Origin of the sequence: Lentzea sp. JNUCC 0626 (assembly GCF_043632865.1) — a bacterium.
In the GTDB taxonomy this organism is placed as follows: domain Bacteria; phylum Actinomycetota; class Actinomycetes; order Mycobacteriales; family Pseudonocardiaceae; genus Lentzea.
On record NZ_CP171635.1, the window covers coordinates 8776690 to 8830876 of the forward strand.

Sequence of the window (54187 nt, forward strand, 5' to 3'; positions counted from 1 at the left end):
CACGACAACATCAGCACGCGCATCCCGTTACCCCATTCCTCGCGCGTCCAGATGCCCGAAGGGGCCGTCCGCCGCGCGGAGCTCCGTTGCTCTGCCCAGTCCGCGACCACTCCGCGCCAACGCCGCGAGCTCGCTGAAGCGATCGCTGTGAATCTTCGCGCGGTACCGGGCGTAGTCGGCGGCCGAGTCCTTCGTGACCATGAAGGCCCAGTCGCTCGACAACGCCAGCAACGCCTCGCGCACCGCCTGGTCCAGCACCGGATTCCTCGTCTCGGACGAGAAGTCCAGTCCCAGCAACTCCTTCTGCACGGACTCGTTCAACGACACGATGTCCGACACCTGCGCGCCGTCCCACACGCGCCAGTCCTTGCCGCTGCCCCACGACGACGCCGGCAGCTCGACCGGCGCGCCCACGTGCCCCGCCTCGACGGCACCGCGCAACGTCGTCACGCGCACGCCCGCCTCCGGCAACGCCCGCAGCACGGCCTCCAGCCACAACGGACCCTCGTGCCACCAATGCCCGTACAGCTCGGTGTCGTAGGCCGCCACGACGAGTCCGCCGTCGATCGCCCGTAGCCGCCGCACGACCGTGTCCACGAAATCCGCGACGTGCCGGTCGAGAGCTTCCTTCGCCAGCAACGGGTCGTACGGCCGTTTGTCCTCCGGCGCCACGTTCTTGCCCGTCACCCGCGACGGCTTGAGGCCCGTCGGGTGATCGTAAGTGTGAAAATCTCGGTAGGCCGGATCACCCGGATAGCCGACCTTGGGCGACCAGACCCGGTACGAGACCTCGAGGTCACGCCCGAACGCCAGCACGTCCGACGATCCGACGGGGTGCGCGGCCGAGGTGTCGCCGTGCAGCGCGGGCCCGTCGACCATGAACCTGCGGACGCCCGCCGCCGCGTACCCCGCCTCCATGCCGGGGGAGTAGCCGCACTCCGGCGCCCAGATGCCTTCCGGCGCACGGCCGAGACGCAGCGCGGTGTCGTCGAGGCCGGCCTTGAGCGCGAACGCCCTGACCTGTGGATCCAGCAACGGCTGGAACGGGTGCGTGGCCGGTCCGCCGAGCAGCTCGATCGTGCTGGAGTCCACAAGGGACCGCAGCCGCGGCGAGAACCCGTGCCGCCACTGGGTTTCGAACCTGTCCAGCGCCCACTGCGACGCCCGGTGCTCGTACGCCGACAGCTCCTTCAGGCGTTCCCCGGCGAAGTGCGAGCGCAGGTGCCAGTTGCCGAGCCAGTCGTGCATGCCGCGCAAGCAGTACGGGTCGTCGAGCTGCGCGGCCAGGACGGGCGTGACGCCGAGCGTCAGGACGTCCTCGCGGCCCTCGTCGGCGAACCGCCGCAGCATGTCGACGACGGGCAGGTACGAGTGCGCCCACGCCTGGTAGAGCCACTCCTCGCCGACCGGCCACGCGCCGTGGTGCGCGAGCCAGGGCAGGTGGCTGTGCAGGACCAGGCAGAACGTGCCCTCGGTGGCCTTTTCGGTCACGCGCGCACCGCCACGGCCACGAGGTCGAGGCAGGCGTCCATGTCGTCGGGCGTGATGTCGAAGTCCTCCACCGTCACCGACTCCACAGCCTCCTTGAGCTCAGCCGGCCACGGCGCACCGGACAGGGCGACTTCGACCTGTGCGTTGATGATCTGTCCGTTCAGGAGCGTGTCAAGCCTCGGTCCGTGACGCAGGCCCGTCAGTTCGTCAACGCGGAAACCAGCCTCGCGCAGCATCTCGTCCAGTTCGGACGGTGCGAGTTCCCTGGTGTGGAACGGGTTCAGCGGCGTGTCCTGGCCGGGGGAGAACGTGATGCGGTTCGGCGTCGTGACGATGAGCCTGCCGCCGGGCCTGAGCACCCTGCGGCACTCGGCGAGGAAGCCCTCCTGGTCCCACAGGTGCTCGATGACCTGCAGGTTCGCCACGACGTCGACGCTGCCGTCCTGCAGCGGCAAGGTCGCCAGGTTGCCGCGGAGCACGTTCAGCTGCGGGTACTGACGCGCTACGTGCTGCGACGTCAGTTCGTCGTAGTCGAGGGCGATCACCCGGCGCGCGACCGTTCTGATCAGCTGCGCGCCGTAGCCCTCGCCGCAGCCCGCCTCCAGTACGACGGCGTCCGCGCAGTGGCCGATCAGGTGCAGATACGCGGCTTCGTGCCGCCGGAACCAGTAGTTCTCTTCCGCGATACCGGGCACCGTGCGTTCGCCGGTCAGGGGGAGGGTCACGCCCGCCAGGTTACTTGTCAGTAGACCTCATGCGAACTACCTGGTGCGCGATCGCCGTCGCAACGCCCGCCGCCGTGAGGACCGCTGTCGTCGTCGTGTCCATGTACTTGGTCAGGCTGGGTGCCTCGCTCGGTCCGGTCAACCACATCGTCAACGGGGTCGCGTACGCCAGCGTGAGTGCTCCCGACCACCACCGCAGGGCCTTCGACCGGCCGTTGCGCAGGCTCGCGACGAGCACGGCGACGATCGGGATGCCGGACAGCAGGCCGAATCCGCCGACCACCATGACCGGCGCGGCCCAGGCCGCGACCAGCGTCGACGTCTTCGGGTAGGCGGCCTTGCGGGCGACCTTGTCAGTGTTGCCAGAGGTGCTCGCGTTCATGAGAGGCTCCTTCGTTCGTTAGTGGTACTCGCCGAAGTTAGAGGGTCTAACTCTTGTGACATGCAGAAGCTAAGCTGTCGCGGGCGTGAGTGTCAATAACGAATGTGAGAGGGTCTAACTATGGCGACAGAGTCTCAGGCCGACCCGGCGCGGAACCCTCGCGAGCGCTACCGGACCCAGGTGCGCGATGAGGTCAAGCGGCACGCGTGGGAGCAGATCGCGGCCAACGGCGTGACAGCGTTGTCGTTGAACGCGATCGCCAAGGAGATGGGCATGAGCGGGCCCGCGCTGTATCGGTACTTCGCCGGTCGCGACGAGCTGATCACCGAGCTCATCCGCGACGCGTACCGCAGCCTGGCCGACACCGTCCGCGCGGCGCAGGGGCTGGGCGTCACGGTCGTGGGGCTCGCCTCGGTCATCCGGGGGTGGGCGATCGCCGATCCGCAGCGGTACCTGCTCATCTACGGCACGCCCGTGCCCGGCTACCGCGCGCCCGACGAGATCACCGCGATCTCGAACGAGATCCTGGCGGTGCTGCTGGAGGTGTGCGGTGACGGGTCGCAGGACCCGAAGTCCCCGTTCGACGCCTTCCTGCAGATGAAGAACGGGTGGGCGGGCGCGCTGCCGGCGCCGTCGCCGACGGTGCACCGCGCGCTGTCGTTCTGGACGCGGACGCAGGGCGTGCTCTCGCTGGAGCTCGCCGGCCACTTCGCGCCGATGGGGATCGACGTCGAGCTGTTGCTCGCCGAGGAGGTCGCGGACCTCTAGAACGGCGACACAGGCCCTAGAACGGCGAGATCGTGACGGCCAGCGCGCCCGGTCCGACGTTCGCGCCGATCGCCGCGCTGACCTGGGTGAGGACGACGTCGCGGGCGTGCGGGATGCGCTTCTGCAGCATCTGCAGCAGTTCGTGGCCCTCCTTCTCGGCCGCGAAGTGCTCGACGGCGAGGTCGACGTCGCGTCCGTAGGCGAGCGCCACCGCCTTGTCGACGAGCTTCGCCAGCGCCCGGTCGCGGCCGACGACCTTGTCGAACGGCTCCACCTCGCCGTTCACGACCGTGAGCAGCGGCTTGACCGACAGCGCGTCGCCGAAGAGCTTCGCCGCCGCGCTGACCCGGCCCGCCTGGCGCAGGTAGTGCAGCGTGTCGACGTAGATGAGGACGTTGGCGTTGCGGCCGCGCTGCTCGGCGACGCTGCGCGCGTTCTGCACGTTGCCGCCGCTCTGCACGATCCGCGCGGCTGCGAGCGCCGCGAAGCCGAGCGTCATGCCCGACGAGTGCGAGTCCACGATGAACACCGGCACGCGCGACTTGGCCGCGGCCGCCTTCGCCGCGTCCGTCGCGGGGGAGAGCTTCGGCGTCACGTGCACCGAGACGATCGTCTCCGCGCCTTTCGCCCACGCGTCCTGGTAGGCCCAGAAGAACGCGTCGGGGGCGGGCGGCTGCGTCGTGATCGGGATCTGCGCCTCCATCGCCTGCAGCAGCCGGTCGGTCGGCACGTACGCCTCGTCGATCAGCTCCGACCCGATCTTGAGCTGCATCGGGACCGTGATGATGTTGAAGCGGTCCGCCAGACGCGCGGGGAGCGACGCGGTCGAGTCGGTGACGACGGCTACTCGTGAGGACACGAACGAGAAGGTTAACGAAGGGTGATCGAAGTAGCCACGACCGATGGAAGGCAATTCGTGTGATCTCAACCTTGATGGTTGCTTTCCGTGCACGGCGAACGCACGGAGTGAACACCCCGGAATGGCCCGTTACTTGACACAATCGGGTGACTGGGCGGCCGTCGTTGATGATCTAGGAAGCGCTTGTTTGCGCAGGAAAGACCCGTTATTCCAAGTGTTACATCATGCCCGTCCGTCCACTTTCGACGCTGGTTGGGGTCATCGGCCGTGGGTAAGCTCGCACAATCTTCTGCCCGGTTGAGTGAGTAGGTGACCATGGGTGCAAAAGAGCAGGAACTAGTTCCGCTGCACGCCGGTTTTGACGTTGTCTACCGAGGTTTTCATCGACGTCAGGTCATCGAGCACATCGAGAATCTCGAGGAGCAGCTGCGCTTCACGAGCCTCGACAGGGCCGAGGCGCTGGCGCAGGCCGCGGATTTGCGCAAGCTCCTGGAAATGACGCGCCAGGACCTCGAAGAGGCGCGCGCCAGGATCGAACGCCTGGAAACCACCTCGGGTTCGCACGCGAGCGCCACCGAACGGATGCACCGCATGCTCCGCCTCGCCGAGGACGAGACGGCGGAGATGCACCTCCAGGCCGAACGCGAGTCCACGGAACTCCGCGAGCGCACCGAGGCCGAACTGGCCGAGCTGCGCGCCAACGCCGAGAACGAAGCCGCGATCCTGCGTGCCAAGGCCGAGAACGAAACCACGGCCATGCGCGCCGAGGCTGAATCCGAGCTCTACGCAGTGCGCCAGGACTGCGCCACCCGCGCCGCCGCGATGGAACGCCGCGAGCTCGAGATGGAACGCCGCAACACCGACCTGGAAGCCCAGCACCGCCAGCGCGCCGACGAGGTCGAACGCGAGTGCGCCGAGGCCGTCGAGCAGGCCCAGACCGACGCGGACCGCCTGCTGCGCGAGACCGCCCTCCAGTGCAACTCCCTGGAAGCCGACTCGGAACGCAAGCGTGACAAGGCACAGCAGTTCTTCGAACTCACCATGACCCGCCGCCGCAACGAGGTCGCCCAGCACCTCCAGGAGCAGGAAGCGCTGGCCCGCGCCAGGTCCGAGTTCGTGGTGAAGATGGCGTCCCGCGAAGCCGCCCGCCGCCTCGCCGAGGTCGCCGACCGCACCGAGGAACTGCACGAACTCAAGCGAGTCGTCCACTCCCAGCTCACCGCGGCCCGCGCCGCCCTGTCCGCAGCCGCGGAACGCGTCGCGCCCGTGCACATCCCGGAACAGGTGGCCGCGTCATGAAGCGTTGGGTCCCACTGGTCGTAGGCGCCCTGATGGTGCCGGCCTCCGTGACGGCGTTCGGCTTCTCCGTCTACGGCGACGAACTCGAGACGGCTCTCTCGTCGTCACCCGCCGTGCCTGCCGTCCTGGCGGGCCCGGTGCCGGTGGCGGACTTCGTGGGCCCGCTGCGCATGGAACCCCCGGCACCGATCCTGCTGTCCGCCTCGGTGGCGCAGGAGGCGGTGCGCAGCTTGTTCACCTCGCACGCCGTCAAGGGGATCACGTTCGCGCCGGGCACCGCGTCTCTGGTGGGACGTGGTGAGGACGTGCGACGCAGCCTCGCCAGCCTGCTGCGCAACTCGTCCGGCACGGTGACGCTGGTGGCACACGCGTGGAACGGCGAGACGGCCTCGCACCGCTGCGACGTCCTCGCGATGGAACGGGCCGGGCTGCTGCGGCAGTACCTGGCAGAACAAGGTGTGGACAAGTCCTTCACGACACGGGTGATCGTGGACCCGGTGTGGGGGCCGCCCTCGGACTTCGGACCGCAGATCGACGTCCTCGTCAGCTAGGAGCCTTCGCAATGGCAGGGGCAGTCGGGATCGTCTTCGGGCTGTGCGTGCTGTCCTTCACGTTGGGGGCGGCCCTGATGTACGTCTTGGTGCGGCGTCGGGAGGACGCCCGGGACAAAGCTGGGGCGGTGGCTGAGGCGGTGGCTTCGCCTGAGGTGCCGGTGGATGCGCGGACCTGGGTCGAGAAGCCTGTGGTGGAGGCGGTGGACGCCGAGTACGACTCTCGGCCCATCCATCGGAATCCTGTGGTGGGGTTGCCTCAGTTGGAGCCGGCGTTGGCCGTGTTCGCTGAGCCTGTGGTTGTGGAGCCTGAGGCTGTGAAGCCTGAGGTTGCGGCTGAGGTCGAGCCGGTGGTCGAGGTGCCTGAGCCGGAAGCCGAGCCTGAAGTTGAGGTTGTCGAGGAGCTTGAGGTCGAGGCTGAGGTTGAGGTCGAGCCTGAGATCGAGCCGGAAGTTGTTGTGGAGACTGCGCTTCCGCCGCCTGCCAGGCCTCAGGCTGTTGAGCAGACGACCTGGGTTGAACGGGAAGACTTCCGGCAGCGGTATTTGAGGACGTTCGACGAGGTTCGTCGGAAGGCTGGGAGTAACTGATCCTGCGGGGGTCGGCTTTTGCTGGCGGGTTGCTGTTCCAGCGGGGTTGGTTGCGTTCTGTTGGGTGGGCTGCGGTTGCGAGGGTGGTCCGTCAGGTCGTGACGAAGAGCGGGGTTGCGATTGGGGCTTGACCTTGAGCCTCTAGCTGGATGCATTCGCGGCCTCAAAGGCCGGGGTGAAGTACGCCCCGGCCGGACCGGACAGGTTGGCATCCAGCCCCTCAAGGTCAAGCCCCAATCGCCATGAGCGGCGGAACCGGTTGCCCAACCTGGTAGCAGCCCGTTCGGGCTCGCCTTCGGCTTCGCCACGCCAGGATTCGTAGGTGGTGGGCGTGCGTTGGTGGCCGCCGGTTGCGTGGTGCGTGCGCCTGGCTTGGGCGGTGGTCACCTTGCGTTCGCGACTGCGGTTGGGTGCGTGCACGTGCGAGATGTCGGAAAGTCGTTGGTTCCTGTCCGATTCTCGCCGGACTTGTTGGCCTGGCTGCTGATATCAATCGATCATGACTTCCGCCACGGATCGAACTGAGCTGTTTCACTCGCTGCACAAGCCTGGGCCCTTGGCCCTTGCCAACGCTTGGGACGTTGCCTCCGCGCTCGTTGTTGAGGCGGCTGGTGCCAAGGCTGTTGCGACTACTAGCGCTGGTGTCGCTTGGAGTCTTGGGGCGCCTGACGGGGACGCGTTGCAGCGGGAGCGGGCCGTTGATCTCGTTGCCCGGATTGTGGAAGCGGTGCAGGTGCCGGTCAGCGCCGATATCGAGACCGGCTTCGGGGAGAGCGCGGAGGCGGTTGGCGAGACGGTGCGGGCCGTCAGTGCGGCGGGTGCTTCCGGGGTCAACATCGAGGACGGACTTGGTGCCGGGCAACGGGATGTCGCCGAGCAGGTGGAGCGGTACGTCGCTGCGCGGGAGGCTGCGCCTGGGATCTTCATCAACGCTCGCATCGACACGTTCCTGCGGCAGGTCGGGGATCCTGGGGATCGGTTTGCGCGCACGGTCGAGCGGGCTGCGAGGTTCGTCGAGGCCGGGGCCAGTGGCATTTTTGTGCCTGGGGTGAGTGATGTCGAGACCATCACGGAGCTGGCCAAGGAGATTGGTGCGCCGCTCAACGTGTTGGTGGGGCCTGGCTCGCCCGCCGTCGACGTGTTGGCGGCGGCGGGCGTGGCGCGGGTCAGCCTCGGGTCTGCGGTGGCCGAGGCTGCTTACGCCGTTGCCAGGCGGGCAGCGGAGGAGATGCTGACCAAGGGGACTTACGGCAGCGTTGAGGGTGCCATTGCCTATGGCGAGCTCAACGCCTTGTTCGGGCGTTAGTGCTTCTTGCCGCGGAACTTGCGCAGCAGTTGTTCGGCCTGCGCTCGCTTGCGCGGGTCCTGCGCCATCTGCCGTGCCTTCGCTTGCAGTCGGTGGCCCTGCGGGCTGCGCAGGAACCTGGTGATCTTGTCCATGAAGCCGGCCATCGGTCCTCCAGGTGTCCGTTACGTCCATTTCAACGGACGAAACCGCCTCTGGAGTTCCCGAGGGCTACACGGGCGAAACTGTGATGCCCAGTGCACCGGGGCCCACGTGGGCTCCGATGGCCGAGCTGACCTGGGTCAGCATGAACTGGCGGACGTTGGGGACCTTGCGGCGCAACGTGCGGAGCAGGCGGGAGGCCTTCTCCTCGGCGTCGAAGTGTTCCACGGCCACGTCGACGGTGTCGGTGCCCGCGCGCTTGATCGCTATGTCGATCAAGCGGTTGAGCGCGCGGTCGGCGCCGATCACCTTGTCCAGCGGGGTGATCTGGCCGTCGGCCATGGTCAGCAGTGGCTTCATGGAGAGCATGCCGCCGACCATCGCGGCCGCCGCGCCGATCTTGCCGCCCCGGCGCAGGTACTCCAGGGTGTCCACGTAGATCAGTTCGGTCGACCTGTCGAAACGGCGCTGGGCGGTCGCGAGCACCTTTTCGACGTTGCCGCCTGCCTCGGCCACCTTCGCGGCGGCTTGGACGGCGTAGCCGATGCTCATCCCGCAGGTGTGCGTGTCGATCACGTGCACGGGCACGCGGACCCTGGCGGCGGCCTCGCGGGCCGCCTCCACCGTCGCGGACTGGCGGCTCGACACGTGCACGGACACGATCGAGCGGACGCCTTGCGCCGCAAGTTCGTTGTACGTCCAGAAGAACGCGTTCGGGTCTGGTGGAATCGTCGCGACGGGCACGTTCGAGCGCATGGCCGAGACCAGCTCGGGAACCGGGATGCGGGACTCGTCGTCGGTGTGGTCGCCGATCCGCACCTGGATCTGCACCACTTCGATGCCGAGTCGATCAGTCAGCTGCGCCGGGAGACAAGCCGTGGAGTCTGTCACGATCGCTACTCGCCGGTACATGTCAGCGCAGCCTAGTCGCTCGAATGGGTTAAGTCTCAGTTGGTGGCGTTAACGGGTGATAACTGTCACGCTAGCGGGGTGCTTGCTCCTGTTTGCAGGGGTGCTACTGGCGGGTAACATCCGGGTGATGGCAGGGTCCTGAACACCCGGCGACGCAGTTCTAGAGTCCTCTGTGCAAGCGTCGCCCGTCTGCTGGAGGTCGAAGAGGACCTATGAACATTGTTGTCCTGGTCAAGCAGGTGCCTGACACCTGGTCCGAGCGCAAGCTCACCGACGCCGACCACACCCTTGACCGCGAGTCCGCGGACGCCGTGCTCGACGAGATCAACGAGCGCGCCGTCGAAGAGGCCCTTCAGCTGAAGGAAGCCCACGGCGGCGAGGTCACCGTGATCGCGATGGGTCCCGACCGCGCCACCGACGCCATTCGCAAGGCGCTGTCGATGGGTGCCGACAAGGCGATCCACGTCAGCGACGAGGCGTTGCACGGTTCGGACGTGCTGGCGACGGCGAAGGTCCTCGCGAAGGCGATCGGCACGGTCGAGAACGTCGACCTGGTCGTCGCGGGCAACGAGGCGACCGACGGCCGCGCGGGCGCTGTCCCGGCCATCCTCGCCGAGCTGCTCGGCCTGCCGCAGGTCACCCAGCTGCGCAAGGTCACCGTCGAGGGCACGACGATCAAGGGCGAGCGCGAGACCGACGAGGGCGTCGCGTTCCTCGAGGCCTCGCTCCCGGCCGTCGTCTCCGTGACGGAGAAGATCAACGAGCCGCGGTACCCGTCCTTCAAGGGCATCATGGCCGCGAAGAAGAAGCCCGTCTCCACGCTCACCGTGGCGGACCTGGGCATCGATGCGTCCGAGGTCGGCCTGTCCGGCGCGTACACCCAGGTGCAGGAGGCTTCCCCGAAGCCGCCGCGCAGCGCGGGTCAGCGCGTCGAGGACGGTGGCGACGGCGGCGCCAGGATCGCCGAGTTCCTCGTCGGCCAGAAGCTCATCTGAGGGAGGGCAAGACATGTCTGAGGTACTGGTTCTGGTCGACCACGTCGACGGCGAGGTCAAGAAGGTCAGCTACGAGCTGCTCACGGCCGCCCGTCGGCTGGGCACCCCGTCCGCTGTCGTCGTCGGCGCCCCCGGCACCGCGGCGAAGATCCGCGAGTCGCTCGGCAAGTACGGCGCCGCGAAGGTCTACGCCGTCGAGTCCGACGACGCCGCCGCCTTCCTGGTGACGCCGAAGGTCGACGCTCTCGCCGCCCTCGCCCCGAACGCGTCCGCGGTGCTCGTCTCCGCGACGATCGAGGGCAAGGAGGTCGCGGGCCGGCTCGCCGTGCGCATCGACTCCGGCTGGCTCGTCGACGTCGTGGACGTCGAGGCCGACGGCACCGGCGTGCAGTCCATCTTCGGTGGTGCGTTCGTCGTCAAGGCGAAGGTCAGCAAGGGCACCCCGGTCATCACCGTCCGCCCCGGCGGCGTGGAGTCCGAGGAGTCCGCCGCGGACGCCGTGCTGGACGAGTCGGTCTCCATCTCCGTGGACGCCGCCAAGTCCGCGAAGGTCACCTCGCGTGAGGCCGTCGTCGGCGGCGACCGTCCGGAACTGACCGAGGCCTCGGTCGTCGTCTCCGGTGGTCGTGGCGTCGGCTCGGCCGAGAAGTTCTCGACGGTCGAGGAGCTCGCCGACTCGCTCGGCGCCGCCGTCGGTGCCTCGCGCGCCGCCGTCGACTCCGGCTACTACCCGCACCAGTTCCAGGTGGGTCAGACCGGCAAGACGGTCTCGCCGCAGCTGTACGTGGCGCTGGGCATCTCCGGTGCGATCCAGCACCGCGCGGGCATGCAGACCTCGAAGACGATCGTCGCGGTCAACAAGGACCCCGAGGCCCCGATCTTCGAGATCGCCGACTTCGGCGTGGTGGGCGACCTGTTCAACGTCGCCCCGCAGCTGACCGAAGAGGTCAAGAAGCGCAAGGGCTGAGTTAGTCTCCAGCTCACGGACCGAACGGCCGTCCCACCTCGATGGGGGCGGCCGTTCGCCATTTCCCGGGGGAGTTTCCATGAGCGACTTGAACACCCTCGGCGGCGACCTCGCGATCGAGCCCGGCGGGACGAAGGAGGTCTACCTGTACTTCAAGGAGACCCCGGACACCGACTTCGCCCTCGACGAGCTGGAGGAGGTCGTCGAGAGCGTGCTGGGCGACGCCGGCGAGGTGACCGGGTCGGGACTCGGGCAGACCGGCGGCAACCTCGACATCGGGATCTGGGGCGAGGTCGACTTCCCCGCGGTCCTGCGGACGCTCGCGGAGGGGTTCGTGAACGTCGGCGTGCCGGGCGAGGCCGAGTTCCACCTCATCGGCGAGAACCGGCGACTGACGCTCAGCGAACTGAGCGGCGCATGATGTGCTGAAACAGCCCGGAACGAGGCACTTGTGACCGTCTCGCAACCGGAATCGCCCCATATCACCCCGGCCGCGGCACCGACTACCCGGGGTTAACCCGACTGCCACTGACCGGACATCGTTCTGACCTGCTGTCATTCGCCAACCCGGCTTCACCCTGGTTCGCATGACGCAGCCGGAACTGCTTGTCAGCACCCCTGTCCAGCAGGACGGGGACGGCCCCCGCTACTCCCTCCTCGTCGCCCGTGACAGCGACGAGGTCGTCGCCGCGCAGAGACTGCGCTACGAGGTGTTCGCCGGTGAGATGGGGGCGACGCTGCACACCAGCGTGCCCGGCCACGACGTCGACGAGTTCGACGAGCACTGCGACCACCTGGTGGTCCGCGACGACCGCACCGGCGAGATCGTCGGCGGCTACCGGATGCTGCCGCCGGAGCGGGCCAAGGACGCCGGTCGGCTCTACAGCGACGGTGAGTTCGACCTCGCCAACCTGGACGCCATCCGCAGCTCCACGGTCGAGACCGGCCGCTCGTGCGTGCACCCCGACCACCGCAACGGTGCCGTCGTCAGCCTCGTGTGGGCCGGGATCGCGCGCTACATGCTGTTGAGCGGCCACAAGTGGCTCGTCGGGTGCGCCTCGATCCCGTTGCAGGACGGGGGAAGCTTCGCCGCCGGGGTGTGGGACGCGGTGCACGCCAAGCACTACGCGCCCGAGGAGTTCCGGGTCACGCCACACACCCCGTGGGACGTCGACGCGATCGCGCGGCCCGAGAAGACGGTGCTGCCGCCGCTGCTCAAGGGCTACCTGCGGCTCGGCGCGAAGATCTGCGGACGGCCTGCGCTCGACGCGGACTTCGGCGTCGCCGACCTCTTCATCCTGCTCGGCATGGACCACGTGGACCAGCGCTATCTGAAGTTCTTCCTGGGGGAGACGTCATGAGCCACGCCTGGATGCCCGCGTCGCCGTGTGGTGACGGGTGTGTCGGCCACGCGCCGGGGGAGGTCGGGAAGTTCCGGCAGACCTGGCGCGCGGTCACGGCCGTCACCGCGATCCTGTGCGGTGTGTGGATCGCGCTCGCGTTGCTGCTGCCCAGCAAGCAGCGCGAGAGCGTGGTGCGGCTGTGGTTCCACGCCGTGCTGCGGGCGTTCGGGGTGCGGCTCGAGGTGCACGGCGCGCGGAGGTTCCAGGAGGTGCCGAAGCGTGGTGTGCTGGTCGCGAGCAACCACGTGTCGTGGCTCGACGAGCTCGCGATCGACTCGGTGCAGCCGATCAAGCTCGTGGCCAAGAAGGACATCAAGAGCTGGCCGGTGCTCGGTCCGATCATCACCGCGGCCGGCACGGTCTACCTCGACCGCGAGAAGCTGCGCGAACTGCCGCGGACCGTCGACGAGCTCGCGGACACGTTGCGCGGCGGCAGCGCGGTCGGCATCCACGCCGAGGGCACCACGTGGTGCGGGCTCGCGTCCGGCCACTACAAGCCCGCGCTGTTCCAGGCCGCGCTCGACGCCGGTGTGCCGGTGCGCCCGATCGTGCTGCGCTACCGGATCGGCGACCACCTCACGACGCAGCCCGCGTTCATCGGCAGCGACACCCTGGTCGACTCGATCCGGCGCGTGCTGAAGGTCCGCGATCTGGTCGTCGAGGTCCACGTGCTGGACGAGATCGCTCCCGGTCGTGCCGCCACGCGTCGCGAACTGGCGAAACTTGCCGAAGAGCAATCAAACCGCTTGACCTCGACCGAACTGGAGATTGCACCATCTACAGGTGACTCTCACCGCGCCCGCACCATCACGCCTCTGGTCGCCTGAACGCCGCTGGCCCACGACGGGCATCCTCCTGCTGGTCACCCTGCTCGCCTTCGAGGCGATGGGGGTCGGCACGGCGATGCCCACGATGGTCCGCGAGTTGCAGGGCGAGGCGCTGTACGCGTGGCCGTTCCTCGCGAACCTCGCAGCGAGCGTCATGGCGACGGTCTTCTCCGGTCGTCTGTCCGACCGCAAGGGGCCGCGGCCCGCGATCCTGATCGGCGTCGGGCTGTTCCTCGCCGGGCTGGTCGTCGCGGGGGTCGCCCAGGACATGACGGTGCTGCTCGCCGGACGGGTGCTCCAGGGGTTCGGCGCCGGGTTCCTCATCGTCGCGGTCTACGTGCTGATCGCGCTGGTCTACCCGGAGGCCGACCGGCCCGCGGTGTTCGGCGCGCTGTCCGCGGCCTGGGTGGTGCCGTCGCTGGTGGGACCGGCTGTCGCGGGCTGGGCGACCGAGCAGTTCACGTGGCGGCTGGTGTTCCTCGCCATCGTGCCGTTGGTGCTCATCGGCAGCGTGCTGCTCGTGCCCATTCTCAGGAAGCTGCCACCGCACGCCGAGACGCCACCGCAGCGCAAGCACCTGCCCCTCGCGGCCGTGGCCGTCGGTCTGGGCGTGGCGGGTCTGAGTTGGTCGTTGCAGCACCGCACGTGGTGGATGCTCGCGGCGTCGTTGCTGCTGCTGGCACCCGCATTGCGCATCCTGCTGCCGAAGGGCACGTTGCTCGCCCGGCGCGGCCTGCCCGTCACGATCCTCGCGCGCGGCCTGCTCGCGGGCACGTTCTTCGCCGTCGAGGGCTTCATCCCGCTGACGCTGACCGTCGTGCACGGCTACTCGCCGCTGGAGGCGGGCATCCCGCTCACCCTGAGCGCGCTCGGCTGGGCGAGCGCGTCGATGTGGGCGTCGCGGCACCCCGAGATCGAGCGCTACACGCTCGTCCGCGTCGGATTCCTGTTCACCGCGACCGGCATCGCGGCCGTGACGCTCATCGCACCCACTTGGGGGCCTGCGATCCTCACGCCGGTGCTCTGGGCCGTCGCGGGCGCGGGCATGGGCATGGCGACGTCGAGCGTCGGCGTGCTGATGATGGCCGCATCGCCCGAGGCCGACCGGGGTTTCAACTCCGCCGCGCTGCAGATCTCGGACATGCTCTTCTCGGCGACCATGATCGGACTCGGCGGCGTGCTCGTGGTGGCGACGGCACCGACCGCGGGCGTGGTGGTGCTCAACCTGGCCATGGCGGCGTTGGCGGTGGTGGGAGCGATTCTGACCGGGCCCCGCATGCGGGCTACCCTGAAGACCTGATGGCTTATCTCGACCACGCGGCCACGACCCCCATGCACCCGCAGGCGGTCGCGGCCATGACCGAGGCGTTGTCCACCACGGGCAACGCCTCGTCGCTGCACACCTCCGGCAGGCGGGCCCGCCGGGCGGTCGAGGAGGCCCGCGAGAACATCGCCGACGCCCTGGGCGCCCGGCCGTCCGAGGTGCTCTTCACCGGCGGCGGCACGGAGAGCGACAACCTCGCGGTCAAGGGCATCTACTGGGCGAGCGGCCGTCGTCGCGTGCTGGCCTCCGCCGTCGAGCACCACGCCGTGCTGGACGCCGTCGAGTGGCTGGAGCAGCAGGGCGCCGAGGTCACCTGGTTGCCCACCGACCGGTTCGGGCGCGTGTCCGCGTCGTCGGTCGCGGACGCCCTGGACGACGACGTCGCGCTCGTTACCACGATGTGGGCGAACAACGAGGTCGGCACCATCAACCCCGTGCACGACATCGCGGCCGTGTGCGCCGAACGCGGCGTGCCGTTCCACACGGACGCGGTGCAGGCCGTGGGCGCCGTCCCGGTGTCGTTCGCCGAGTCCGGTGCTTCGGCGCTGACGATGACGGGCCACAAGGTCGGCGGCCCCTACGGCGTGGGCGTGCTGCTGCTCGCTCGCGACGTGAAGGCCACGCCGTTGATGCACGGCGGCGGTCAGGAACGCGACGTGCGCTCCGGGACGTTGGACGTGCCGTCGATCGTCGGCCTGGCGCGCGCGGTCCGGATCTCCGTGGAGGAACAGGCTTCGCGTGCGGTGGAGATCGCCGCGTTGCGCGACGAGCTGATCACGTCGGTGCGGGCGATCGTGCCGGACGTGATCGTGAACGGCGACCCGTCCGACCGCCTGCCCGGCAACGCGCATCTGACGTTCCCCGGCTGCGAGGGCGACAGCCTGCTGATGCTGCTCGACGCACGCGGTGTCGAGTGCTCGACGGGCTCCGCCTGCACGGCCGGCGTCGCGCAACCGTCGCACGTGCTCCTGGCGATGGGCGTCGAACCGTCGCTGGCGCGTGGCTCGTTGAGGTTCTCGCTCGGGCATACGTCGACGCGGGCGGACGTTGAGAAACTCGTGTCGGTCATCGGACCGGTGGTGGAGAGGGCCCGCACGGCGGGTCTGGCAGGTATGAGGCGTTCCCGGAAGGTGGTCAAGCAGTGAAGGTCCTCGCGGCGATGAGCGGTGGTGTCGATTCCGCGGTGGCGGCGGCGCGCGCCGTCGAAGCGGGACACGACGTCACGGGCGTCCACCTCGCTCTGTCGGCCAAGCCCGGCACGTTGCGGACCGGTGCGCGCGGCTGTTGCACCATCGAGGACGCGCACGACGCCCGTCGCGCCGCGGACCTGATGGGCATCCCGTTCTACGTCTGGGACTTCGCCGAGCGCTTCACCGAAGAGGTCGTCGAGGACTTCGTCGCCGAGTACGCCGCCGGCCGCACCCCGAACCCGTGCCTGCGCTGCAACGAGCGCATCAAGTTCGAGGCGTTGCTGGACAAGGCGATCGCCCTCGGTTTCGACGCCGTCTGCACCGGCCACTACGCGCGCCTCGAGCTGATCGACGGCCGCCCCGAACTGCGCCGCTCCGCCGACCTGGGCAAGGACCAGTCCTACGTCCTCGCGTCGTTGACGGCCGAGCAGCTCTCGCACGCGATGTTCCCGTTGGGGGACACGACGAAGGACGACGTGCGCGTCGAGGCGGAGTCGCGCGGCCTGTCCGTCGCGAAGAAGCCCGACAGCCACGACATCTGCTTCATCCCGGACGGCGACACGCAGAAGTTCCTGGCGGGCCGCATGGACACCAAGCCGGGCCTGCTGATCGACGACGCGACCGGCGCCGTGCTGGGCCGGCACGCGGGCGTGCACGAGTTCACCGTGGGCCAGCGCAAGGGTCTCGGCATCGACGGCCCCGCTGCCGACGGCCGGCCGCGGTACGTGCTGGCGCTGGAGCCGGTGTCCGGCAACGTGCGCGTCGGCTCGGTCGAAAAGCTCGCGGTGACGGGGATTTCGGCTTCCGCCCCGGTGGCGCACGTGGAGCTGGACGGGCCGGTCGAGTGCGTGGCGCAGGTGCGGGCGCACGGGGGCACGGCTCCGGCCGTCGCCGAACTCGTCGACGGTGTGTTGCGGGTGCAGCTGCGCGAGCCGTTGAAGGGTGTTGCTCCCGGTCAGGCCGTGGCGATCTACCGCGAGGACGCGGCGGGCGACATCGTGCTGGCCAGCGCGACGATCGACGCGACGAGCGTGTGACGTTCACCGACGCCGACAGCGCGGCCCTGTACGACCGGTTGAGCCCTTGGAACGGGCCGGACGCTGCGTTCTACGACCGGCTGGTCGACGAGGCGAGCGCGGTGCTGGACGTCGGCTGCGGCACCGGGCAGTTGGTGAGGTCAGCACGGGAACGCACGGCAAGGCGGACGCGGCGCGCTGGGTGTCGGAGTTCGACCTGGCCGTCATGTCCAGCAACGCGTTCCAGTGCCTGGTGACAGACGACGACCTCAGGGCGTCGCTGACCGCGATCCGGCGCACGTTGCGGCCGGGTGGCCGGTTCGCCTTCGACACCCGGTATCCCGCTGCTCGCGAGTGGGAGCGGTGGCCGGAGGCGGAGATCGCGGTCGACGATCTCGTGGTGAGCTACGCCGTCGAGTCGGTCGCGGACGGGGTGGTCACGTTCACCGAGTCGACCTCGCGGGACGGCGCCGTGCTGCGGGTGGACCGGGCCTCGTTGCGGTTCCTCGAAGTCGGCGAGGTGAACGACTTCCTGCGGGAGGCGGGGTTCTCGGTGCAGGACCAGTTCGGGGACTGGCACGGCGGTCCGCTCACCCCGACGTCCCGGTCGATCATCACCGTGGCGCTAAATCGCTTGTAGGGCACGGGAAGCGGATCTAGCGTTCGCGGTGTGACGTTCATTGACACGGAGTTCGACCTCGCCGCGCGGGCTCGCACCGCGTTTCGGTGCTTCGTCAGCCCTGCCGAGCGGCGGAAGCTGAACGGTCAGGCCCGGCGCGACGAAATGCCGGTGTGGGTGGTGTCGCCGTTGCGCAGGCTCGGTGCGCGCCGGTTCCGCCGGTCTAGCTGGGACGCCACTCCGAGTTCGCTCCGCACAGGAGCACGCAGGGCAGCTCAGTCGTCACGTCGCCCCTGAGGAACGACGCGAACGCCGCCGCGCCCGCCGGTTCGACCGCGATCCGGAACTCCTCCCAGAGGCGGTCCCGGGCCGCGAGGATCTCCTCGTCGGTGACCAGCTTCGAGGTGACGTTGTTGCGCTGCAGGATTTCCAGCGACAACGAGCCGGCGCGGGTGGCGCCGAGGGCGTCGGCGGCGATCGAGTTCACCACGGAGTCGACGGGCTCGCCGGCTTCCAGGGCGTTGTGCATCGCGCAGCAGTTCTCGGGTTCCACGGCCACGATGTGACGGCCGCCGGACGCCAGCGCCGCGCCTGCCACCAGGCCCCCTCCGCCGACGGCCACGAAGATCGTGTCCACGTCCGGGGCGTCCTCGACGATCTCCTGCGTGACCGTGGACTGGCCCTCGATCACGGGCATCGCGTTGTAGGCCTCGATGTAGGGCAGGTCGAGCTCACGGGCGGTCGCGGCGGCTTCCGCGTAGGTGTTGCCGTGCCGGATCAGCTTGGCGCCCAACGCTTCGATGCGCCGCGTCTTCGTCTCGGGCGCGGTCACCGGGACGAACACGGTGGCGTGCGCGCCCAGGAGTTGGGCGGCCTGCGCGACGGCGATGCCGTGGTTGCCGCCCGACGCGGTGACGACGGCCGAGGCGTTCAACGCCAGCAGGGTGTTCACCGCGCCGCGGAGCTTGAAGGAGCCGGTGAGCTGCAGGTGCTCCAGCTTGAGCACGAGCGGGCGGCCGTCCACCGCGACGCGCATGATCGGGGTGCGGCGGACGTACTGCGACAGCGTTCTCATGACACCAGCTTCCACAAGAACTGGACCAGAGTCACGATGCCCAGCAGGAAACACACCAGGAAGAACGTGCCGCCCGCCATCACGATCAGGCAGGCGCCCCAGGACGTCTCCTCGTTCGGGGTGGCGTCGAGTTCGTGCTGGAGTTCCCGCCGCGCCTCGGAGTAGAGGGCCGCGAGGCGGGTGCGGGCCGTCTCGGTCGGGGCCTCGTCCACGCGGCCGTGCCAGGAGAGAGCGACCAGGCGGGCTTCGGCGTGGCGGTAGGCGCGTTCGAACGCCTCGAGCTCGGCCGGGTCGCGGTCTTCGGCGAGGTACGCCCACCGTCCTGCCTGGGCCGGCTGGCCGAGGACTCGGTAGACGTCGGCGAGACGTTCGCGCAGATCGAGCCGTTGCGGGTAGGTGCCGACGAGCCCGGCGACGCGTTGACGTGCGCGAAGCACGCTGGCGAGGTCGCCTCGTCGCATCTCCTCGGCCGCTTTGTGGAGCGTCAGCTCTACCGGCATGAAGATTAGTTTTGCAGGTAGGGCTAGCTTTGACCCGTGTTCGGCCTATCGCTGCTGGTCTCCGGCCTCGCCTGGTGGCTGGGTCTCTACCTGCTCGCCCGCGACCCCCGCAAGCCGCTGCTGTGGTGGGCGGGAGCCGGGATGATCGGCTATTCGGCGGCCGTCGTGATGCCACATCCCGTGGTCATCGGGGTGCCGGCACTCGCCTGGACGGGTGCGATCCTGTTGCTCGCCCGCCCCGAGTTGATCAGGTGGTGGCTGGCGGCGATCGTGCCGTTCTTCGTGGCCTCGTTCTTCGTCCCATGGGTCGTATTGCTTCCTTTGGCCACAGTCACGGTCCTAGCCATAAGAAAACGTGCTTACTTTTCACTCGTTGGGGTGATGTTCGGGCTCTCGGCAGGCGCTTTCCTGCTGGGTCTGCTGCCGGACGCCATCACGTTGCCGTCGCTCGGGATCGACGTCGTGATCTTCGGGGTGCTCGTCGCCGTCACCGACGCGGTCGAGGAGGGCGAGGCGATCCGCGCGGACATGCTGCGGTCGTTGGTCATCTCCGGCTTCACGGCGCTGCTGTTCGGGTCGCAGGTGCTCCTCTTCGGCGGACCGGACCTGCTCGTCTTCACGACTGTGGCCGCGGCGATCGCCGTCCAGGTGCTCGCGAACCCGCTGGCGTCGGTGGTCGACCGCCTCGCCGTGCCCGCCGTCGCCGCCGAACGCGCCGAGCTCCGCGAAGCCGTCGAGGCGCTGCCCAAGCGGCGCCCGCTCGTCACCGAGGACGAGGCGGAGTTCGCCAAACTCACCCGCAAAGCACTCAGCCACTACGGCGATCTCGGGAAACTCGTCGCGAGCCCGTTGATAGCGCTCACCGAGGACGGACCGCCGTTGGACCGGGCCGCGCAACTCAAAACGATGCTGCTGGCGAGCATTCAACGGCTCAAGCCGGCCGACGGCGATTTCGGCACCAGCGACGAATGGCGTTACTACAACGCCGTCTACTTCTACTACGTCAAGGGAATCCGGCCGTACTCGGTGCGGACCAAGCGCGAGGACCTCGACGCGGAAGACCGCCGCGCGTTGCAGTGGTTCGTGACCCAGGTGCCCGAACGAACCCTGCACAACTGGCAGAACGCCGCCGCACGCCTGGTCGCGGCGGACCTGATGGCAGGAGTTGGCAGCGCTTGACGTGGTTTTGGCAGCGTTGAGGCGGCCACAGTCGGGCCATGCTGAAATTCGCCTTGAAACTCGACGGTGTCGCTTCCTTCGCCCTCGGCCTGCTGACGCTCCTGATCCGCCCGGAAGTCGGAATGCCGGCGGGCTGGCAGATCGGACTCGGCACTTTCTGCGTGGTCTACGGAATCGGCGTGTTCGTTCTCGGAACCCGCGCCAACCCGGACCGCCGAATCGTTCTCCTCGTCATCATCGGCAACGCGGTGTGGGCGCTCGACAGCGTTCTCACCGCCGAACTGAAGTGGTTCCCGCTCACCGACATGGGCGTCGCACTCGTACTCGCTCAGGGAATCGCGGTGCTCGGGTTCGCCGTTCTCCAGGCGATCGGGCTCAAGCGCGAAGGGTCCGCGACCGTCCCCGGAACTCAGCCACGATCTCGGTCCCACGCCTGAGCGTGATGTCGTAGATCCCGCTGCGGCCGAACCGGGTCCGTTCCACCGCCTCCGCCACCAGCTCGTCGCCCTCGTGCACGGGCCGGATGAAATCGATCTCGGCCGTGGCGGCGACGGTGACGGACCCGGCCCTGTTGCAGGCGCACGCGAACGCCGTGTCCGCGAGCAGGAAGAGGTAGCCGCCGTGCGCGATGCCGTGGCCGTTGATCATGTTCTCCGCGACCGTCATCCGCAGCAGCGCGTAGCCGTCGCGCAGCTCGATCGGAGCTATGCCGAGCCCGGTCGAGGCCTTGTCGGCGGCCAACATCTCAGCAGGACCATTCATTCGTGGCAGCGTAATCACCCTGGCGGTGGTGTCACGCAGCGTTCGTGTCGCCTTACTGTCCGGATGCATGATCGTTCAACATCGGAGGTGGTCACGATGGGTGGTTGTTCTTGCTGCGGCGGGTGCACGGGTCCGGGCTGCGGATGCTGCAGCTCCTGCTGAGCGCCTTGATGAAGTGAAGAAGGCCGTTGCGGGGCTTTGAGGTCCCGCAACGGTCTTCGCTCGGCTAGGCGTCCCGGACGTCCGTGCCGTGCTCCGCGAACGCCTTGAAGTCCTGCATGTGCACCAGTGACTGCTTGCGGAACGAGCCGGGCATAAGTGCCCCCACCAGCCGCATCAGCACGCCGTTGAACCTGTACTCGCTCTCCTGCTCCCAGTGCGTCGTCTCCGGCCCGGCCTCGGTGAACCGGTCGCGGTTGGCGCTCCACATGCCCTTGCCGACGATCTCGCGCTCGAAGTGCACGACGCTGCCCGCCGGAATCGCGTGCAGGTCAAGAGGTTCGCGGCGGGTGATGGTCTCGGTGGCCTCGAACTCCTGCTGTCCCGTCTTCAGCACGACCCGCGACCGGGTGCCGACCTCGCCGTGCGCCCCGCTCACCGGTTCGTGCACGACCAGGCCCCGCAACCACATCGGCATGACGGCGGGGTCGGAGATGAGCTGGACCACCTTCTCGCGCGGCAGGGCGATCTCGATCGAGACGGTGTACTTCACAGCGCGCTCCAGACGTCGAGGACTGCCGACATCCTCGCTCAGCCCTCAGTTGGCGGCGAACTCCCGCCGGGCGGGCATCTTGCGAAAGCCGACGAGCACGAGGTTCACCAGCACGCCCGCGACGGCGAGGAATCCGCCCCACCCCATCACCGGCACCACCAGGATCACCGGCCCGTCGAACAACGCTCCCGCGTCGTCGTAGCCGAGCATCAGCACGAAGGCCGTGACCAGAGCGACCGCGCCACCTGCTGCTGCGCTGACCCGGCCGGCGACGGAGGGCCACCAGCTGCACGCGTGCAACACCAACGCGCCGACGAGGTAGATCGGCCAGCCGGGGAAGCGGGTCACCCCGAACCCCGTGTCGCCGTAGTACGTCCACGGCACCAACAACGCCAACGCGGTGCACGCCAGCGCGAGGCCGTAAGTGATCCACTTCGACATGGTCGACTCCGCTGCTTCTGAACGAGTGAGGGCCGGCACGGGACAAAAGTCCCATACCGGCCCTCACTCGCAGGGCGGATCAGCCTGTGTAGGTCTTGAAGAGGTTCGTGAACTCCCAGTTGGCCTGCGAGATGCCACTGCACGTGGGCGAAACGCCGCCGCCGGGGCAGCCCTTGTCGCGTCCGGCGGACCAGAACGCGACACGGCCGACGTGGTTGGTCTTCGCGTAGGCGAGCACCTTGCGTGCGTCGTCCTGCGTCGTCGTCGGACCCGTGTCGTTGCGTCCGATCATCGGCGTGAGACCCAGCAACGCCTTCAACTGCGCGTCGGTCTTCGTCGGCCAGATGGCGCGCATCTGCCCGAGGGTGGCGTTGGAGGCGGCGACCATCGCGTCGCCCCAGTTGCCCGTGTAGCCGAAGTTCATCAGCATCGGGTTCACGAGGACGGTGACGCCCTTCGCGGCCGCGTCCTTCAGCACGTCGACCGAGTACGGGTCCATGCCGTAGTCCTGGCCCTGGATGCGCATCGTGTAGCTGACGGTGGTCTTGCGGGTGTCCTGGAGCCTCTTCAGCGCCGCGTTGACCGTGGCCTGGGGGATCGTGGCCTCCACGTCGACGTCGATGCTGTTGGAGCCCACGGCGTCGAGCACCTTCACGTAGGCGTTGTACAGCGAGTCAACCGACGTGCAGACGTGTTCGAGGTACGGGCCCATGGCGCCGCCCGTCGCGACGATGACGCTGCCGCCCGCCGCCTTCAACGCCTTGGTGTCGTTCACGATGCGGCTGTCGTTCAACGGCACCGTGCCGCCCCATGCGGGGTCGCAGCCTGAAGACGAGCCGAGCGCGAACGCCAGCGTGAAGTGCTTCTGGCCGGTCGCGTTGGCCACGTCCATGAGTGACGGCGTCGGCATCGTGATGTCGATGTACGGGGCGACGAGCGCGCTACCGGGCGTGGGCGGCACATCGGAACCCGTGGTGGTGGTCGGACCGCCAGTCGTGGTCGTCGTGGTGGTGGTCGTAGTAGTGGTGCCGCCACCACCGCCGCACGGAACGCCGTTGAGCTTGCAGTTCGTGGGCAACGCGGAGCCGCTCACCAGGAAGCCGAAGCTCGTCGACGCACCCGCGCCGACGTTGCCGTTGTACTCGCGGTTGGTGAACGTGTGGTGGTTGCCGCTGCTGGTCGCCGTGGCGTCCCAGTACGAACCGAGCGTCGCGCCAGGGAGGTCGAACTCCAGCTTCCAGCTCGTCAGCGCGGTCGACCCGGCGCTGATCGTGAACTTGCCCTGGTAGCCGGAGCCCCAGGACGAGTCCTGGCTGAACGCGGCGGACTCGCCGGCGGCCGAGGCGGTGGGGGCGATGGCGACGAGTCCGGCCACCAGTGCGGTGGCGGCCCCGGCGGCGAAAACGGCAAAGCGGGCCATCGGGTGTGTCCTTCCGGCAGGGGAGGAAGGGAGTGGTGCAGGACCACGGGGCGCGTCGCGGTCCTGCACCACGTGCAGGGAGGCGCCCGTACGTTCAGCGCCTGCTCAATCACGGTAAGTGGCCTAGACCATAGCGTCAATGGGTCTAGACCTCTTCTGTCCGCCGGACAGTGGAACAATTCGGCGGGTGCGTGGAGCAACTGGAATCGGATCGCTGCCCGGAACCGACATCGACGAGGCGGCGAGGATCGTCGTCGGCGAGCTGCCGGACCTGCCGCACGTCCCGGAGCTGCCTGGCCGGGGAGTGGGCGCGGACATGATCGGCCGCACCGCCGGGTTGCTCGTGGACCTCGCGATCGAGGTCATCACCTCCGGTTACCGCGTGAACCCGCGCCCCGGCCGTGACCACCGCCGCGCCGTCGACCTCCTGCGCGGCGACCTCGACGCGTTCGACGAGGCGTTGGAACGGGCGGGCGCGCAGCCGGACACGGTCAAGGTGCAGGCCGTCGGGCCGTGGACGCTCATGTCGAACATCGAACTGATGCGTGGCCATCGGGTGCTCACGGACCGAGGGGCCGTCAAGGAGTTCTCCGAATCCCTTGCCGAGGGGCTCAGGCAGCACGCTGCCGAGGTCGCCAAGCGCACCAAGGCGAAGGTCGTCGTGCAGCTCGACGAACCCGGCCTGCCCGCTGTGCTGCAAGGGCTGCTGCCGACGCCGTCCAAGCTCGGCACCGTGCCCGCGGTGCCCGGTCCGGACGCCCGTGCGGTCCTTGCGACGGTCATCGAGGCGTTGGGCGACCACGAGGTGATGGTGCACTGCTGCGCGCCGCACCCGCCGTTGACGTTGCTGCGAGAGGCGGGCGCGACGGCGATCGCGTTCGACGTGTCGCTGATCAAGGGTGCAGAGGCGCTGGACGAAATCGGCGAGACCTGGGAGGCGGGCACGACGCTCGCGCTCGGGCTGGTGCCGAGCCTCGACCCCGGCACTCCGGTGACGCTCAAGGAGGTCGGGCAGCGGGCGTTCACGCTCGTCGACCGCCTGGGGTTCCCGCGCTCGATCCTCGCCGAGAAGGCGCTGCCCACTCCGACGTGCGGTCTAGCCGGTGCGACGTCCACTTGGGTCAAGCGCGCACTGTCGCTGACCCGCGATCTCTCCTCGTCGTTTTTGGAACCGCCCGAGGGCTGGTGATGTCCGGTTTGGGCGGCTAGTCTGCTGCGAACTATTAGGAAACTTTCTTAACCGAAGGCCCATCGCCGGGGCCTGGATCGGGAGTTCCTCTCATGCGCATCAGACGTGCGGCCCTCGTGGCCGCGGTGCTCGCCGGCGTGATCACCACGCCGGCCCAGGCCGAGACAGCGGCCGGGCACATCCGGCTCGACCAGGTCGGGTTCGGCAACTCCGAGCAGAAGCACGCCTACGTGCTCGGTGGCGCCGCGAACACCAAGTTCTCCGTTGTGGACAGCCGCGGCCGGACCGTGCTGACCGGCAGGACCGGTGCCTCGACGGGGTCGTGGAGCGACAAGTTCACCTCGGTCCACCCGATCGACTTCTCCTCGTTGAAGAAGTCCGGCAAGTACCGGATCAAGGTCGGGTCCGCGACGTCGGTGGAGTTCCAGGTCGACTCGCTGAAGAAGCTGTTCTCGCCGGTCGCGCACAACACCGTCGAGTTCTTCCAGGCGCAGCGCGACGGCGCCGACGTCATCCCGGGCCGCCTCAACCGCAAGCCCGCGCACCTCACCGACCGCGAGGCGCTGGTCTACGAGGCGCCGGTGTTCGCGGGCGAGGGCGGCGACCAGATCGCCGCGCCGCTCAAGCCGACCGGTGCGAAGGTCGACCTCGAGGGCGGCTGGTTCGACGCCGGTGACTTCGTGAAGTTCACGCACGCCTCGTCGTACTCGACCGCGTCGATGCTGCTGGCGTTGCGCAACAAGCACGACGACGCGCTCTACAACGAGGCGAAGTTCGGCCTCAAGTGGCTCGACAAGGCGTGGGACGAGAAGACCGGCACGCTGTACGCGCAGGTCGGCATCGGCACCGGCTCCGAGGAGTTCGGCTTCGTCGGCGACCACGACGTGTGGCGCCTGCCCGAGGCCGACGACAAGCTGAACGTCAAGCCGGGCGACAGCGAGTACTACATCAAGCACCGCCCGGTGTTCCGCGCGAACGTCGCCGGCGAGAAGATCAGCCCGAACCTGGTCGGCCGCGTGTCGGGCTCGTTCGCGCTGGCCGCGCAGATCGAGGCGCGCAAGAACCCGCGACTGGCGAAGTCGTACCTGGACAAGGCGGCGCAGCTGTTCGCGCTGGCCAAGACCGAGAACGTCGGCGAGCTCGTGACGGCGTTCCCGCACGCGTACTACCCCGAGGAGTCGTGGACCGACGACATGGAGTTCGGCGCGACCCAGCTCGCGCTGGCCGCGAAGGCGTTGCACGACAAGCGGTACGACCAGTTCGCTCGCGCCGCCACGCACTGGGCCAAGGAGTTCCTGGCCACCCAGGACCCCGACACCCTGAACGTCTACAACATCTCCGCGCTCGGGCACGCTGACCTCGCACCGTTGCTGAAGAAGGGCATCCGGGGCGCCGAGGTGACCGAGAAGCAGGTCGTCGGCGACATCCAGCGCCAGCTGAAGAAGGGCGCGGACGCGGCGGCCACGTCCCCGTTCCGCACCGCGGCCAACGTCGAGACCTGGGACGTCGGCTCGCGCACGTTCGGCTACATCACGACGGCGGCGCTGTACCAGAAGCTGACCGGCTCGAAGGAGTACCAGACCTTCGGCACGCAGCAGCGCGGCTTCGCCCTCGGCACCAACGCGTGGGGCACGTCGCTGATCGTCGGCGTCGGCGAGAAGTTCCCGGAGTGCCCGCACCACCAGGCCGCCAACCTGTCGGGTTCCCCGAACGGTGGCAAGAAGGTGCTGGTCGGCGCCGTCATCAACGGCCCGAACGACGCGTCGCTGTTCGGTGGCCTCGGTGAGATGCCGCCCGGTTCGGTGAACTGCACCAAGCCCTACACGCTGGAGTTCGACTCCGCGAAGTCCGTGTTCGCCGACGACCTGCGCTCGTGGCCGAGCTCCGAACCGGCCATCGACTTCACGGCCACCGGCGTGCTCGGCTTCTCGCTGATCGCCCACTCCTGAGTGGCGCCGGCGCGGGCCTGGGTGTCCAATTCGGACTTGTGCTCAGGCTCGCGCTGGTTCTGGTGCTGCTCATGTCCGGTACGGCGCACGCCCTGCCGTTGAACGTGCTCTGCCGCGTACCCGGCGTGCACGACGCGGAAGTGATCCGCGTCGTGCACGCCGTCGGTCTTTCCCTGCGGGTGAGCGACAAGGTGATGCTCGCCGGGTTCGAGGCCGGGTGGGTGGAGTCGCACATGAACAACCTGGCGTGCGGCGACGCGGACTCGCTGGGGGTGTTCCAGCAGCGGCCCTCGATGGGGTGGGGCACGCCGGACCAGATCATGAACGTCACCTACGCGGCCGGCCGGTTCTTCGAGCTCGCGGTGCGGATGGACCGTGCTCACCTCTCGCCCGGCCTGCTGGCGGACGCGGTGCAGCGGTCCTGCTGTCCTGAGCGCTACGACCAGGCCGAACCTCGCGCGTTGATGATGCTGCGGCAGGCCTGGCAGGGCGGGCCCGAGGTGGTCGGCGGAGTGGTCCACGTCGTTCAGGACGGCGACGTGTGGGTCGACGGGCTGCGGTTGACCACGTCGCAGGACTTCGTGGGACGGCCCTCGGTGGCGGGCGGCACGGTCTACGCGCGGACGGCTCGGGGCGAGGTTCGCGCGGTGACGGGCGGGACTTCGCGGGTGGTGGCCTCGGGCGTCGCGGGGGATCCGGAGGCGGTGCTGCGTCCTGATGGGACGGTCGAGCTGTTCGCCGTGCTGGTCGACGGAAGCGTGGCCAGGTTGTCGGAACCCGCCTGGCCGCAGAGCCCGCCCGGTTTCGCGACCGGCAAGCCGTCGGCCGTCGTGCACGCCGACGGGTCCGTGGGTCTCTACGTCCGTTCCGGTGACAAGCTGATGGCGACCGCCGCCGGCGCCTGGCGGGAGATCGCGACCGGCCTCGAAGGCTCACCCGACGCCGTGGTCCGTCCAGACGGGACGGTGGGCGTCTACGCCCTGAAGGACGGACGCCCCCAGCGCCTCGGTGCCACCTGGGAACCGTTGGGGGAAGACCGTTTCATCGACACGGTCTCCGCCCAGCCCGACGGCACCTTCTACGCCCGCACCGCCGAGGGCAAGGTCGTCAAAGCCGGGTGAACGGCTCCGCGTACCGGAACTCGCCGGGCTCCACGTCCCCGAACAGCCGCGCCTGGAAGTGCTCCTTCCACGACGGGTCCGGCGGCGTGATGCCGAAGTCCGAAGCCAGCCGGAACCCGAACCGCGAGTAGTACCCGGGATCCCCCAACAGGATGACGGCGCGTTCGCCGCGGGCCTCCGCCGCGCCGAGCACCGCGTGCATCAGCGCCGACCCGATCCCGTCGCGCTGGTGCTCCGGGTGCACCGCGATCGGCCCCAGACCCAGCGCCGGCTGGTCGCCCACGTACCCGCGCGTGCACACGACGTGGCCCAGCACTCCGTCCGCCACCAGCGACAACTCCGGGATCCAGCCCTCGTCCTCGCGCAGCCAGTCGATCAGCGGTGCCTCGGGGCCGTCGGAGAACGCCAGGTTCGTGACGGTGCGGATGGCGTCGATGTCTGCGGGTGTCTCCCGCCGGATCAGCATGACCCCGCACTGTGGCCAAACACGTCGCCGTGCGCCACCCGATTTCCCACTCCATAATCCGCACCGTGGTCGTGAGACAGACCGTAATGGTGTGCGTACTTGCCGTGGTGGCTTATCTCGTCGTGTGGTGGGCAACAAGCGAAGACGAACCGGAAGCCAAACCGGCCACCCAGGCGTTCCTCACCGACTACTCGAAGGCCGAGAAGGGCAGTTGCGTGAAGTTCGACGGCCCCGGCGAGAACGACCTGGGCCTCACCGTCGTCGACTGCCAGGGCCCCAAGGCGGCGCTCAAGGTCGGCACGGTCCTCGCCGACACCAACGGCAGGTGCCCGCGCGGTGACTACAAGATCCTGCGCGACACCAGGCACAACGCCGCGTTGTGCCTGGTGCCCAACGCGACCAAGGGCGACTGCTTCGAGCTGGACACCGATGATCTGCAACGGTCCGTGGTGTCCAAGTTCGACTGTGCGGCGCCGCGGGCGAACGTGCAGGTCGTCGACCTCGCGGCAGAAAGTTGCCCCGAAGAGACCGAACTCGGTGTTCCCTATGAGGAGATGACGCTCTGCCTGAGGAGGGTGCGTTGATCGTCTTCGAGGGTCCGGCCGAGTTCGACGCCTGGCTGCACGAGAACGGCGCGAACGAGACCGAGCTGTGGCTCAAGTACGCCAAGAAGGGTTCTGGCGTGCGAACGATCACCTACGACGAGGCGTTGGACGTCGCGTTGTGCCATGGGTGGATCGATGGGCTCGTACGGTCCGTGGACGAGTCCTACTACTCGCAACGCTGGACGCCGCGTAAGGCGCGCAGCAAGTGGTCCAAGCGCAACTGCGGCAAGGTCGAAGAGCTGATCGCACAAGGCAAGATGCTGCCCGCAGGCCTCAAAGAGATCGAACGCGCCAAAGCGGACGGACGCTGGGACGCGGCCTATGCCGGACCGGCGACCATCGAGGTGCCGGACGACCTCACGGCGGCTCTCGAAGCCAACCCCGAGGCCGCAGAGGCGTTCAAAGGGCTGAACAGTCAGAACAGGTACGCCGTGCTGCTGCGCATCCACGACGCGAAGAGGCCGGAGACACGGCAGAAACGCATCACTCAGTTCGTTGAAATGCTGGCCGAGGGGCGAAAGCTCTACCCTTAGGAATCATGAAGTGGTTCCGCCGCCGCAAAGCCGAAGACGTCGTCCCCGCTCACCTGCCGAACGCCGAGGAAGCCGCGCGACGGTTCTGGGAGCGGTGGTTCGAGCTGGTGCCGGTGGTCAGCGCGGCGCTCGGCGACGGCGAACCGCACCGCGTCGAGGAGGAGCTCGACGACCTCGTCCGCGGCCTGCACCCCGACCTGGCGTTCTCCCTCGAACAGGGCCACCTGGCGATGTACGCGCTGGTGATCACCGGTCAGGAGGACCCGCGGCTGCGCCCGTACACCGACGCGTGGATCAACGCCGCGCCGCCGTCGGACATGGTCTGGGAGTTCCACGACTCCGTGCCGCCGGTGCCGGACCCGACCGAGGTGATCATCAACCTCGGCCAGACGCGGATGCGGCTCGGCGACTACCGCGTCGTGGCCCAGGTGGACGGTGACGTCGTGGACGTCGCGGTCTACCACCCGGCGCTCGCGGGCCTCACCGACCAGCAGCGGCAGACGATGACGTTCCTGCCCCTGGACGTCACTCTGGGCGAGCGGCTGGCGGGGGAACGGCTGCGGCGCGTGGAGACCGCCGAGCTGGAGCCGCAGGGCACGATCAGCCTCGTGGAGCTGCGGACCCTGGTGCGGGAACTCGCCGGGAAAGCCGAGCTCTGAGAACTGTCAGACCTGCTCACTAAGCTGTGGGACGTGAGCAGCGAGAGCCTGGAAGACGTCCCCGCAGAGGTGCGCGAGCAGCACGCCGTGCTCGCGGAAGAGGTGCGTTCGCACCAGTTCCGCTACTACGTGCTGGACGACCCGATCGTCACCGATGGTGAGTTCGACGCGCTGCTGAAGCGGCTCGAGGCGATGGAAGCCGAGCATCCCGGCCTCGCGACGCCCGAGTCGCCGACGCAGCTCGTCGGCGGCACGTTCTCGACCGAGTTCAAGGCGGTCGACCACCTGGAGCGCATGCTCAGCCTCGACAACGTCTTCGCGCAGGACGAGCTGACGGCGTGGTTCGAGCGCGTGCAGAAGGAGATCGGCGAGGGCACGCACTTCCTGTGCGAGTTGAAGATCGACGGCCTCGCGATCAACCTGCTGTACGAGAAGGGCAAGCTCACGCGCGCTCTGACCCGTGGCGACGGCCGCACCGGTGAGGACGTGACGCTGAACGTCCGCACCATCAAGGACGTCCCCGTGGTGCTCGAAAGCTCGGCCGAGCACCCGGTGCCGGACCTGGTGGAGGTGCGCGGCGAGGTCTTCTTCGCGGTGGAGGACTTCCTGGCGCTCAACGCCTCCCTGGTCGAGCAGGGCAAGCCGCCGTTCGCGAACCCGCGCAACACGGCCGCGGGGTCGTTGCGGCAGAAGGATCCCAAGGTCACCGCGTCGCGCAAGCTGCGGATGATCTGCCACGGCATCGGCAAGACCGAGGGCTTCCAGGTCGCCAGCCAGTCTCTCGCGTACCAGGCGCTGAAGGCGTGGGGTCTGCCGACGTCGCCGCACACCGAGGTGCTCACGGACCCGGCGGACGTGCGCAAGAAGGTCGAGTACTGGGGCGAGCACCGGCACGACGCCGTCCACGAGATCGACGGCCTGGTGATCAAGGTCGACGAGGTGTCGCTGCAACGGCGGCTGGGCACGACGTCGCGGGCCCCGAGGTGGGCCATCGCGTACAAGTACCCGCCGGAGGAGGCCACGACGACGCTCCTCGACATCCAGGTCCAGGTGGGCCGCACGGGCAGGGTGACGCCGTTCGCCGTGATGGAACCGGTGAAGGTGGCCGGGTCGACGGTCGCGCGGGCCACGCTGCACAACGGGTCCGAGGTGAAGCGCAAGGGCGTGCTGATCGGCGATCGCATCGTCATCCGCAAGGCGGGCGACGTGATCCCCGAGGTGCTCGGCCCGGTGCTGGCGGCCCGCCCGGCCGACGCGCGCGAGTTCGAGATGCCGACGCGGTGCCCGGAGTGCAACTCCGTGCTGCGGCCCATGAAGGAGGGCGACGTCGACATCCGTTGCCCCAACGCCGAACGCTGCCCTGGTCAGCTGCGCGAACGCCTGGCGTACCTGGCTTCCCGGGCCGCGCTCGACATCGAGGTGCTCGGCTACGAGGCCGCCGCGGCGATCACCTCGTCCACCATCTACACCAACGAGGCCGACCTGTTCGACCTCGACGCGGATGCGTTGCGGCAGGTCGAACGCTTCGTGACGATCAAGGGCGAGCTGTCCGCGAATGCGTTGAAGCTGATCGACAACCTGGCGGAGGCGAAGCAGCGTCCTCTGTGGAGGGTGCTGGTCGCGCTGTCGATCCGGCACGTGGGCCCGACGGCGGCCCGTGCGCTGGCGCAGGAGTTCGGCTCGATGGACGCGATCATCGAGGCTCCCGAGGAGGCGCTCGCGGGTGCCGAGGGCGTCGGGCAGACCATCGCGACGGCGGTCGTGGAGTGGCGTGAGACCGAGTGGCGTCAGGGCGTCGTCGAACGCTGGCGGGCCGCGGGCGTGCGGATGGAGGACGAGCGCGACGAGTCGATCGTGCGCAACCTCGAAGGCCTGTCCATCGTGGTCACCGGCTCGCTGACGGAGTACTCGCGCGACTCGGCGAAGGAGTCGATCCTCGCCCGCGGCGGCAAGGCGGCGGGCTCGGTGTCGAAGAAAACCGCTTTCGTCGTGGTCGGCGACTCACCAGGATCCAAGTACGACAAGGCCGTCTCGCTGAAGGTGCCCGTGCTCGACGAAGCGGGCTTCCGCGTCCTGCTGGAGCAGGGCCCGGACGCGGCGCGAGAGGTGGCCCTTCCGGTGGAAGAAGGTGCTGATGGCTGATCTGATCATTCGCCCGGCCGCGGAGGCCGATCTGCCCGCGATCGGCTCCGTGACGGTCGAGGCGTACCGCGCGGACGGTTACGTGGGCGACCACGACGACTACGCGACGCTGCTGGCCGACTCGGCGGCCCGGTTCCGCGACGCCGAGCTGCTCGTCGCGCAGGACGAGGGCGGCGCGGTGCTGGGCTCGGTGACGGTCGTGCACCCCGGTACGCCGTACGCGGAGATCTCCCGGCCCGGCGAGGTGGAGTTCCGCATGCTGTCGGTCTCCGCGGCGGCGCGAGGCCGTGGCGTGGGCGAGGCCCTGGTGCGCGCGGTGATCGACAGGGCGCGCGCGGCCGGCGCGACCCACGTCGTGCTGTCGTCGTCGGAGAAGATGCTGGCGGCGCACCGGTTGTACGAGCGGATGGGCTTCACCCGATTACCGGACCGCGACTGGTCCCCGTTGCCGGGCATCGACCTGCGGGCGTACGCGTACGTGCTGCCGCTCTGAGCAACCCCGGTTCGCGGCCGTGCGTCCTGTCGGACAAGCGCCGCGGATGGGGGTTCGCGAATGAGACCGGTGGTCCTGCTCGTCGTCCTGCTCGTGCTGGCTTCCTCGGCCGCACCGAGGCAGCTCGCCACAACCGACCTGCGCGGGATCGAACAGCTGGCGCAGCGCTACTTCGAACGGAGGGCGGACAAGGTCACCAACCTCGCGTGGCAGCCGGGCTTCGGCGTGCCCACGACCGAGACGTTCGCGGCGCAGCTGCGGGTCGACGAGGCGAAGCTGGAACGGGGGCGCGAGCGGCGCCGGGCCTTCCCGACCGGCGGCTACTCACGTGCGCGCGTCACGACAACGCCGCGGCGCACGCACGTGGACCACGACGGCAGCGTCGTCATGCACCTGTACGAGGTGACGGACCTGTACTTCGAGAAGTCGCCGACGTTCAACTACTCCAGCTACGGCATGGCACACGTGCTGATCTTCAGCCCGTCGGCCGACGGCTGGCTGCTCGCGGCCTCGACCCGTGCGCCGGGCGCCGTCTGCAAGGTCCCGCCGGAGACGCAGTTCTGCGGTCACGGCTCAGAACGATGAGATGATCCGCGCCCGCAACTTGAGGTCACCCGCGGCCTGCTCGTACAGCAGGTCCCGCAACACCTCGGGCGGCAGGGCTCTCAGCACGTCCTTGAGCTCCACGTCCTCGGCGTCCGGCGGCGGCACCGTCTCGCCCCGCTCCAGCAACACCAGCCCGACCGCCACGCAGTGCTTGCAGAAGAACCCCTCGGACCCGTGCGGGCAACTGCACGATCCGACCAGCTGAGCCCCCGACCACGACAGCTCCACCACGTACGCGTCCTCGTCACCACCCCGAACCCGGGCCGCGACGTGCCGGCTGTGCACCCGCAGGGACAGCACGGCCTCCCGGTACGTGAGCCCGCGCCAGTACGACTTGGTACCCGCGCGGTGCAACAGCAGCTCGGTGGTGAGGGTCGTCGACACGGGGGTCATCCAACCGGGTGACCGCAGAAAGGATCAACATGATCGCGATCGGCCCACTACAACCCGCGGACCGACCGGCCTGGCAAGAGCTCTTCGAGGGCTACAACACCTTCTACGAACGCACCCTGCCGCCCCAGACCTACGACGAGAAGTGGCAGGCGTTCCAAGAGGACAAGACCATCCACGCCCTGTGCGCCCGCGACGACACCGGCCAGGTGGTCGGCATCGTCCACTTCCTCAAACACCCCAGCACCACCACAGCAGACGTCTGCTACCTGCAAGACCTCTTCACGGCCCCCGAAGCGCGCGGCCGAGGAGTCGGCAGCGCGCTCATCGGGGCAGTGGCGACCTGGGCGGAAGAACAAGGCTGCTGCCGCGTCTACTGGCACACCAACGAACGCAACAAGACCGCGCAGAGCCTCTACGACCAGTTGGCGGAACGAACGCCGTTCATCACCTACCGCCGGCAGCTCTAACGAGCCGTCGACTCCAGGTCCAGCAACGTCACGGCGGCCCGGAAGTACTTGTTGGTGCCCAGGTCCCGCACCGTCTTGATGTTGAACGCGGCCTTGAGCTTCTCGGCGTCACCGGGACTCACGCCCTGCAGCGCGTCCACGGGCGCGTCCAGGATCTCGGTGAGCGGCAGGTTCTCGTACGCCTTGTCGAGGAGCATGTCGAGGTTCACGGTGACGGCCATGATCTTCATACCTCCGGCAGAAGTGGGGCGATCACGGCAGATTCTGGGGTCACCCGGCAGATCCCGCAGGACGTAACGGTGGCAGCCACCCACTCGATGAGGCGGTCATGCACAAGCTCGAAGCCCACGAGGTGCCCCTGCACAAGGTGTTCGGCAGCGACTACGACTTCCGGATCCCCGACTACCAGCGGCCCTACGCGTGGGAGGTCGAGCAAGCCCAGCAGTTGCTCGAAGACCTGGTCGAGGCCGAGGCGGGAGACAGCGACGAGCCGTACTTCCTCGGGTCGATGGTGCTCGTCAAGGCCGACGGCAAAGCTGATTCCGAGGTGATCGACGGTCAGCAGCGGCTCACGACGCTCACGATCCTCCTGTCGATCGTCCGCGACCTCACCACGCACGACGGCATCCGCACCTCGCTGCGCAAGATGATCGTCGAGGAGGGCGACGACCTGCTCGGACTCAAGCCGAAGCCGAGGCTCGCGCTCAGGAAGCGTGATCAGGTCTTCTTCCGCACCTACGTCCAGGAACCCGGCCACATCGAGAAGTTGATCGCACTCGATGACACGGCTCTGGAGACCGACGCGCAGAAGGCGGTTCGCGACAACGCCAGGGTGCTGCGGTCCGCTCTTGTCCGGTTGGGTGAGGAGGCGAGGCACCGGCTGGTGAGGATGATCAGCGCGCAGACCTTCCTCGTGGTGGTCAGCACGCCGAACCTGGACAGCGCGCACAGGATCTTCAGCGTGATGAATGCGCGGGGGCTCGACCTCTCGCCGGCCGACATCTTCAAGTCGAAGGTCATCGGAGAGCTCGACGACGAGTACGCCGCGAAGTGGGACGAGGCCGAAGTGAGGCTCGGGCGGAGCGACTTCGCCGACCTGTTCCTGTACATCAGGATGATCTTCGCCCAGGAACGCGCCAAGCAGGACCTCATGACCGAGTTCCCGAGGCAGGTCCTGAGCCGGTACCTGCCGGGACGAGAGGCCGCGTTCGTCGACGACGTGCTGGTGCCGTACGCGGAGGCTTACGAGAAGATCCGCGACTTCGGGTACGAGTCCTCGGTCAAAGCCGAGCAGGTCAACTCATGGTTCCGGCGGCTCGCACAGGTCGACAACAGGGACTGGCTGCCACCCGCGTTGTGGGCGGTCCGCCATCACGGTCACGACCCGGTCTGGCTCGACCGCTTCCTCGCCAAGCTGGAACGGCTCGCCGCCAGCATGTTCATCCGCCGCGTGTACACAACGCCGCGCGTCATGCGGTACTCCAACCTGCTGCGGGAGCTCTCCGCCGGGTTCGGGCTCGACTCCCCGGCATTCGTCCTGGACGCCGACGAGCGCGCCGGCACGGTGAGTCAGCTCGACGGCCAGCTCTACCTGGTCCAGAAGACGCGTCGGTACGTGCTGCTCAGGCTCGACGAGATGCTGGCGGGGGATCCCGGCGTCATCTACAAGTTCCCCGTGATCACGGTGGAGCACGTCCTGCCGCAGAGCCCGAAGGCGGACTCGGCGTGGTTGAGTGACTTCTCTTCGGAGGAACGTGCCACCTGGACCCATCGGCTCGCGAACCTCGTGCTGCTCAACAGGTGGAAGAACGCCGAGGTCAGCAACCGGGACTTCGTGAGCAAGAAGAGCAAGTACTTCCTGAGCGGCAAGGACGTTTCCGCGTTCGCGCTGACCAGTCAGGTGATCGCGCAGCCGGAGTGGACTCCCGCGGTGCTGGAGACGCGGCAGAAGGAACTGGTGCGCATCCTCTCCGAAACGTGGGACCTGTGATCAGCGTTTCCGCTTGACCGCCACCACGATCACCGCGGCGATCGCGATCAGCCCGGCCACGCCGAGCGCCAGATCGCCCATCGCCAGAGCGTCGTCCTGAGCCATCACCAGGGCCAGTCGCATGCGTTCAACGTAACCCTTGGAGCAACCCCGCGCCGAGATTGTGTGGGACCGTATGAGGTGTGCTGCAAGCCTGTCTGAACGGCTCCCGCACAGCCGAGGAGCACCCGGCCCTGCCGCTCACACCCGAGCGCCTCGCCGAGGACGCGGCCGACGTCGCCGCGCTCGGCGTCACGTCCGTGCACATCCACCCGAGGGACGTCATCGGCCTGCCGACCCTCGTCGGGCCCGAGGTGGCCACGACGATCGCGACGGTCCGCGCCGCCGTGCCGGGCATCGAGATCAGCGTGTCCACCCACGTTCCCGGCGGCAACCGCGGCACGTTGATCGCGAGCTGGGCACCTCTCGCCACCGGCAGGCCGGACATCGCGAGCGTGCACGTCCGGGACCCGCGCTGGCGTGATCTCGTGCGGTCCCTGGACCAGGTCAACGTCAAGGTCGACCTGGTCGTGGACGCGCAGGTCCCGCTCACGGACCTGCCGCAGGGCGTCGGCCGCATCACCGTCGTGGCGACGCGTGATCGAGCGGAAAGCCTGCTGCGCCAGGTGGAACCGCTCGGCCTGCCGATCCTGCTGCACGGCACGGACGCCGACGCGTGGCAGGTCCTCGACTACGCCGCGTTGCTCGAACACCACGTGCGCATGGGTCTGGAGGACACGCTGCGCCTGCCGGACGGACGCCAGGCGCGCAACAACGCCGAACTCGTCGCCCTGGCCCGCAAACGTCAGCGGAGCAGGGCCCCGAGCTAGTACCGCACAGCCCTAGTCAGGCAGGACCACCGCGACGATGCCCGCCAGGTGTGCCAGGCGGGCCACCTCGGCCGCGCGGAACATCGGGCCGCCGGGGCGTCCGACGACGAGCACGCGGTCCGGCTTGCCGAGCGGCGTGGCGGCGAGTTCGGTGCCCAGCTCGCGCCAGGTCTCCGGCACCCACTCCTCCTCGCCGTCGAGCACGGTCGCGCGCTCCAGCGGGAACCACGGCACGTCGGCCATGCGGGTCTCCGGGGCGGCCGACGACGCGGTCAGGCGGTTGATGCCGGTGCCGTTCGGGCCCACCACGATGGCCCACCCCGCGCGGATGATCTTCGGGACGCCCTCGGTGAAGATCTCCAGGCCCTTCTTGGGCTCCTCGGCGATCTCCTCCACCAGTTCCAGCTCGCGATGCGTGTCGAGGATGCCCGCGTAGGGGCGCACCGCGTCGACCTCGACGCCCTCGATCGACTCGGCCGCGGTGATCAGCGTGTCCGGCAGGCGGCCGGAGGGGAGCTCCACCACGAGGTCGTCGATGGCGAGGCCGGAACCGCGTTCCACGACGTCGACGCTGAGTATGTCGGCCCCGATCTCGCCCAATGCCGTTGCGACCGCGCCGAGGGTGCCGGGACGGTCCGGGAGCTGGACCCGGATCAGGAACGACAAGGTGAACGCCTCCATAGCTCGTGCGCGAGACCCCGCGTCTCGCGCCGTTGCCGGTCGGTGATTCTCGCAGACGCATCGTCAACGCATGACCTGCTGTCCGCGTTGCGAACCGGTTAAGTTGACGTGCCGCTCAACCACAGAGGCGGTAACCCGTTCGAAGGCGCGCCTGACCAGCCCATAGACTCACGGGGTTCCCGATTCGAATCCCGACCCTACGGGGGTTGACAGGAGTGCCCAGCATCTCCCGCGACGAGGTCGCGCACCTGGCGAAGCTCGCCAGGCTGGCTGTGTCCGAGGACGAGCTCGACTTGTTCGCCGGCCAGCTCGACGTGATCCTCCAGTCGGTGGCTTCCGTTGGCGACATCGCCACGGCCGACATCCCGCCGACGTCGCACGCCGTTCCGCTGACCAACGTCTTCCGCGAGGACGTGGTCCGTCCGAGCCTCGGTCAGCAGCAGGCGCTCTCCGGCGCTCCTGAGGCCGAGGACGGCCGGTTCCGCGTGCCCCGCATCCTGGGTGAGGAAGCATGACCAACGAGCTGATCCACGCCACCGCGGCCGACCTGGCCGCGAAGATCCACAGCGGTGAGGTCTCCTCGGTCGAGGTCACGCAGGCCCACCTGGACCGCATCGCCGAGACCGACGGGAAGGTCCACGCCTTCCTGCACGTCGACACCGAGGGCGCGCTCGCGCAGGCCCGTCGCGTCGACGAGGCCGTCAAGGCAGGCGAGCAGGTCTCCCCGCTCGCCGGTGTGCCGTTGGCGCTCAAGGACGTCATGACGACCGAGGGCGTGCCCACGACGGTCGGTTCCAAGATCCTCGAAGGCTGGCTGCCGCCGTACGACGCGACGGTCACGCGCAAGCTCAAGGACGCCGGCGTCGTCATCCTCGGCAAGACGAACATGGACGAGTTCGCCATGGGTTCGTCCACCGAGAACTCGGCGTACGGTCCCACGCACAACCCGTGGGACCTCGACCGCATCCCCGGTGGCTCCGGCGGTGGCTCGTCCGCCGCTCTGGCCGCCCTGCAGGCCCCGCTCGCGATCGGCACCGACACCGGTGGCTCGATCCGCCAGCCCGGCGCGGTCACCGGCACCGTCGGCGTGAAGCCGACCTACGGCGGTGTGTCGCGTTACGGCCTCGTTGCGTTCTCGTCGTCGTTGGACCAGGCCGGTCCGTGTGCGCGCACGGTGCTCGACGCCGCGCTGCTGCACGAGGTCATCGCGGGCTACGACCAGATGGACTCCACGTCCATCAACGCGCCCGTGCCGCCGGTCGTCGCCGCTGCCCGCGAGGGTCTGAGCGGCGACCTGTCCGGCCTGCGCATCGGTGTCGTCACGCAGTTCAGCGGTGAGGGCTACCAGCAGGGTGTGGCGCGCAGCTTCGAGGCCGCCGTGTCGCAGCTCAAGGAGCTCGGCGCGGAGATCGCCGACGTGTCGTGCCCGAGCTTCGACTACGCGCTGCCCGCGTACTACCTCATCGCGCCGAGCGAGTGCTCGTCGAACCTCGCCCGGTTCGACGCCATGCGCTACGGCCTGCGCGTCGGCGACGACGGCACGCGCAGCACCGAGGAGGTCATGTCGCTGACCCGCGAGGCCGGTTTCGGCCCGGAGGTCAAGCGCCGCATCATGATCGGCACGTACGCGCTGTCGTCCGGTTACTACGACGCGTACTACGGCTCGGCCCAGAAGGTCCGCACGCTCATCACGCAGGACTTCGCGAAGGCGTTCGAGAAGTTCGACGTGCTCATCTCCCCGACCACGCCGACCACGGCGTTCAAGATCGGCGAGCGCGCGAACGACCCGATGGCCATGTACAAGGCCGACCTCTGCACCATTCCCGCGAACCTCGCGGGCACCCCGGCCATGAGTGTGCCGAGCGGTCTGTCCGATGAGGACGGCATGCCGGTCGGTCTGCAGATCATGGCCCCGGCCCTGCAGGACCACCGCATGTACCGGGTGGCCGCCGCCTACGAGGCCGCGCGCGGCTCGTTCGGAGGTCCGTCGCTGTGAACATCAAGAAGGCACGCGGAATCCTCGGTCTCGCCGGTGCCGTCGCGGGCGCCGCGGGAGCGTTCTCCGGCTTCCGCAACGCCCGTGCGAAGAACGACAAGCTGGCACTGGCGAACGCGATCGCCAGCATCGCGGTGGCGCTCACCGGCGCGGCGCTGGCCGTTCGTGCTCTGCGGAAGGACGACTTGGCATGACCTCCCTGGTTGAGTTGATGGACTACGACGAGGTCATCGAGAAGTACGACCCCGTCCTGGGCCTGGAAGTGCACGTCGAGCTGCACACCAACACGAAGATGTTCTGCGGCTGCGCCAACGAGTTCGGCGGCGAGCCGAACACGCACACCTGCCCGACGTGCCTCGGCCTGCCGGGCGCGCTGCCGGTGGTGAACGCCAAGGCGATCGAGTCCGCGATCCGCATCGGCCTCGCGCTGAACTGCGAGATCGCCGAGTGGTGCCGGTTCGCGCGGAAGAACTACTTCTACCCGGACATGCCGAAGAACTTCCAGACGTCGCAGTACGACGAGCCGATCGCGTTCAACGGCTGGCTCGACGTGACGCTGGACGACGGCGAGGTCATCCGCGTCGAGATCGAGCGCGCGCACATGGAGGAGGACACCGGCAAGTCGCTGCACGTCGGCGGTGCCACCGGTCGAATCCACGGCGCCGAGCACTCGTTGCTCGACTACAACCGCGCCGGCGTGCCGCTGATCGAGATCGTCACGAAGATGATCCCGGGCACGAAGGAGCGTGCGCCTGAAGTCGCGCGTGCGTACGTCACGGCGTTGCGCGACCTCTTGAAGGCGCTCGACGTGTCCGACGTCCGCATGGACCAGGGCTCGCTGCGTTGCGACGCCAACGTCTCGCTGTCGCCGAAGACCACCGGCGCCCTCGGCACCCGCACCGAGACGAAGAACGTCAACTCGCTGCGCAGCGTCGAACGCGCCGTCCGCTTCGAGATGACGCGCCAGGCCGCCGTGCTCTCCTCGGGCGGACTCGTGACCCAGGAGACGCGTCACTTCGACGAGTCCTCGGGCTCCACCTCCCCGGGCCGCAAGAAGGAAACGGCGGAGGACTACCGCTACTTCCCGGAGCCCGACCTGGTCCCGATCGCGCCGTCGCGCGAGTGGGTCGAGGAACTGCGCGGCACCCTGCCCGAGCTCCCCTGGGAACGCCGCGCGCGCATCCAGAAGGACTGGAACCTCACCGACGAGGTCCTCCGCGACCTCGTCAACGCCGGTGCCTTGGACCTCATCGAGGCAACGGTTGTGGCCGGCGCCAAGCCGGACGAGGCCCGCTCGTGGTGGGTCTCGTACCTCGCGCAGCAGGCCAACACCCGCGGCGTCGAGCTCACCGGCCTGTCCATCACGCCGGCCGAGGTCGCGCGGGTCATCGAGCTGGTGAACTCCGGCGCCCTGACCAACAAGCTCGCCCGCGAGGCCGTCAACGGCATCCTCGAAGGCGAAGGCTCGCCGGACGAGGTCGTGGAGAAGCGCGGCCTCAAGGTCGTCTCGGACGACTCGGCGCTGGAGAAGGCCGTGGACGAGGCCCTCGCCGCGCAGCCGGACGTCGCGCAGAAGATCCGCGACGGCAAGGTGCAGGCGGCCGGCGCCATCGTCGGTGCGGTCATGAAGGCCACCAAGGGCCAGGCGGACGCGGCCCGCGTGCGCGAGATCGTGCTCGCTCGCTGTTCCTAAAGGTCGCAGAACGCCGAAAGGGGCGTACCGGGGAAAGTCCCGGTACGCCCCTTTCGGCGTCTCTGGAACCTTCAAGCCAGGTTCGGCACCCGTGGGAATGGCAGCCGGGTGAGGGTTCGTGCACGCGGGCCGCGTCCAGATACACATTCGCCATAAAAATCACAAAGGGTCACCTGTTAGTGCAGGTGAGCGCTGGTGATCTTAGACTGTACGAGTGGACGTTAGCTAAATGAGACGTCTGTGTGTAGCCGTGTGTGCGAGTCTCTCCCTGCAACTCATCTGGGGGGATGAGAAGTAATAGTCCAAACGAGGGGGGAAACCTCATGAGTGGCCAGCACGAAGGTTTGTTGTCAAACATCGTCGACAAGTTCAAGGACATGTTGGACGGAGACGACGACCGCAAGGAGAAGACTCCGCAGCCGGAAGACCCGCCGCTGGAGACCCAGTGCTGTGGGATGCCGCCCGGTCAGCCGTTGGTCGGCTCGTTCGAGCACAAGGCCGACTGCCCGAAGCACCCGGACAACCTGGCCAAGGAAGAAGTGGTCGGCTAGTCACGCTCTGCGGTGTCCGTCGATCAGGCCTGCGCCTGGTTGGCGGACAGCGCCGTTTGGTCGCATGTGGTGTGATGATCACATGCCCGCTCGTGCCCTGAACAGAGCGCGCGAGTTGTACATGAGCGGTTTCCGCGAGCAGGAGAACTACCGGGCTCCAGCCGCGATCCGGCTCTTCAACCGTGCTCTGGAGCACGCTGATCGCGCACCCGACAGTCCGGAACGGACAGAGCTGCGGGTGCGCATCCTTTACAACCTCGGGCGCAGCCTCGGCGAGACGAGCGGGCTGAACGTCGCGGTCGCCACCTTCGACGCGGCCCGCCGTGAGGCCGATCTGCTCGCGGACGCGAAACTGCGCGCACTGCTCCACGGCTGCATCGACCACAGCCAGGGCGGCATCGTGATGCGGCTCGGACAACCCGAGCAGGCCATTCCGTGGTTCGGGCCGATGATCTCGTTCGTCGAGCACGAGATGAACTCCGCGCCGGAGCAGGTCGGTTCGGATCTCGTGTGGCGCCTCGCGTCGTCGTTGATCGCGAGGGCCTTCGCGAACGCGGCGGTCCGCAAGCGGGAGCCCGCGATCGCGGACCTTGAACGCGCCCGTTCGCTCGCTCGCGAGTACGACCTGGCCGACCTCTACCCGTACGCGATCTACGCGCTCGGCAACGCGTACAAGCAGAGCGGTGACGTCGCGGAAGCGTTGCGGCACTACGAAGAGGCCGAGCACATCTTCCGCAAGCAGGAGTCGCTCTCCCTGCTCTCCGGAGTGCAGCTCGACCAGGCCGAGGCATTGCTCATGATCGGCTTGTTCGACGAGGCCGGTGTGCAGCTCGACGAGGCGATGCCCGTGATGCGGCGCGAGAAGCTCAAGCAGGGGCTCGCTGAAGTCGAGATGTTCAGGGCCTCAGCCGCGTTGCTGGAGGAGCAGTTCGATCTCGCCCGCCGGATGGCGAAGCGGTCCCAGCGCAAGCTGGAGAAGCGCGGCAGCACCTGGTGGATGATGGCCGCTCTGATCGAGCTCTGGGCTCACGCCATGCAGACGAAGCGCGTCACACCCGCGTTGGTGCTCAAGGCACTGAAGTTGTTCGACGACCTCGCCGCGAACCACCTCGTGGATGAGGCTCGCTTGGCGAAGCTGCTCGCGGCACGGCTTGAAGTCCGCCGCGGCAGGCTGGCGGAAGCCGAGGAGCTGTTGCGCCAGCTGCCCAGTCCGCGGGCTGTGACGCCGATCGACCACCGCATGCAGCGCAGGCTGGTGCTCGCGGAGTTGGCGCTCGCCAAGGGGAATCGCGCAGCCGCCCTGCTGCACGCCCGCAAGGGGCTGGAAGAGCTGGGTCACGTTCGTGATCGACTCGGTGGCCTGGAACTGGTGTCCGCCACCGCTGTGCACAGCCGGGAGCTGGGAGAGCTGGCGATCCGGCTCGTCCAGCAGAGCAACGATGCTCGGCAGCTGTTCGTGTGGTTGGAGCGCACGCGGGCCCAGACGTACCGCTACGAGCCGCTGGAACACGTCGAGAACCCGGAGTTGGCCGACCGAATCGTGGAGGTCCGCGGGCTCGGGCGTGAGTTGATGCGTGCAGGCCTGGACGGCAGGCCGACCGGGGAGTTGCGGACCAAGCTGGCCAAGGCTCAGAGGGAAGCCAACCGGCTCGGCTGGAACGCGCAGCGATGGGGGCGGCCGCGGCCGGTGGCCGGGCTCAGCGAGGTGATCGCGGAGTTGGGCGAGCGGGCGATGCTCAGCTTCGTGGTTTCGGACGGAGGGATGGCAGCCGTCGTCGTGGCGGGCGGTCGGGTTCGGATGGTTCGGCTCGGCGCCGCCAAGGAAGCGCTGGAGAACGCCCGGAAGCTCAACATCGACCTCAACGCGTTGGCGCCTGATCATCTGCCGCAGCCGTTGGTGCAGGTCATCGGGGCTTCGGCGCGCAAGCAGGCGGACGCGTTGGACGCCATGCTGATCAAGCCGTTGATCCACCTCATCGGTGAGCGCGAGTTGGTCGTGGTGCCCACGGGCACGTTGTACGCGGTGCCTTGGGGCGTGATCCCGAGCTTGCACGGGCGGCCCGTGGTGACGGCGCCCAGTGCCACGGCCTGGTTGGCGGCGGCCCAGTCGGACAAGCCGAAGACCGACAAGGTGTTGCTGGTGCGCGGGCCCAGTCTGCAGTTCGCGGACGGGGAGCTGGATCGGCTGGCGGCTCATCATCGGCGGGCGACGGTGTTGTCCGGGGAGAGCGCGACCGCGGCTGAGGTGTTGGCGCATCTGGACGGCGCGGATCTTGTGCACGTTGCGGCTCATGGGGAGCACGAGAACGAGAACGCGTTGTTCTCGCGCCTCGAGTTGGACGACGGGCCGTTGTTCGCGCACGAGTTGGGACGGTTGAAGACGCCGCCCGCTCACGTCGTGCTGGCAGCCTGTTCGCTGGCCCTGAACCGGATTCGGCCCGGCGACGAGGCGCTCGGGTTCGCCGGCGCCATGCTGGCCGGGGGGACGCGGACCGTGGTGGCGGCGGCCAGCAAGGTCGGGGACGAGGCCAGTGCGGCGGCGATGGCCGACTACCACCGGGCGTTGGTGGCCGGGGCCGCGCCGGCCGTGGCGTTGGCCGAGGCGATGGCCAAGGACCCGTTCCGGCGGCCGTTCCTCTGTCTCGGGTCTGGCTAGAGGAGCGACCCGCATTTCACGTCGAGGACCGGCGATTTGTTCGGGACGAGTGCTGTTGGTCATTTCTTTGAAAACCTTTGTTTGCGCTGTGGGCACGCTAACCGAGGGAACAGTTAAACACCGCTGAGTTCGAAAGTCGCATTGGTCCGTTCGGCTTATTGCTCAAGTCTTCGGCGTTGCAATAATGAAGTTCCGAATTGCGACTATCTGGGGGTAGATCCGATGATTCGTGCGCTTTTGGTGACCGCTGCGGCCGCTGTCGCGATCCTGGGTATCGCCGTGGGGCCTGCCGGTGCCCAGGTCAGCGACACCGCAGTGGTTGTCGAGTGCTGTGGCCAGACTCCGATGTAGTGGGGTCACATCCGCAAGTTCGAACTACGGTTACCTGGGGGTAGATCTGATGTTTCGTGCGTTTTTGGTGACGGCGGCGGCTGCTGTTGCGATGTTGGGCATTGCGGTGGGTCCTGCCGGTGCGCAGGAGAGTGACACCGCTGTGGTTGTTCAGTGCTGCGGCCAGACTCCGAAGTAGTGGGTCGCGTCTGCAATTCTGTGAATTCCGAGCTATGACTGCCTGGGGGTAGATCTGATGTTTCGTGCATTTTTGGTGACGGCGGCGGCTGCCGTTGCGATGCTGGGCATCGCCGTGGGTCCTGCCGGTGCGCAGGAGAGCGACGCCGCTGTGGTTGTTCAGTGCTGCGGCCAGAACCCGAAGTAGTCCGCCCGCTGGAGCTAGGCCGAACGAGTGGTTCAGGGCGTTCGGTGAAATGAACGCCCTGGTCAGCGGTGGGAAGCACGCAGAGTGTGCGCGTGCTTGGTGAACTTTTCTCGCCCGGAGTCGAGAGTCTGTGTCACTCTCGGAGACACAGGTCTTGACCGAGGGGATGCAACGGCCCGCCTATCGGCTCTAGTCGATGCGCGGGCCGTTGTGCGAGAAAAGTCCGTATGCGCAGAACTCTGCTCGCCGTGATCCTGGCGGCCGCCGCGGTGGTGGCGGCGCCCGCCACCGGGTCGGCGCAACCGTCCAGTCCAGACCGAGAGCCTGGCAACGGGCCCGAGCGCAACGAAGTCGCCACGTTGGACAGCGCTTTCCTGCGCACCCAGGCACTGGCGCAGGGGGAGAACAAGGCCGACCGACACCAGGGTTATCCACGTCGGACGACGCTCCGGACCTATCCCGAGAACGCCGCCGACAAGTCGATCAAGCTCGGCCTCCAGCCGTACCACGCACTAGCCCCGAAGCTGAACGCGTTGCAGCAGAAGAGCAACAGGGTGTCCGTCGAGGTCGTCGGGCAGTCGACGCTCGGGCGCGACCTGTACCTCGTCACGCTCACGGCGCCGGAGAGTGCGGCCGAGACGAGGATCCAGGAGCGGTTCCGGGCCAACATCGAGGAGGGGCGGACCGTTCCGCATCCCCTCTACAAGGCGCCGATCTGGATCAACAACAACATCCACGGTGACGAGTGGGAGGGCACGGACGGCGCGTTGCGCGTCATCGAGCACCTCGCCACGAGCAACGACAAAGAGACGAAGAACCTGTTGCAGCGCAGCAGGATCTACTTCAACCTCACGGCCAACCCGGACGGCCGGGTCGCCGGCACGCGCGCCAACAACGCCGGGTTCGACCTCAACCGCGACTTCGTCACGAGTTCGCAGCCCGAGAACCGGGCCATGCAGGACATCGTCGAACGCACGCAGCCGTTGATGATGTTGGACCAGCACGGGTACGTGGCGAACACGCTCATCGAGCCCACCACGCCCCCGCACGGCCAGAACTACGACTTCGACCTGTACATCAAGCACGGCTACGAAAACGGCCTGCAGATGGAGAAGGCCGTGCAGGCGCTCGGCCACCCCGAGGCCGCGAAGCCGGAGATCCCGTTCCGCGACTACCCCGTCGGCGAGTGGGACGGCTGGGCGCCCATCTACACCGCGCAGTACTCGATGTACCACGGGGCCGTGTCGTACACGATCGAGATCCCGATGCGCGTCAACCGGGTCGACTACGACAACCTTCCGGCCGCGGAACTGCAGCGTCGGTCGAAGATCAACACGGACGTCGTCGAGGCCACCATCAAGACCACGCTCGACTACGTGGACGACAACCGGAAGAGCCTCATCGCGAACCAGACGGAGATGTTCCGCCGGGGCGCCAACGGCGAGAAGCAGCGGTACATCCCGGACGGCTTCGTGCCCGGCTTCGGGCCGGAGGACCGGTTCACCACGGAGTTCCCGCGCGCCTACGTGATCACGAACGACCGGTCGGCCGCGGCCACCGCGCGCCTCGTCGACCAGCTCGTCCGGCACGACGTGCGGGTCGAACGGGCCGAGAAGGCGTTCACCCTCAACGGCAAGAAGTACGCGGCCGGCTCGTACGTCGTGGACCTGCACCAGCCCAAGCGCGGCCTCGCGAACGTCATGCTGGAGCAGGGCGCGGACATCTCCGACAAGGCGCCGGTCATGTACGACATCTCGGGCTGGAGCCACCGACTGCTCTGGGGTGCGTCGGTCGACGTGTACCAGAGCGGCCAGTTCCGGTTCGACGGCAAGCCCGTCGCGGCCGCCGCGCCGACCGGGGACGTCAGCGCCGCGCCGGGTGCCGACCTCGCCCTCGGCCTCACCGACCAGAAGGACGTCAGCGCGGTCAACGACCTGCTGGCGCGTGGCCTCGAACTCCGCCGCCAGGACGACGGCACCGTCGTCGTGCCCGGCAAGGAGAGGGCGGCCGCCAAGGAGGTCGCCGACCGCTACGGCGTGCGCTTCACGACCGCCAAGCCCGGCGGAGAACCCTTGCAGCGCAAGACGATCGCGGCCGCGGTCTCGGCTGACGAACTGCAGGTGCTGCGGGAGTCCGGGTTCGACGTCCGCACGATCTCCACGGCCGTGCTCAACGCGGGCTTCGACTGGAGCCGCATCGACGCGCTGTACGTGGGGTCGGGCCTGAGCTACACGGGCCTCAACGCCACCGCCAAGGCCGCGCTGGACGACTTCCTCAAGCGCGGCGGTGTCGTCACGCGTGGCGCCACGGGCAGCAGGTTCAACGCCGACGCCAAGCTCCTGCAGGCGACGTCGGTAGCAGGCTGGGAGGACGCCAACGGCGTGGTGAACGTCGTCAACGGCACCGGTCCGGTCGGCACCAACGCGCTGCCGCACTCGTTCGTCTACTCCCCGCAGTGGTTCACGAACCTCGGCACGGGCGTGACGGTCGAACAGCGCTATGGCAGCACGGTCATCGCAGCGGGCCACTGGCACGCACGGGACAACGGCACGGGCGGTCAGGACGCAGCAGCAGGACAAGCCGCAGTCGTGTCCGGTACGGCGACGAACGGCGCACGAGTGGTCCTCTTCGGCACGGAACCGATGTTCCGCAACCACCCGAAGGGCCTGTACGCGCAGGTAGCGCGCGCTCTGTTCTGGAGCAGCACCCGCTAGACAGAGCGAGGGGCGGGGAGGCCCCGACGCCTTCCCCGCCCCTCTTGCACATACCCCGTACATGGGTGCCCAGCGGCGCCCAGACCTAAACCTGCGGCTTAAACCTCTGCGGCCCCTGGCGGCAGAAAACCGTGCGCGGACAGGTCGAACCAGTTGCCCTCGGGATCGATCGCCCGGTACTCGGCGAACGGCCTGTCCCCGCCCCGCAACGCCGGCTTCGGCTCCAGCGTCTCCAGGTACGGCTCGACGGACTCGACCTGGAACCCGAAGTGGTTGAACCCGGTCGGCACGTCCCCGTCCAGCCGCTGCTGGATCAACGCCAGGTTGACGTACCCGTCCGTCACGAAGTGGCTGCCGTCGGGATCCGTGTGGAACAACGACATCCCGAACTTCGACGTGTAGAAGTCGGCCATCTCCTTCGCGTCCTGGACGACGAACGCGATGTGCCGCAACCGGGGCCTGCTCATGACTTTCCCTTCGGGATCATGTTGTGGAACGCGGCGATCTCCCACCCGTGCTCACGCCGAACGACGACGGCCTGCGCGTGCGTGGTGATGCCCGCCGGGGCGATCGAAGAAGTGACGTGCACGACCGAGATCTCCGAGGTCAACGGCCTGACCAGGCTGATCTCGGCACTCAGCTTGGTGTCGCGGTACGGCCCGGCGAAGAGCTCGGCGTGTCCCTTGGCGACGGCCTGACGGCCGAGCAACTCCTCACCGCGCACGTTCACGAAGTCGACGTCCTCGGCGTACACCGACGCGAACGCCAGCGCGTCGCCGTCGGCCCAGCCCTGCTCCATGCGCTGCCACAGCGCGTAGATCTCTTCGGTCATGAGTGGTTCGTCCTCAACGGCAGGCGCAGGCACTCGGCATCCCACGCGGCGAGCGAGTAGTAGAGGCCGCCATGGCGGCGTTCGAGGTAACAGACGACGTTCACGGGCCACCCGCTGTTGCGGAACATGTGCTCGTCCATCGGCGTCGGGCTGTCGCTCAACGGCCGGTTCCGCTCGCACTCCGGCCCGAGCCGGTGCCAGTCCGGGTGCAGGTGGATCGACCCGAGCACGTCCAGGTCCCGCGCGTCCGCCGCCCGCGTGATCGTCAGCAGGTCGGCGGGGTCGAGCCACCACGCCCGCACCGGGTTCTCGTACGCCGTCCCGAACCGCGGCACGATCGTTGACGAGAACTCCTCGCGTGCCGACGGGTCGGTCAGCCGGGCGTTGCGGCCGAACGCCACCTCGGTGACCACGGCCTCAGCGCCTTCCGACCGTCCGAGCAGCACCGCGAAACACGGTCTCGGTTCGTCCTCGGTGATGAACGAGTATTCGGCGGACGCAGCCTCCAGAAACGTTTTCACTGCGCGATCCGAAAACAGCACCGCATCGGTGCGCGTCGGGCGCTCGGCCAATTCCATCACGTGACCGAACGTATCGAGACCGCGCTGTCTCACGACAGATCGCGAAGGGTATTCCCCCTATTACATTGAGCGATAACATCAGGCGCATGCGTCTGGAAGTGCGGCACCTCGAACTGGTCGTGGCGATCGCCGACTGCGGCAGCCTGCGCAAGGCCGCCGCCCGGTTGCACCTCACCCAGCCGGCAGTGACGACGCAGCTCAAACGCATCGAGGACCACCTGGGCGGCGCTCTCTTCCTGCGCGCGGCGGACGGCGTCAAGCTCACCCCGACCGGTCAGGACTTCGTCCAGGAAGCGCGGTCGATGCTCACCCAGCTCGTCACGCTGGAACGCGTAACGCGCCGTAACACGCAATCCGCCAGCGCTCCCACCAGGCTCGCAGGAATCCCCGCTTATCACTTCGGACTACTCGTCGGCGCGTTAAAGGACAACGTCACGAGTCGCACCATCAAGGAGACCGGCACGCTCACCGCGTTGCTCACGACCGGCGAACTCGACATCGCGGTGATGCGTCAATTTCCCGGTACTCCGCTCACCCTTCCACCGAACGTCGGACACCGGTTGCTCACCCGCGAACCGCTGTTCGCCGGCGTCCCCGACCACCACCCGCACGCCCAGGCCGACGAGATCCCGCTCGAAGCCCTCGCCGAGGACAAGTGGGTCATGCCCGAGCCCGACGACAGCGGCATGAACGCCCACTTCGCCCGCGAGTGCGCGGCAGCCGGGTTCGAGCAGAAGATCGCGCACTTCAGCAGCGAGGCGCACGTCGCGCTCACGTTGATCAAGGAGTCCGGCGCGGTCTGCCCGCTCTACCCGGTCGGCGGCACCCCGCCCGGCGTCGCGCGGCTGCCGATCACCGGGAACCCGCTGGTCCGCGAGGTCGTGCTGGCCTGGCGCACGGACGCACCGGTCGCCGCGGAGATCGACGACCTGGGCGAACAGGTCGCCGCGGGCTACCTGCGGCTGGTCGAGGAGAGCGAGGTCTACGCACGCTGGTGGCACGCGGGAGGAGCCGAGTTCGCGCTCAGCCCCTAGCCGCTCAGCCGCTCAGTCCTTGGTCCCGCCGCCGTTGTTCGGGCGCACGATGATCACGACCCGGTCGTCCGACGACACGGGCTGGCCACCGGCCTTGTTCACCGTGCCGACGAGCGACGCCGACTCGTTCAGCATCTCCATCGGCCCGAGCAGGCCGAACCCGTCCTCCGCCATGGCGATCTCGGGCTTGCCCGTGAACGACCCGGCGGCGTTCATCGACAACGACTGGTACCCGGGCGACTTGGACGTGGTCACCGACAGCTGGTCGCTGTACGAGGCGCAGCCCATCACACCGGGACGCTCCGGCCACGCCCACGCGGCGTCGCCGAGCTTGCCCGGCACGACGCGGTAGACGACGTCGGCGGACGCGGCCCAGTCCGTCACCCAGATCTTCGAGGTGTCGGCCGAGACGCACAGACCGCCGGGCAGGCGCAGGCCGGTGGACACCACGGCGGTGCCGGCCGTCGGGTTGCCCTGCGCGGGCTGCCCGGAGCCGTCGATGCGCAGCACCTTGCCGGCGAGCGAGTTCGGGTCGGCGGCGAGCGCCGGGTTGCCGGCGTCCCCGGTCGCGACGAGCAGCGCGCCCTTGCGGTCGCTCGCCAGCACACCCCGGTTGCCCGACGGGCCCTTCGGGATGCCGGTGAGGATCGGCTTGGGCGTGTCACCGGGGGCGATGCGCAGCACCCGGTTGTCCGTCGCGGTCGTCACGTAGACGTAGGCGAGCTGGTCCTCGGCGAACGTCGCCGACAACGCGAGCCCGGTCAGCCCGCCGTCGGTCGACGCGTCGACCTCGAGCTGCGCGACCACGACGGGATCGACGTCCTTGGCCACCTTGAGCAGGCGCCCACCGCGTTCGGTCGCGTACGCGGCGACCCCGCCCTGGGCGTCCGCGCCGATCGGGGCGACGCCGGTGACGGTGTTGAGGCAGGTGGCCACGACGGCCGGGTGGTAGTCCTTGCAGCCCTGGGGCGGCGGCACGCTCTGCGGCGGAGGGTTGCGGCCGGGATCGCCGGGCGACGGCCGGTACTCGCCCGGCAGCTCCGGCTTCGGCCCCGCTTGCGGGGTCAGCTGTGGTTGCGCGCTCCACTGCGTCGGCGTCGGCTCATCGGGGAAGCTCGCGCAGCCGGCTGCCAGCAGGCAGACGGCGGTCAGCAACGCAACGGAACGAACCACGGGTCCAGGTTAGGTGCGAGACCGTCAACTTCTGGTCAACTCTGATGAGCGGAGAAAGCGAGCTTGTGTTCGGTTCCTTCAGCCCAGATCGCGTTCCTCGTCCGCCACTGGCGGTGGCGTGCGGGCCGCATCTACCCACAACTGCTCAGGCGGCTGTGGGTAAGGGCATGGTGACGAATACCCACGCGCGCCGTGCCCTGTCACGGATGTTCACGGCGGCGACGACGTCGGCGGGTCCAGCGAGACCGCATCGACGACAAGAGAAGGTGTCCCTGTTGGGGCGGTTCGCGCGGGACGTGTGCGAGCACCTGGGACACATTTGCGAGGTGTAGCGAGCGTCCACCAGCAGCACTGGTACACCGGCCCGACGGGCCTTGTAGGTGATGTGCTGTTCGAGTTGGTGGAACGGCCAGGACGACTGTGTGGCTCGCTGGTGCCGGTGGGGCCGTACCCGGTCGCGGATGCCGTGGAGTTCCTCCAAGGCGATGCCACGGCCGGTGCGTTCGGCAACAGCCACGATCTGTTTGGCGATGCGGTGATTGATGTGGGTGGTGTGACGGGCCTCTTCGCGTGCCCGCCTCTTCAAGCGACGGTTCGCTGATTTTGTCCGTGTGGACTGAAATTCGGCGCGCTTGCGGGCATGCCAGCGGCGGTACCGTTGCAGTCGGCGGCCCTGGTAGTTGGCCAGGTCCGAAGTGGTGGCCAGGTTGTTGATGCCGCGGTCTACGCCGATCCAGTCGGCAGGCTCGAAGACCTCTGGCTCTGGTACGTCGCAGGTTGCGACCAGGAACCACATGCCGTCGCGGAGCAGCAGATCAGACTCGCTCTGGCGGTGCGCACGCAACGTCGTCAACTGGTCAGGAGAGCAGGTGAACCGCAGGTCTTTCATCCTGCCTGCGGTTGTCCAGATGCTGACCGTCTGCGTGTCCAGCCGCCACGTCAGGCAGCGGTCGTCGAACGGCTGCGCCGCCTCTCGGCGGAACATGATCGGCTTGGACTCGGCCTTGACGCGTCGCCGGGACTTCTGGCCGCCCAGGTTGCCCGAGCGGATACACGCGCGGAGGGTTGCGTAGGCGTCGACGACCTTCTTGACCACCCGCCGTCGACGTGTGGTTCGACGCCTCGTTGCAGGCATGCAGGGTCGCTGCCAGCGCCGCCGCCTGGGAAGGCGTTGGCAACAGTTTTACCTGCACCACCAGCTTCACGTGGACGATCGTATCGAACACGTGTTCAGAGACTTCGCTGCGTCGGCTCCCTCGATCGCTAACAGGCGGACCTCGTCAACGAAACGCCTCCGACGTGGCGAAGTCGACCGAGCTCACCCGGTCGAGCAGCAGGTCGAGCTCGTCCGCCACCACCTCGGGCGCTTCGAGCGGCAGGTAGTGGCTGCACGGCAGCACCCGCAGCCGGGCCTGCGGCAACGCTCCCACGGGCCCGGACATGCTCTCCGTCGTCGCCAGCAGGTCGTCGCGCCCGGCCAGCAGTGTGACGGGGCACACGATCGGGGAGAGGTCCTGCCGGGGCGTCTCGCCGAGGGCCAGCGCCAGGGTGAAGTACCAGCGCCAGTCGTGCTGGAGGAACCGGCCCACGGCGTGCGTGACGGCCTTCGGGTCGCTCGACGGCTTGATCACCCCGCTGTGCCGCAACAGGAACGCCGTCGCGTCCGTCACCGGCACCCGGTGCAGCACCTGGTCCAGCACCGGACCGGCCTGCTGCAACAACTTCGTGCCCGTCAGCCCGACGAGCCGCCGCACGTTCTTGGGGACCAACGGCAGCATGGCGTCGAACGAGTCGCCCGGCGCACCGGCGACGAGCAGCAGGCCCGCCACGCGTTCCGGGTGACGCAACGCCAACTCGGCCGCAATCGTCACGCCCATCGACCACCCGGCGACGACGCACCGTTCGACGCCCGCGTCGTCCAGCACGGCGAGCGCGTCCTGGACGTGGTCGTCGAGCGAGATGTTGCGCTCGTCCACCGGCCGGTCCGAGCCCATCGTGCCGCGCATGTACCAGCTGACGAGGCCTGGGCGGTCGGTCAGCGACGGCCAGGACTCAGGCCCCGACCCGACGCCGGGGCAGAGCAGCACCGGTGTGCCTTCTCCCGGCGCGTGCCAGGTCCGGATCTTCGTGCCGTCCCACGCGATGATGTCGTGCTCCCGCATGGCAGACATTCTGACGTACGTTGACCACGTGACGCTCACCGTGCTCGTGCCAGATGAATTCGGGGTTCAAGCGCTGTCTCAGGTGGACGGTGTCCGGACGGTTCGTTACGTGCCGGGGGAGCCGTTGCCCGCCGACGGGCTGAACGCCGAGGTCCTGATCCCGAAGTTCCTCTCCGGCACCGACCCGCGCGAGGTGTTCGGGCAGTTGCCGAACCTCAAACTCGTGCAGCTGCTCAGTGCCGGCGCGGAGAACTTCATCGGCAAGGTGCCCGACGGTGTGATGCTCTCCACTGGCCGCGGTGCCCACGGGGGCAGCACGGCGGAGTGGGCCATCGGGGCCCTCCTGGTCATTTATCGAGACTTCCTCGTCTTCGAGCAGGCGCGCGCCGAACGCCGCTGGGACTACCACGGCACGGACACCTTGCAGGACAAGAAGGTGCTCATCGTCGGCGCCGGTGACCTG

Annotated in this window: 61 protein-coding genes (2 of these 61 running past the window's edge); 37 read left to right on the forward strand and 24 right to left on the reverse strand. The window is 68.3% G+C overall.

The annotated features are described in order from the left end of the window. The 4 genes in view from JNUCC0626_RS41070 to JNUCC0626_RS41085 are tightly spaced (at most 10 nt apart) and all read right to left on the reverse strand, a layout consistent with a single transcriptional unit that may run on beyond the window. Positions 1-23, reverse strand: partial view of a glycosyltransferase family 4 protein gene (locus JNUCC0626_RS41070; protein ID WP_394616042.1) — the 5' end (the start) only. It extends 1225 nt beyond the left edge of the window; only the first 23 of its 1248 coding nucleotides appear in the window; its start codon is at positions 21-23; its stop codon lies off the left edge, out of view. A gap of 4 nt (positions 24-27) precedes the next feature. After that, positions 28-1491, reverse strand: a complete 1464-nt coding sequence (locus JNUCC0626_RS41075; RefSeq protein WP_394616043.1) for a 1,4-alpha-glucan branching protein domain-containing protein — start codon at positions 1489-1491, stop codon at positions 28-30. Then, entirely contained in the window at positions 1488-2216 is a 729-nt protein-coding gene (locus JNUCC0626_RS41080; RefSeq protein ID WP_394616044.1) for a class I SAM-dependent methyltransferase, read from the reverse strand. The genes JNUCC0626_RS41075 and JNUCC0626_RS41080 overlap by 4 nt, the downstream gene beginning before the upstream one ends. Before the next feature lie 10 nt (positions 2217-2226). Next, a complete protein-coding gene (locus tag JNUCC0626_RS41085; RefSeq protein WP_394616045.1) occupies positions 2227-2598 on the reverse strand; it encodes a hypothetical protein in 372 nt (123 codons plus the stop codon). A 120-nt stretch (positions 2599-2718) separates the two neighbouring features. Here JNUCC0626_RS41085 and JNUCC0626_RS41090 point away from each other — a divergent pair, with 120 nt between their 5' ends. Continuing rightward, the gene (locus JNUCC0626_RS41090) at positions 2719-3366 is read left to right on the forward strand and encodes a TetR/AcrR family transcriptional regulator (RefSeq protein WP_394616046.1); all 648 of its coding nucleotides are present in this window, start codon (positions 2719-2721) and stop codon (positions 3364-3366) included. A 16-nt stretch (positions 3367-3382) separates the two neighbouring features. On the opposite strand, the gene JNUCC0626_RS41095 is transcribed toward JNUCC0626_RS41090, so the two are convergent. Next, on the reverse strand, positions 3383-4225 hold the full coding sequence (locus tag JNUCC0626_RS41095; RefSeq protein WP_394616047.1) for a DegV family protein: 843 nt from the start codon (positions 4223-4225) through the stop codon (positions 3383-3385). A gap of 315 nt (positions 4226-4540) precedes the next feature. On the opposite strand from JNUCC0626_RS41095, the gene JNUCC0626_RS41100 reads away from it, so the two are divergent. The 4 genes from JNUCC0626_RS41100 (at position 4541) to JNUCC0626_RS41115 (ending at position 7971) form a co-directional block, all read left to right on the forward strand. Beyond that, positions 4541-5524, forward strand: coding sequence for a hypothetical protein (locus JNUCC0626_RS41100; RefSeq protein ID WP_394616048.1), 984 nt, complete (start codon positions 4541-4543; stop codon positions 5522-5524). Further along, complete coding sequence (locus JNUCC0626_RS41105; protein ID WP_394616049.1) at positions 5521-6075, forward strand: hypothetical protein; 555 nt, start codon at positions 5521-5523, stop codon at positions 6073-6075. The genes JNUCC0626_RS41100 and JNUCC0626_RS41105 overlap by 4 nt, the downstream gene beginning before the upstream one ends. Positions 6076-6086: 11 nt before the next feature. After that, entirely contained in the window at positions 6087-6665 is a 579-nt protein-coding gene (locus JNUCC0626_RS41110; protein ID WP_394616050.1) for a hypothetical protein, read from the forward strand. A 499-nt stretch (positions 6666-7164) separates the two neighbouring features. Then, positions 7165-7971 carry an isocitrate lyase/PEP mutase family protein gene (locus JNUCC0626_RS41115; protein WP_394616051.1) on the forward strand — a complete coding sequence of 269 codons (807 nt, stop codon included), beginning with the start codon at positions 7165-7167 and terminating at the stop codon, positions 7969-7971. Here JNUCC0626_RS41115 and JNUCC0626_RS41120 read toward each other — a convergent pair. Together JNUCC0626_RS41120 and JNUCC0626_RS41125 are read right to left on the reverse strand one after the other, a co-directional pair. Next, positions 7968-8117, reverse strand: coding sequence for a hypothetical protein (locus tag JNUCC0626_RS41120; protein WP_285646944.1), 150 nt, complete (start codon positions 8115-8117; stop codon positions 7968-7970). The two genes, JNUCC0626_RS41115 and JNUCC0626_RS41120, sit on opposite strands and share 4 nt — an antisense overlap. A gap of 64 nt (positions 8118-8181) precedes the next feature. After that, on the reverse strand, positions 8182-9024 hold the full coding sequence (locus tag JNUCC0626_RS41125; RefSeq protein WP_394616052.1) for a DegV family protein: 843 nt from the start codon (positions 9022-9024) through the stop codon (positions 8182-8184). Between the two features lie 212 nt (positions 9025-9236). Here JNUCC0626_RS41125 and JNUCC0626_RS41130 point away from each other — a divergent pair, with 212 nt between their 5' ends. The 9 genes from JNUCC0626_RS41130 to JNUCC0626_RS41170 all read left to right on the forward strand — a co-directional run bounded on the left by JNUCC0626_RS41130 (position 9237) and on the right by JNUCC0626_RS41170 (position 17386). Beyond that, positions 9237-10019, forward strand: a complete 783-nt coding sequence (locus tag JNUCC0626_RS41130) for an electron transfer flavoprotein subunit beta/FixA family protein (protein WP_394616053.1) — start codon at positions 9237-9239, stop codon at positions 10017-10019. Positions 10020-10032: 13 nt separating this feature from the next. Then, positions 10033-10986: an electron transfer flavoprotein subunit alpha/FixB family protein gene (locus tag JNUCC0626_RS41135; protein WP_394616054.1), complete on the forward strand. Its 954-nt coding sequence runs from the start codon at positions 10033-10035 to the stop codon at positions 10984-10986. 79 nt (positions 10987-11065) lie between these two features. Next, complete coding sequence (locus tag JNUCC0626_RS41140; RefSeq protein WP_394616055.1) at positions 11066-11407, forward strand: hypothetical protein; 342 nt, start codon at positions 11066-11068, stop codon at positions 11405-11407. Positions 11408-11573: 166 nt separating this feature from the next. Next, the gene (locus JNUCC0626_RS41145; protein WP_394616056.1) at positions 11574-12347 is read left to right on the forward strand and encodes a GNAT family N-acetyltransferase; all 774 of its coding nucleotides are present in this window, start codon (positions 11574-11576) and stop codon (positions 12345-12347) included. After that, positions 12344-13216 (forward strand): lysophospholipid acyltransferase family protein, encoded by an 873-nt coding sequence (locus JNUCC0626_RS41150; RefSeq protein WP_394616057.1) that lies wholly within the window; start codon positions 12344-12346, stop codon positions 13214-13216. Before JNUCC0626_RS41145 ends, JNUCC0626_RS41150 begins: the two co-directional genes overlap by 4 nt. Further along, positions 13173-14516, forward strand: coding sequence for an MFS transporter (locus tag JNUCC0626_RS41155; protein ID WP_394616058.1), 1344 nt, complete (start codon positions 13173-13175; stop codon positions 14514-14516). Before JNUCC0626_RS41150 ends, JNUCC0626_RS41155 begins: the two co-directional genes overlap by 44 nt. Next, positions 14516-15685 (forward strand): cysteine desulfurase family protein, encoded by a 1170-nt coding sequence (locus JNUCC0626_RS41160; RefSeq protein WP_394616059.1) that lies wholly within the window; start codon positions 14516-14518, stop codon positions 15683-15685. Before JNUCC0626_RS41155 ends, JNUCC0626_RS41160 begins: the two co-directional genes overlap by 1 nt. Further along, positions 15682-16767: a tRNA 2-thiouridine(34) synthase MnmA gene (mnmA, locus tag JNUCC0626_RS41165; RefSeq protein ID WP_394616060.1), complete on the forward strand. Its 1086-nt coding sequence runs from the start codon at positions 15682-15684 to the stop codon at positions 16765-16767. Before JNUCC0626_RS41160 ends, mnmA begins: the two co-directional genes overlap by 4 nt. 181 nt (positions 16768-16948) lie before the next feature. Further along, entirely contained in the window at positions 16949-17386 is a 438-nt protein-coding gene (locus tag JNUCC0626_RS41170; RefSeq protein ID WP_394616061.1) for a hypothetical protein, read from the forward strand. Between the two features lie 202 nt (positions 17387-17588). On the opposite strand, the gene JNUCC0626_RS41175 is transcribed toward JNUCC0626_RS41170, so the two are convergent. Beyond that, entirely contained in the window at positions 17589-18440 is an 852-nt protein-coding gene (locus JNUCC0626_RS41175; RefSeq protein ID WP_394616062.1) for a serine/threonine dehydratase, read from the reverse strand. Next, positions 18437-18940, reverse strand: coding sequence for a DUF6584 family protein (locus JNUCC0626_RS41180; protein WP_394616063.1), 504 nt, complete (start codon positions 18938-18940; stop codon positions 18437-18439). The genes JNUCC0626_RS41175 and JNUCC0626_RS41180 overlap by 4 nt, the downstream gene beginning before the upstream one ends. Positions 18941-18976: 36 nt before the next feature. On the opposite strand from JNUCC0626_RS41180, the gene JNUCC0626_RS41185 reads away from it, so the two are divergent. Both JNUCC0626_RS41185 and JNUCC0626_RS41190 read left to right on the forward strand, forming a co-directional pair. After that, complete coding sequence (locus JNUCC0626_RS41185; protein ID WP_394616064.1) at positions 18977-20119, forward strand: hypothetical protein; 1143 nt, start codon at positions 18977-18979, stop codon at positions 20117-20119. Between the two features lie 38 nt (positions 20120-20157). Further along, positions 20158-20556 carry a hypothetical protein gene (locus JNUCC0626_RS41190; RefSeq protein ID WP_394616065.1) on the forward strand — a complete coding sequence of 133 codons (399 nt, stop codon included), beginning with the start codon at positions 20158-20160 and terminating at the stop codon, positions 20554-20556. On the opposite strand, the gene paaI is transcribed toward JNUCC0626_RS41190, so the two are convergent. The 4 genes from paaI to JNUCC0626_RS41210 form a co-directional block, all read right to left on the reverse strand. Further along, positions 20495-20881 carry a hydroxyphenylacetyl-CoA thioesterase PaaI gene (gene paaI / locus JNUCC0626_RS41195; protein WP_394616066.1) on the reverse strand — a complete coding sequence of 129 codons (387 nt, stop codon included), beginning with the start codon at positions 20879-20881 and terminating at the stop codon, positions 20495-20497. The genes JNUCC0626_RS41190 and paaI overlap by 62 nt on opposite strands. A gap of 226 nt (positions 20882-21107) precedes the next feature. Next, the gene (locus JNUCC0626_RS41200) at positions 21108-21593 is read right to left on the reverse strand and encodes an SRPBCC family protein (RefSeq protein WP_394616067.1); all 486 of its coding nucleotides are present in this window, start codon (positions 21591-21593) and stop codon (positions 21108-21110) included. A 45-nt stretch (positions 21594-21638) separates the two neighbouring features. Continuing rightward, positions 21639-22034, reverse strand: coding sequence for a hypothetical protein (locus JNUCC0626_RS41205; protein WP_394616068.1), 396 nt, complete (start codon positions 22032-22034; stop codon positions 21639-21641). A 79-nt stretch (positions 22035-22113) separates the two neighbouring features. Further along, on the reverse strand, positions 22114-23454 hold the full coding sequence (locus JNUCC0626_RS41210) for a glycoside hydrolase family 18 protein (RefSeq protein WP_394616069.1): 1341 nt from the start codon (positions 23452-23454) through the stop codon (positions 22114-22116). Between the two features lie 139 nt (positions 23455-23593). On the opposite strand from JNUCC0626_RS41210, the gene JNUCC0626_RS41215 reads away from it, so the two are divergent. From JNUCC0626_RS41215 to JNUCC0626_RS41225, 3 genes are all read left to right on the forward strand, one after another. Beyond that, entirely contained in the window at positions 23594-24643 is a 1050-nt protein-coding gene (locus JNUCC0626_RS41215; RefSeq protein WP_394616070.1) for a methionine synthase, read from the forward strand. 92 nt (positions 24644-24735) lie between these two features. Further along, a complete protein-coding gene (locus JNUCC0626_RS41220; RefSeq protein WP_394616071.1) occupies positions 24736-26592 on the forward strand; it encodes a glycoside hydrolase family 9 protein in 1857 nt (618 codons plus the stop codon). A 38-nt stretch (positions 26593-26630) separates the two neighbouring features. Further along, on the forward strand, positions 26631-27713 hold the full coding sequence (locus JNUCC0626_RS41225; RefSeq protein WP_394616072.1) for a hypothetical protein: 1083 nt from the start codon (positions 26631-26633) through the stop codon (positions 27711-27713). Here JNUCC0626_RS41225 and JNUCC0626_RS41230 read toward each other — a convergent pair. Next, complete coding sequence (locus JNUCC0626_RS41230) at positions 27700-28179, reverse strand: GNAT family N-acetyltransferase (protein ID WP_394616073.1); 480 nt, start codon at positions 28177-28179, stop codon at positions 27700-27702. The two genes, JNUCC0626_RS41225 and JNUCC0626_RS41230, sit on opposite strands and share 14 nt — an antisense overlap. A gap of 71 nt (positions 28180-28250) precedes the next feature. Here JNUCC0626_RS41230 and JNUCC0626_RS41235 point away from each other — a divergent pair, with 71 nt between their 5' ends. Genes JNUCC0626_RS41235 through JNUCC0626_RS41260 form a run of 6 tightly spaced genes read left to right on the forward strand, consistent with a single transcriptional unit; the run spans position 28251 to position 33196 of the window. Continuing rightward, entirely contained in the window at positions 28251-28763 is a 513-nt protein-coding gene (locus tag JNUCC0626_RS41235) for an LppU/SCO3897 family protein (RefSeq protein WP_394616074.1), read from the forward strand. Beyond that, positions 28760-29317: a YdeI/OmpD-associated family protein gene (locus tag JNUCC0626_RS41240; RefSeq protein ID WP_394616075.1), complete on the forward strand. Its 558-nt coding sequence runs from the start codon at positions 28760-28762 to the stop codon at positions 29315-29317. Before JNUCC0626_RS41235 ends, JNUCC0626_RS41240 begins: the two co-directional genes overlap by 4 nt. Positions 29318-29322: 5 nt before the next feature. Continuing rightward, positions 29323-29976: a hypothetical protein gene (locus JNUCC0626_RS41245; RefSeq protein ID WP_394616076.1), complete on the forward strand. Its 654-nt coding sequence runs from the start codon at positions 29323-29325 to the stop codon at positions 29974-29976. A 33-nt stretch (positions 29977-30009) separates the two neighbouring features. After that, positions 30010-32118: an NAD-dependent DNA ligase LigA gene (gene ligA, locus JNUCC0626_RS41250; protein WP_394616077.1), complete on the forward strand. Its 2109-nt coding sequence runs from the start codon at positions 30010-30012 to the stop codon at positions 32116-32118. Next, the gene (locus JNUCC0626_RS41255; RefSeq protein ID WP_394616078.1) at positions 32111-32611 is read left to right on the forward strand and encodes a GNAT family N-acetyltransferase; all 501 of its coding nucleotides are present in this window, start codon (positions 32111-32113) and stop codon (positions 32609-32611) included. The genes ligA and JNUCC0626_RS41255 overlap by 8 nt, the downstream gene beginning before the upstream one ends. A 60-nt stretch (positions 32612-32671) precedes the next feature. Further along, the gene (locus JNUCC0626_RS41260) at positions 32672-33196 is read left to right on the forward strand and encodes a hypothetical protein (protein ID WP_394616079.1); all 525 of its coding nucleotides are present in this window, start codon (positions 32672-32674) and stop codon (positions 33194-33196) included. Here the strand turns inward: JNUCC0626_RS41260 and JNUCC0626_RS41265 are convergent. After that, positions 33185-33601, reverse strand: coding sequence for an SWIM zinc finger family protein (locus JNUCC0626_RS41265; RefSeq protein ID WP_394616080.1), 417 nt, complete (start codon positions 33599-33601; stop codon positions 33185-33187). The two genes, JNUCC0626_RS41260 and JNUCC0626_RS41265, sit on opposite strands and share 12 nt — an antisense overlap. Before the next feature lie 38 nt (positions 33602-33639). Between JNUCC0626_RS41265 and JNUCC0626_RS41270 the strand changes: the two genes are divergently transcribed. Further along, positions 33640-34077 carry a GNAT family N-acetyltransferase gene (locus JNUCC0626_RS41270; protein ID WP_394616081.1) on the forward strand — a complete coding sequence of 146 codons (438 nt, stop codon included), beginning with the start codon at positions 33640-33642 and terminating at the stop codon, positions 34075-34077. On the opposite strand, the gene JNUCC0626_RS41275 is transcribed toward JNUCC0626_RS41270, so the two are convergent. Then, on the reverse strand, positions 34074-34298 hold the full coding sequence (locus JNUCC0626_RS41275) for a hypothetical protein (protein WP_045315834.1): 225 nt from the start codon (positions 34296-34298) through the stop codon (positions 34074-34076). The genes JNUCC0626_RS41270 and JNUCC0626_RS41275 overlap by 4 nt on opposite strands. A 107-nt stretch (positions 34299-34405) precedes the next feature. On the opposite strand from JNUCC0626_RS41275, the gene JNUCC0626_RS41280 reads away from it, so the two are divergent. Next, the gene (locus JNUCC0626_RS41280) at positions 34406-36067 is read left to right on the forward strand and encodes a DUF262 domain-containing protein (RefSeq protein ID WP_394616082.1); all 1662 of its coding nucleotides are present in this window, start codon (positions 34406-34408) and stop codon (positions 36065-36067) included. Here JNUCC0626_RS41280 and JNUCC0626_RS41285 read toward each other — a convergent pair whose 3' ends face one another. Beyond that, positions 36068-36190, reverse strand: a complete 123-nt coding sequence (locus JNUCC0626_RS41285) for a hypothetical protein (protein ID WP_382443988.1) — start codon at positions 36188-36190, stop codon at positions 36068-36070. A gap of 59 nt (positions 36191-36249) precedes the next feature. On the opposite strand from JNUCC0626_RS41285, the gene JNUCC0626_RS41290 reads away from it, so the two are divergent. After that, on the forward strand, positions 36250-36936 hold the full coding sequence (locus tag JNUCC0626_RS41290) for a 3-keto-5-aminohexanoate cleavage protein (protein ID WP_394616083.1): 687 nt from the start codon (positions 36250-36252) through the stop codon (positions 36934-36936). A gap of 12 nt (positions 36937-36948) precedes the next feature. Here JNUCC0626_RS41290 and JNUCC0626_RS41295 read toward each other — a convergent pair whose 3' ends face one another. Continuing rightward, the gene (locus tag JNUCC0626_RS41295) at positions 36949-37602 is read right to left on the reverse strand and encodes an ACT domain-containing protein (RefSeq protein ID WP_394622209.1); all 654 of its coding nucleotides are present in this window, start codon (positions 37600-37602) and stop codon (positions 36949-36951) included. 230 nt (positions 37603-37832) lie between these two features. On the opposite strand from JNUCC0626_RS41295, the gene gatC reads away from it, so the two are divergent. The 7 genes from gatC to JNUCC0626_RS41330 all read left to right on the forward strand — a co-directional run bounded on the left by gatC (position 37833) and on the right by JNUCC0626_RS41330 (position 47942). Then, on the forward strand, positions 37833-38132 hold the full coding sequence (gene gatC, locus JNUCC0626_RS41300) for an Asp-tRNA(Asn)/Glu-tRNA(Gln) amidotransferase subunit GatC (protein ID WP_189154510.1): 300 nt from the start codon (positions 37833-37835) through the stop codon (positions 38130-38132). Next, on the forward strand, positions 38129-39613 hold the full coding sequence (gene gatA, locus JNUCC0626_RS41305) for an Asp-tRNA(Asn)/Glu-tRNA(Gln) amidotransferase subunit GatA (protein ID WP_394616084.1): 1485 nt from the start codon (positions 38129-38131) through the stop codon (positions 39611-39613). Before gatC ends, gatA begins: the two co-directional genes overlap by 4 nt. Beyond that, complete coding sequence (locus tag JNUCC0626_RS41310; RefSeq protein WP_245786613.1) at positions 39610-39807, forward strand: hypothetical protein; 198 nt, start codon at positions 39610-39612, stop codon at positions 39805-39807. The genes gatA and JNUCC0626_RS41310 overlap by 4 nt, the downstream gene beginning before the upstream one ends. Beyond that, positions 39804-41306: an Asp-tRNA(Asn)/Glu-tRNA(Gln) amidotransferase subunit GatB gene (gene gatB / locus JNUCC0626_RS41315; RefSeq protein WP_394616085.1), complete on the forward strand. Its 1503-nt coding sequence runs from the start codon at positions 39804-39806 to the stop codon at positions 41304-41306. The genes JNUCC0626_RS41310 and gatB overlap by 4 nt, the downstream gene beginning before the upstream one ends. 347 nt (positions 41307-41653) lie before the next feature. Then, the gene (locus tag JNUCC0626_RS41320; protein WP_394616086.1) at positions 41654-41857 is read left to right on the forward strand and encodes a hypothetical protein; all 204 of its coding nucleotides are present in this window, start codon (positions 41654-41656) and stop codon (positions 41855-41857) included. Positions 41858-41939: 82 nt separating this feature from the next. Then, on the forward strand, positions 41940-44513 hold the full coding sequence (locus JNUCC0626_RS41325; RefSeq protein ID WP_394616087.1) for a CHAT domain-containing protein: 2574 nt from the start codon (positions 41940-41942) through the stop codon (positions 44511-44513). A 942-nt stretch (positions 44514-45455) separates the two neighbouring features. After that, positions 45456-47942: a M14 family zinc carboxypeptidase gene (locus JNUCC0626_RS41330; protein ID WP_394616088.1), complete on the forward strand. Its 2487-nt coding sequence runs from the start codon at positions 45456-45458 to the stop codon at positions 47940-47942. A gap of 98 nt (positions 47943-48040) precedes the next feature. Here JNUCC0626_RS41330 and JNUCC0626_RS41335 read toward each other — a convergent pair whose 3' ends face one another. The 3 genes from JNUCC0626_RS41335 to JNUCC0626_RS41345 are packed head-to-tail and all read right to left on the reverse strand — an operon-like array spanning position 48041 to position 49295. Continuing rightward, complete coding sequence (locus tag JNUCC0626_RS41335; protein WP_285645696.1) at positions 48041-48409, reverse strand: VOC family protein; 369 nt, start codon at positions 48407-48409, stop codon at positions 48041-48043. Further along, positions 48406-48774, reverse strand: a complete 369-nt coding sequence (locus tag JNUCC0626_RS41340) for an SgcJ/EcaC family oxidoreductase (RefSeq protein WP_394616089.1) — start codon at positions 48772-48774, stop codon at positions 48406-48408. Before JNUCC0626_RS41340 ends, JNUCC0626_RS41335 begins: the two co-directional genes overlap by 4 nt. Next, positions 48771-49295, reverse strand: a complete 525-nt coding sequence (locus tag JNUCC0626_RS41345; RefSeq protein WP_394616090.1) for a hypothetical protein — start codon at positions 49293-49295, stop codon at positions 48771-48773. The genes JNUCC0626_RS41340 and JNUCC0626_RS41345 overlap by 4 nt, the downstream gene beginning before the upstream one ends. A 146-nt stretch (positions 49296-49441) precedes the next feature. Between JNUCC0626_RS41345 and JNUCC0626_RS41350 the strand changes: the two genes are divergently transcribed. Continuing rightward, positions 49442-50389, forward strand: a complete 948-nt coding sequence (locus tag JNUCC0626_RS41350; RefSeq protein WP_394616091.1) for a LysR family transcriptional regulator — start codon at positions 49442-49444, stop codon at positions 50387-50389. Between the two features lie 12 nt (positions 50390-50401). Here the strand turns inward: JNUCC0626_RS41350 and JNUCC0626_RS41355 are convergent, their stop codons facing one another. The 3 genes from JNUCC0626_RS41355 to JNUCC0626_RS41365 form a co-directional block, all read right to left on the reverse strand. After that, positions 50402-51562 (reverse strand): PQQ-dependent sugar dehydrogenase, encoded by a 1161-nt coding sequence (locus JNUCC0626_RS41355; RefSeq protein ID WP_394616092.1) that lies wholly within the window; start codon positions 51560-51562, stop codon positions 50402-50404. 145 nt (positions 51563-51707) lie between these two features. Next, positions 51708-52658 (reverse strand): RNA-guided endonuclease InsQ/TnpB family protein, encoded by a 951-nt coding sequence (locus JNUCC0626_RS41360; RefSeq protein ID WP_394616093.1) that lies wholly within the window; start codon positions 52656-52658, stop codon positions 51708-51710. 184 nt (positions 52659-52842) lie between these two features. After that, complete coding sequence (locus JNUCC0626_RS41365; RefSeq protein ID WP_394616094.1) at positions 52843-53724, reverse strand: alpha/beta fold hydrolase; 882 nt, start codon at positions 53722-53724, stop codon at positions 52843-52845. Between JNUCC0626_RS41365 and JNUCC0626_RS41370 the strand changes: the two genes are divergently transcribed. Next, on the forward strand, positions 53723-54187 hold the 5' end (the start) of the coding sequence (locus JNUCC0626_RS41370) for a 2-hydroxyacid dehydrogenase (RefSeq protein ID WP_394616095.1). The gene runs 480 nt beyond the window's last position; 465 of the gene's 945 nt are visible here — the first part of the coding sequence; it begins with the start codon at positions 53723-53725; its stop codon lies off the right edge, out of view. The genes JNUCC0626_RS41365 and JNUCC0626_RS41370 overlap by 2 nt on opposite strands.

Bases quoted from the DNA above. Each gene is read 5' to 3' on its own strand.
- JNUCC0626_RS41085 (WP_394616045.1), bottom strand. From the start codon at position 2,598: ATGAACGCGAGCACCTCTGGCAACACTGACAAGGTCGCCCGCAAGGCC.
- JNUCC0626_RS41090 (WP_394616046.1), top strand. From the start codon at position 2,719: ATGGCGACAGAGTCTCAGGCCGACCCGGCGCGGAACCCTCGCGAGCGC.
- JNUCC0626_RS41100 (WP_394616048.1), top strand. From the start codon at position 4,541: ATGGGTGCAAAAGAGCAGGAACTAGTTCCGCTGCACGCCGGTTTTGAC.
- JNUCC0626_RS41105 (WP_394616049.1), top strand. From the start codon at position 5,521: ATGAAGCGTTGGGTCCCACTGGTCGTAGGCGCCCTGATGGTGCCGGCC.
- JNUCC0626_RS41110 (WP_394616050.1), top strand. From the start codon at position 6,087: ATGGCAGGGGCAGTCGGGATCGTCTTCGGGCTGTGCGTGCTGTCCTTC.
- JNUCC0626_RS41115 (WP_394616051.1), top strand. From the start codon at position 7,165: ATGACTTCCGCCACGGATCGAACTGAGCTGTTTCACTCGCTGCACAAG.
- JNUCC0626_RS41120 (WP_285646944.1), bottom strand. From the start codon at position 8,117: ATGGCCGGCTTCATGGACAAGATCACCAGGTTCCTGCGCAGCCCGCAG.
- JNUCC0626_RS41125 (WP_394616052.1), bottom strand. From the start codon at position 9,024: ATGTACCGGCGAGTAGCGATCGTGACAGACTCCACGGCTTGTCTCCCG.
- JNUCC0626_RS41130 (WP_394616053.1), top strand. From the start codon at position 9,237: ATGAACATTGTTGTCCTGGTCAAGCAGGTGCCTGACACCTGGTCCGAG.
- JNUCC0626_RS41135 (WP_394616054.1), top strand. From the start codon at position 10,033: ATGTCTGAGGTACTGGTTCTGGTCGACCACGTCGACGGCGAGGTCAAG.
- JNUCC0626_RS41140 (WP_394616055.1), top strand. From the start codon at position 11,066: ATGAGCGACTTGAACACCCTCGGCGGCGACCTCGCGATCGAGCCCGGC.
- JNUCC0626_RS41145 (WP_394616056.1), top strand. From the start codon at position 11,574: ATGACGCAGCCGGAACTGCTTGTCAGCACCCCTGTCCAGCAGGACGGG.
- JNUCC0626_RS41150 (WP_394616057.1), top strand. From the start codon at position 12,344: ATGAGCCACGCCTGGATGCCCGCGTCGCCGTGTGGTGACGGGTGTGTC.
- JNUCC0626_RS41160 (WP_394616059.1), top strand. From the start codon at position 14,516: ATGGCTTATCTCGACCACGCGGCCACGACCCCCATGCACCCGCAGGCG.
- JNUCC0626_RS41175 (WP_394616062.1), bottom strand. From the start codon at position 18,440: ATGAGAACGCTGTCGCAGTACGTCCGCCGCACCCCGATCATGCGCGTC.
- JNUCC0626_RS41180 (WP_394616063.1), bottom strand. From the start codon at position 18,940: ATGCCGGTAGAGCTGACGCTCCACAAAGCGGCCGAGGAGATGCGACGA.
- JNUCC0626_RS41190 (WP_394616065.1), top strand. From the start codon at position 20,158: ATGCTGAAATTCGCCTTGAAACTCGACGGTGTCGCTTCCTTCGCCCTC.
- paaI (WP_394616066.1), bottom strand. From the start codon at position 20,881: ATGAATGGTCCTGCTGAGATGTTGGCCGCCGACAAGGCCTCGACCGGG.
- JNUCC0626_RS41205 (WP_394616068.1), bottom strand. From the start codon at position 22,034: ATGTCGAAGTGGATCACTTACGGCCTCGCGCTGGCGTGCACCGCGTTG.
- JNUCC0626_RS41210 (WP_394616069.1), bottom strand. From the start codon at position 23,454: ATGGCCCGCTTTGCCGTTTTCGCCGCCGGGGCCGCCACCGCACTGGTG.
- JNUCC0626_RS41215 (WP_394616070.1), top strand. From the start codon at position 23,594: ATGGGTCTAGACCTCTTCTGTCCGCCGGACAGTGGAACAATTCGGCGG.
- JNUCC0626_RS41220 (WP_394616071.1), top strand. From the start codon at position 24,736: ATGCGCATCAGACGTGCGGCCCTCGTGGCCGCGGTGCTCGCCGGCGTG.
- JNUCC0626_RS41230 (WP_394616073.1), bottom strand. From the start codon at position 28,179: ATGCTGATCCGGCGGGAGACACCCGCAGACATCGACGCCATCCGCACC.
- JNUCC0626_RS41245 (WP_394616076.1), top strand. From the start codon at position 29,323: ATGAAGTGGTTCCGCCGCCGCAAAGCCGAAGACGTCGTCCCCGCTCAC.
- JNUCC0626_RS41255 (WP_394616078.1), top strand. From the start codon at position 32,111: ATGGCTGATCTGATCATTCGCCCGGCCGCGGAGGCCGATCTGCCCGCG.
- JNUCC0626_RS41260 (WP_394616079.1), top strand. From the start codon at position 32,672: ATGAGACCGGTGGTCCTGCTCGTCGTCCTGCTCGTGCTGGCTTCCTCG.
- JNUCC0626_RS41270 (WP_394616081.1), top strand. From the start codon at position 33,640: ATGATCGCGATCGGCCCACTACAACCCGCGGACCGACCGGCCTGGCAA.
- JNUCC0626_RS41275 (WP_045315834.1), bottom strand. From the start codon at position 34,298: ATGGCCGTCACCGTGAACCTCGACATGCTCCTCGACAAGGCGTACGAG.
- JNUCC0626_RS41280 (WP_394616082.1), top strand. From the start codon at position 34,406: ATGCACAAGCTCGAAGCCCACGAGGTGCCCCTGCACAAGGTGTTCGGC.
- JNUCC0626_RS41285 (WP_382443988.1), bottom strand. From the start codon at position 36,190: ATGCGACTGGCCCTGGTGATGGCTCAGGACGACGCTCTGGCGATGGGC.
- gatA (WP_394616084.1), top strand. From the start codon at position 38,129: ATGACCAACGAGCTGATCCACGCCACCGCGGCCGACCTGGCCGCGAAG.
- gatB (WP_394616085.1), top strand. From the start codon at position 39,804: ATGACCTCCCTGGTTGAGTTGATGGACTACGACGAGGTCATCGAGAAG.
- JNUCC0626_RS41325 (WP_394616087.1), top strand. From the start codon at position 41,940: ATGCCCGCTCGTGCCCTGAACAGAGCGCGCGAGTTGTACATGAGCGGT.
- JNUCC0626_RS41330 (WP_394616088.1), top strand. From the start codon at position 45,456: ATGCGCAGAACTCTGCTCGCCGTGATCCTGGCGGCCGCCGCGGTGGTG.
- JNUCC0626_RS41335 (WP_285645696.1), bottom strand. From the start codon at position 48,409: ATGAGCAGGCCCCGGTTGCGGCACATCGCGTTCGTCGTCCAGGACGCG.
- JNUCC0626_RS41340 (WP_394616089.1), bottom strand. From the start codon at position 48,774: ATGACCGAAGAGATCTACGCGCTGTGGCAGCGCATGGAGCAGGGCTGG.
- JNUCC0626_RS41350 (WP_394616091.1), top strand. From the start codon at position 49,442: ATGCGTCTGGAAGTGCGGCACCTCGAACTGGTCGTGGCGATCGCCGAC.
- JNUCC0626_RS41365 (WP_394616094.1), bottom strand. From the start codon at position 53,724: ATGCGGGAGCACGACATCATCGCGTGGGACGGCACGAAGATCCGGACC.